The sequence below is a fragment of the Bacteroidota bacterium genome, from assembly GCA_030706745.1.
Classification (GTDB): Bacteria; Bacteroidota; Ignavibacteria; order Palsa-1295; family Palsa-1295; genus PALSA-1295.
The window spans coordinates 288,356-346,026 of record JAUZNX010000003.1; the positions used below are offsets into that span (position 1 = coordinate 288,356).

Sequence of the window (57,671 nt, forward strand, 5' to 3'; positions counted from 1 at the left end):
CTGTATAACAAACTTCCCGAATGCCTACGTTATACGAAGCAAAATCTCAACTTCTGGAAGGATTTTTCATGGCACATGACCATCGGTCATGCGCGCGATTGGCTATCGATCCACAATCTTTCCCCGGAAGTAACCGAGGGCATCAGCGCCTTCACTGAGAAGCGCCCGGTTAACTATAAGAAGATCCGAAAACGGTCTGGATAAATGAACGGTCCCTCATAAAGGTGATTGAAACTCACCCGCGTGGAATTCGTTCTATGATCGAAATGGAAAACTTCGCCAATCCCCCATATACTTTCACCCCTGAAGCCATTCAGCTTGTCGGTGAAGCGCGTCTTGCCTACGTGCGCAAGGTCTACTCTTATTTTTCGATTGCGGTTGCCAGTGCAATTGCCGGCACAATGATCGCGATGGAGAGCGGCCTTGCCTTTTCCTTCGCGCATTCGCCGATCATCGGTATGATCGTATTCTTTGGATCGATCTGGTTTGCTTCCAAGAGTGCGAACAATCCAAGCCGGGCTGTCCCGACGTTAAGCGTCGCAACGTTTGTCAGCGGACTATTTGTCGCACCGATGCTCTACGCTATTGCGCATGGCTATATTCGAGGCACCAGTACATCGACGATTTACGATGCACTCATTCTGAGCGGATCGATATTCGCAGGTCTTACGCTCTATACCTTCGTCAGCAAGAAGGACTTCAGCTATCTGGGCGCAAGCCTCTCGATCGGCCTTTTCATGCTCATCGGGATAATGTTCGTCAACTTCTTTGTGCAGTCCACGACGCTGGATCTCGGACTCTCCGTCATCGGTGTCGTGATCTTTTCAGGGTTTATTCTGGTCGACACTTCTCGCATTCTCCGGCGAGCACATGAAGTGCCACCAACACTCGCAGCCTTAAGCCTTTACCTCGATTTTCTGAATCTCTTTATGATGATCCTTCGGCTCTTAGGGGCTGGCGGACGAGACCGGCGATAGAATAGATTCGAGTGCTCAAAACCAACATTGAGTTCTTCGACCGTCCTGCCGGGCGAGTGCTTCTCTTCATTGCGCTCGTCGTGATGATTGCGTTCATCTATCATGATGCCTGGCACATTCCTTATTTTGCGGATGATTTTCAGTGGGTTACCACTCATCCGAGCTCGACCATTTTGGGGTGCTTCATCCATACGCTCGGCGCTGACAATACTTGGTATCGACCCGTACAGGCGATGCTTCTCTCGATCATTCAGACGCTATGGAGATTCGATACGTTTCCAATTCGAATCGCCGAAATACTCGTGCATGCTATTGGCGCGGTTCTGATTTTCCATATTCTCCGAACGCTGAAGCTCAGTTCTGCCGCCTCATTGCTTGGAGCGGTTTTTTTTGCTGTGGCGCAAGTTGCCGCATTTCCGGTAATCGGTAATGATTTCCTCTCCCAAATGCTTAGCGGACTCTTTTGTCTTTCTACGTTATGGCTTCTTTACCGGGCGAAAGGAAATTGGCGCTCGAGTCGATATTATTTCGCAGTGGTTACTTATGTGCTTGCATTACTCTCCAAAGAGGCAAGCGCAGGGCTGATCATCGGAGTCGCGTTCATGCTCCTTTTCACTGCTGCCGATAAGACCTGGAACGCGAAACTACAGAGTGCAGCAGTGCGGACGCTTCCATTTGTCTTACTACTCGGCGGATACATGGTACTGCGCATGTCAATTGGTGCGAGCGCGCCATCGTTTCAGTCGGGCACATATGGCTTCAGATTTGGCATCAATATTTTCAAGAACGCAGCACTCTTTATCATGCAGGCCGCGCTTCCAACGTCAAGTCTCGCTGTGGCTCGAAATGTATACTATCGCGAATGGCTTTCACTCACCGCGACTGCTATTTTCATGGCCCTCTTTGCTCTAATTGTAATTTGGGGCTCGCTTCGATCACAATGGAAACCACTCCTCGGCTTCATCATGCTTTTTGCCGGAATTAGTCTGGTGCCGGTAATCTTTCTGAATCATGTAAGCGAGGCATATCTTTACAACGCCTTACCATACATCTCTATTCTGGTCGCAATTGCGGCCGATTCATATTTCTCAGGAGCCCAAGAGCATAAGCGCTTTCCAACTTTCGCACTCGGCGTGCTAATTCTTGCGCTCATCACAAACATCTTTGGAGATCTCGATAAAGCAAGATGTATGAGCGCCGATGGTAACCGCGGTAATCATTTACTCACACAATTCTATCCGATCGTCAAAAGCTCGCCGCCGAATAGCTACCTATACTTCATTCATCCGATGAAGGGAGGCTTTGCGTATTCAGGGTTCGCTCAACCTGGTTTTCGCGTTTGCACGAATGCCGACGGCTGGGTCGCGCGCTACACGGAAAGGCCGGATGTCTCGCTTCGCATCTTGGAAGACAGTGAGTATGTAGATTCAGTAAAGATACATCCCGGTGTTGCTTTCACGTATGATACGGTGACGCTTAAACTCAAACCGTTGTTCTGAGGGCTCACTATCTCGATTAATCCCGTACGATGCCAGACTTCAAGAATCTTCTCCTTTTCCGCGACGGTGGCGTCGCGACTATTCAACTCAACCGTCCGAAGGCGCTGAATGCGCTGAATATCGAATTGATGACCGAATTGGTCGATCTTCTCGAAGCACTGGATCAGGATACCGAAATCCGTGCGTTTGTGCTTACCGGTAGCGAACGAGCCTTCGCGGCTGGCGCCGATATTAAGGAGATGGCCGATGCGACCGCGGTCGACATGTTGATGCGCGATCAATTCGCGCGATGGGATCGGATTCGAAAAATTAAGAAGCCGATTATTGCGGCCGTATCTGGCTTCGCGCTCGGTGGCGGGTGCGAACTCATGCTCCACGCTGATATTATCATCGCGAGTGAAACGGCTCGCCTCGGGCAGCCGGAAATCCTGCTCGGTGTCATACCTGGAGCCGGTGGCACGCAGCGGTTGACACGCGCTATCGGCAAGACACTAGCTATGGAGCTGGTCTTGACGGGTCGGCAAATGACCGCCGAGGAAGCATTGAAGGCCGGTCTTGTCAATAAAGTTGTCCCTGTGGAGTTCTACCTGGAAGAAGCCCAGCGTATAGCCCGCGAAATTGCTGCCCAGCCTCCGATCGCGGTTCGGCTTGCGAAAGAGGCGATCCTCCGAGCGTTCGATACGACAATCGAAATGGGCCTCGAATTTGAGCGAAAGAACTTCTATCTGTTGTTCGCTTCGGAAGACATGCGCGAGGGTATGAAAGCATTCATTGATAAGCGAAAGCCCGAGTGGAAGGGAAAATAGTGAACCTACTTCTTCGAGCGAAGCTTTATCATTTCGCATGACACGCAAATCGCTCCAAGGGAGTATCCTCTTCATCATCGTTCTGGCTGTTGGCGGTTGTTCGGACCTCCCGACGGTCGATCAATACTTCACATTTAATGTTGTCCGTACTGTCGATTTTTCAATTCCGAATTCGATCATGCCAGATAAAGATACCGGCATTTCAGCTACTGGCAAGATCGATACCACAAAGGATTACCAACTGAATGGAACCGCAGCCTACCTTCTCCGAAGCGCAAAGATTACCAGAATTCAACTCGTGCCATCAGACCCGACACTCAGTCTTTCAAACCTCAGCTATGCGAGGCTTGTGATCGGAATGGATACTGTCGGTGATTCCATGTACGTCAATGACAAAGGAGAATACCTGCTGAATACTGCGGGTCGTGACGTGACACAACATGTCCGGGATACCTCATATTCTGCTACATTGTATTTCTCCCTGCGAAATCCGATTTCGAGCCCGGCCACCATCACGACCTACCTTACCTTCGTAAACACCGCCCTGCCGCAATGATGCAAACCGAGGAAATCCGTGAACACCAAGCCGCTGGGCTGACTTATCAAAGCGCCGGCGTCAACATCGATGCTGGTGAGGAGCTGGTTCGTCGCATTAAGCCAATGGTGCGGAAGACATTCGATCAACGAGTCCTGACCGACATCGGCGGATTCGGTGGCCTCTTCGATGCCGGTTTTCCCGGAATGACTTCTCCGGTTCTCGTCTCGAGCACCGATGGCGTCGGCACGAAGATTAAAATTGCCATCGATGCAAATCGGCACGATACGGTTGGCGAAGATCTCGTTAACCATTGCGTCAACGATATTCTTGTCTGCGGTGCCCGCCCTTTGTTTTTTCTGGACTATTTCGCTTGTGGCAAGCTTCAGGTAGAAGTTGGAGAGGCAATAATTTCTGGCTTCGTCCGTGGTTGCCAGAACAATGGTTGTGCGTTGATCGGCGGAGAAACGGCTGAGATGCCGGGCATGTATGCCGAAAGCGATTACGATCTCGCCGGCACGATTGTCGGCATTGTCGAACGCGACCGAATGTTTCGGCGCGAGAATGTTGCCGAAGGTGATATCCTGATCGGTCTTCCGAGCAGCGGTCTCCACACCAATGGATACAGTCTCGCACGCCGCGCGCTTTTTCCTCGCTATTCTCTTGATGCGACCCCAGCGCATCTCGGTGGTGAGTCTCTTGCTGACGCCTTGCTGAAGGTCCACCGTTCGTATCTAAGACCGATACTTGATTTGATCGATACCTTTGAACCTGGCCGAGACATCCACGCCCTCAGTCACATCACCGGAGGCGGCATCGTTGGTAATACCTCGCGTGTGTTACATGAGGATCTTACTCTCGATATCGATTGGAGCGCATGGTCGCGCCCTCCAATCTTTCAATTGATACAGGATGCCGGCCTGGTACCCGAAGATGATATGCGTCGCGCCTTTAATCTCGGTATCGGTCTCATTCTGATTGTCCCTCCTACTACCGCCGATGCGATTGAATCGTCTCTCCGGTCATCCGGTGAAGCGCCAGTTCGAATCGGCTCTGTCGTTCGAAGGTAGATCACGTTGGAAACCATCGATCAAGTCCTTCGAGAACGCTTCCATCTCGATGCGTTTCGTCCCATGCAACGCGAAGCCATCGAAGCAACCTTAGCTGGCCGCGACGTGTCTGTTGTCATGCCAACCGGCGGTGGGAAATCGCTATGCTACCAGCTTCCAGCCTGCATTTTGCCGGGTGTCACACTCATCGTTTCCCCCCTCATTGCGTTGATGAAAGATCAGGCAGACCGCCTGACTAAACTCGGTATCTCAGCGATTGCACTGAACAGCACGCTCTCAAGGTCGCAGGGTGAAAGTGTCATGCATCGCGCTGCAACCGGCGGCATTAAGGTTATCTTCACCTCGCCAGAACGACTCGAAACATCCGCATTCAAAGAGTCACTTGATTCTTTAGATATCTCACTTGTCGCAATCGACGAAGCCCATTGCATCAGCGAGTGGGGCCATGATTTTCGAACGTCCTATCGCCGACTGCCTCTCTTATTCGAGCTGTTCCGGAAGCGGCCACCAGTCATTGCTCTCACTGCTACCGCGACGCCGGAGGTGCGTGCCGATATCTGCCATTTGCTTGCCCTCCGCGATCCGTTTGAAATCGTAACCGGCTTCGAACGGCCCAACATTGCGTATGGCGTCATGCAAGAATGCGATAAGGATGCGCGCCTCAAAGATATTATACTGTCTATCGGCGAGTCTCCTGCCATCGTTTACGGCTCTACTCGGAAATCGGTCGAGAAGATTTCCGACACGCTCCGCTCTTCTGCCGTCTCTGTCGAAAGTTATCATGCCGGTATCTCCTCGGCGCTTCGTCGCAGAACTCAGGATCGATATGCATCCGGCAAGGCCCGTGTGATTGTCGCTACAAGTGCCTTCGGAATGGGCATCGACAAACCGGATATACGTGCCGTCATCCATTACGACGTGCCTGGATCGCTCGAAGCCTATTATCAAGAATCTGGCCGCGCAGGCCGCGATGGTGCGCCTGCCCATGCCGTCCTCTTCTTTAGCGAGAAAGACGTCCAGATGCAGCGTTTCCTGATTCGCTCCAACTCGCCAACCGAAGCCGAAGTCAAGTCCGTCTATACCGCGCTGCATGAAATTGCTGGCAATGCAATTGGCTCTCATACATCGAACATTTTGACGATCGATGAGCGCGCGATCCTCGAACGAATTCCAAAACCATTTTCGCCTGTCGAGCGCAGTGTCGAAGTGCTCGAACGTCTCGGCCATATCCGCCAGCACCGTGGGCTGGCCCATGAGGAACGAGCCAAGATCCAATTTACGGCGACGCCGCGGCGCGTCGAGGAAGTGTTATTTAAGTCGACCAGCGTTCCCGTCAAAGAGACACTTGGCGCGCTGATCCGATCACTGGCACCACAGGCCTACGAAGCCGAAGTCTTCTTCGAACCCTCGCAACTCTTTGAGCGATTCTCGCTTGACCCCGAATCTTTTAGACTCGGAATCCGAACGCTCGAAGGCCTTGGCATTGCCAAGTATTCCGCGCCGAACAAGCCCCGCACCGGTTCCACAGTCTTCCATCTCTCTTTCAATGAACCACGAATGGCGTTACAGCACCTCGATATCGATGCCGCGGAGCTCCAACTCCACTACGAAGCCAACCTGGCGAAGCTCGACCAAATGATCCGCTATGCGACCGAGTGGTCTTGCCGTCGCAATGCCATCTTGAATTACTTCGGTGAGCGAACCAGCACCGCCTGTGGGCAGTGTGATGTCTGCATTGCGAGGTCCCGGTCGTAATTACTTTACCCCAAGGGAATCTCGGATAGCTGTATAGACCATCCCCGCTCTTGCCGCATCCCCGCCGATCGATTTAGATTCTGCGAGATATTTGTCTTTCGATGTGCCGAAGTCTTTGTACAGCGAGTCCAGCCGTCGTTTTGTCTCTATCGTGTCCGAGGTAGGCGTAAGACTGCCTCGTAGCCGTATCAGCGACAATGTCGTCCGAACATACCGCGCATCATCGGATGAAAGCGACGGCTTTCCCTTGCACCCAAAAATAATCAGCAAAACGGCTGAAGCCACACCCGTCAGACGGCTAAAATACTTAGAGCGCATTCAATCCCCTCTCGATGTCCTCCAATAAGTCCTCCACATCTTCTACGCCAACTGATAGCCGCACCAGTCCGTCTGTGATCCCAAGTCTTTTTCGTTGCTCCGGCGGCACCGAGCCATGCGTCATCGAGACGGGATGGCACACCAACGATTCGACACCACCAAGACTCTCGCCAAGCGTAAAGTAATGCAGCTCTTTCGTAAATACTTTTGCTTTCGCGAGGCTTCCAGTATTGATCGAAATCATCCCGCCAAAATCTTTCATTTGACGAAGTGCCAACTCGTGTTGCGGGTGTGTGGGCAGTCCCGGATAGTGGACTTTCACGATTCGCTTGTCACTGTGCAGCCGCTCCGCAATGATTTGCGCGTTGTTCGAATGCGCCCGCATACGCAGCGCAAGTGTCTTGACACTTCTCAGCATTAGCCATGAATCGAATGGCGAGGCAATTGCGCCATATGCGTTTTGGTAGAACTTGATCTTCTCCGCGTACGCATCCTTCGATGTCACCACTACTCCACCGATCACATCCGAGTGACCGCCAAGATATTTCGTTGCTGAATGCAGGACGATATCGATGCCGAAATCAAGCGGGTTTTGCAGGTAGGGCGACATGAATGTGTTATCGACCACACTCATCACTTTCGCCTTCTTCGCCACCTCTGCGACAGCCGCAAGATCGACCAAGTTCATCATCGGGTTGGTCGGCGTTTCGCAATAGATCAGACGAGTATTCTTCTTGATTGCACTGCTTACGTTTCCAGCTTGCCGCATATCAACGTAAGAACACTCCACGCCGAACTCTGCGAGCACTTTCGAAAAATACCGGTACGTCCCGCCATACATATCATCACCAGCAATCACATGGTCGCCGGGCCGCAGCATCGAAGTCGCCGCTGCAATGGCCGACATGCCGCTCGAAAATGCGAAGCCGTGCTTGCCATTTTCCAGCGCGGCGATACTCGTCTCCCATGCTTCACGCGTCGGATTAATGGTCCGGCCGTAATCGTATTTCACGTGATCGCCGAGCGTGTGTTGCGCGTAGGTGGAGGATTGAAAAATCGGCACCGTGACAGCGCCCGTGACTTGCTCCGGCGCCTGGCCGGCATGGATGGCTTTCGTGCTAAATCCTGACATGTTGTGGACCGTGTTTGTCTGAACCGTGATTTATGAGATGTGTTGAATTCGCATGTTAAACGATAATGCGCTCGCCTTCATCCCTCTAATACTTCGTTGCTTATCGAGAAGCGTCCTCATAGGACGTCAATGCGAGACGACCCAAGGCGGAGTCGCCTGTGCACCCCTCACGGGGTGGGATGCACTCCTCGAAATAACAATGGGAGCCCGCGGCGGAGACGCCGCGCTGGGTTCAGTGTGGGCGCTGGCCCCGGCCCGGAAGTGCCGGGAAACATGCACACGTTTATTGAATAGCGCTGCAGAGCGGCCGCCCTAATCTCAATCAGCGAATCAACATGATTGGACGCTTCTCGATCCGCCCATTCATGCGCACAACGCACTCGTACATCCCATTCGGCACATCGGCGGGATTCCACACGAAGCTATGCTCCCCTGCCCCCAACTCGCCCAAAAATATCCGCGCGACCTCCACACCCAGCAGATTCACGACCGAGACATCCGCATAGCCGCTCGACTCCGGCATGAAGGAGATTGTGGTGGACTGGGAGAAGGGATTGGGGTAGCAGTGAATTGACCTTGCAGTCTCTGACTTTCGACTTACATAGAGATTGTCCCAGTCTGAAAGCTGGCGACGCCAAACGCTGCCACGGCCAACGGACACATACACATGCTCATAGTCAGTTCCGATTGCGAGAATCTCACTGGATGGCAAACCCAGACCGATCTCCACCCAGCGATCGCCTTCATTGGTAGATTCAAATAGTCCTGAGCCTCCGACAAAGAAATTCTTGTCCATTGATGTGATTGTGGAAACGCCCTGGAATCTGGGTAGGACTTCCTCCCAGGAATCGCCATAATCAGAAGTGCGAAAGAGCTGATAGCCCAAGTCCGAAACGAAACCTGTAAAAAAGTATCTTTGGGTCGATCCGAAAAGTGTAGGGGGGAATGACATCGCCCGAATAAATGGCAAACGGTGGGCTGACCTCTTTCCATGAGCTCCCGCCATCGGTTGAGCGAAATACCCTTCCGAATGACCCGGCAAACACCGTAGTGCCAAATGCACTAATATTAGGGTAGGGATCGATAGGGCATTGAATCGGGGTCCACGTCGAGCCGGAATTCATCGATAGATTCAAGCCACCGGGAAAGGTCGAGGCAAACAGTGCAGTACCCGCAGAGACAATATAGTAGTAACGTCCAGATAAGCCATTGTCGGCCTGGGTCCAAAGCTTGCCTGAATCCAAGGAAATCGATATCCTGCTGGCACCCGCAGCAAACAGATGATCTCCGATTACTGCAAACGAGGAGGACGGACCAATCATCGTGTTCACCCAATGGTCACCGCTGTCTTCCGAATAGAATGTCCCCATTTCTGATCCCAGAAATAAGCGATTACCGAATGAGAAGATCGCATCAAGCCGAGAGCTATCAGAAGGCCTGACTTGCGCCCACTGCGCGCGCAAAGAATCGGCGCATACTAACGTCAGCGCTATGAAGAAGAAGGGAGCAATGTATCGCTTCAGAGGCATGATGATTCTGCCACTCGAAGGTTTGCTTCACCGGAATGGTGCCCCGTGTACACGCGAGCTCCAACTCGCGGACGGGCAAGCTGGAGCTTGCCCTTACACCCGCGATCCGCTACATAATCTTCAACCGCATATCGATGCCAGCCGTGATAAGGCGCGTGGGAGGACTGATGAGGCCGGAAGAGGCCGGCGTCGTGCGCTCATAGTGGTAGAAGCCTTCGACCGAGACTTGTGATGAGATAGTGTAGCTGATGCGCGGCTCGATCGTCGTCTTGGTGATACCGCCGTTGCTCGTTCCGGCCGGATTCGATTCGATCGTCCAGAAATTATAGTAATCATCGCTCGAAATCGTTTGGCTGAACATAAATTGCGCGCCAAATTGGTTTTTGAGATTGAGCTTCAGGAATGGAATCGAGAGTCCTCCGGCACGTGTGTAGTGCGCGTTGATGCCAAACGTTGTCGAGAGCCGCTTAGTGATACGCGTCGATGCGTAGTCGGCGGCCCACTCGGTCTGCGTGTCGTAGTTGAGGCTGGTCGTCAGCTGGCCGTTCCAAATCTTGTCCCACGACATATCGAATGCAATGAGCGGCCGGAATCCATAGACGACGGTTTGGAGCGATGTGAGATTGAGCGAATCTCCGGGATCTTGCCGGAAGCTCCGTTTGTATGTGCCGTTATACGCATTGCGGACACTGGCGTGATCGGCAAACCAGAACAGCGGGAATTTCTCGAGACCCGACCAACTAAACGAGTAATTCACACGCGGCAAAAACTCCCGAAGCACGCTGCTAAAGAATGGCAGTGTTTCAAAGCCCTGCATAAAGGCATCGCGCTCGATCCGATTGTGCACATCGGGTGGCAGGGAATCGTGGGCGTTCGCGACCGTCCAGCCAAGCGCCTCTACCGCCTGGCGATATTTCACGCCCACATTGAGAATGCCGCTCTGCAGCGCGCTCTCTCCAATGAACGGCAGAGGTGGAATCGAGAAGAACGTGCGAGTAACATCGCCAGACTTAATCTGATACAAGAGATTCGGATCCCCGAGATTATTGATGTGCAGCGCGTCACGCTCATCATATCCGAATGAGAGCTTCCAATTGAGATTGATCGATGCGCCGTTCCAGAGCGGACGGCTCGTCGCCAATTCGAAATTATTCGTCTCGGTAAACGCATCGGTGACATCGACCGACCCGCCGAACGGATCGCCTTGTCGCAAGCCAGGCCGTACTGAGTACCAGAGGAACGGGAAGTGATTCTGCCAATGGAACAACAGCCGCCCGCTGGGATCGGTAATCAGACCAAGTTGGTATGCACGTGATGGCCCATTTTGATCGTCCTCCGGCGAGAATACTCCTCGCGCGAGGAAATTCGTGATACCAGAGTTATCGCCGGCGAGCGCATTATTCAGACTGAGATTGGTCTGTGTAAAATTAAAGCGTGTGCCGTTCCAATCGAAGAGCGGTTTTTGCACCAGCGCTTGCAGCAGGCCTTTGACTGTGATTGATGGTGTCTCGGCAACTTCCGGGACTTCCAGCACCGGCGCTTCCGGTGTCAGGATCGTATCGACGGCGAACTCACCACCCTTCTCTCCTTCTGTACCCATGCCCGGCGTATGGATCTTGCCTGCCATATCGATGCTAATTCCCGGCTGCTCGTGCTTCATCGTGTCGAGAATGTGCAACTTGCGACCGAGCGGATTCCCCGGTGATTGAATCCGCATTTGTTCTCCTCGCTCGACAGGATTGCGCGGCTGCTGATTTGGTGGGGCTCCTGGCGATTCGCGCTCCTCACCAGAGCGGCCATGAAATTCCTCTGGCAGGACGCCAAGTTCACCGCGTTCTCGTCCGCGACCGCGAATACCGCCTTGCTCCTCGCCGATTGGCTTCCCGAAGATCATCATGCCCAGATCGCGCACATTGAGTTCGATGCCGGTCGTGATCGTGTTGTTCCATGCGCCTTGCTTCGCATTCTGCAAATTCGTTTGCGTGTTCAACCAGCGATATTCGACGCGGTAATCGAAGACAGGCTTCAGCAACTTTTCCAGTCCGAACAGCCCTGGCAATCGCGGTTGCGTACCCATGTGGACCTTCTGGCTGGCATTGAAATCGACTCCGGGCCGCGCGAGTTGACCATCCTTGAAAAAGATGTCTCGCATGATGTCCTGCACACTTCGCTGATAGTAATAAACACTATCGTAATCGGCAGAGATGATATTGCCGTTTGCATCGTAGTGAACGGCGCCGTTTAACTGCGCTCGTGTTTCGAGCGGAACAAGATTACTTGAAACATCAAGCGAATAATCGAACGCTGGCGAGAGCATTCCTCCTTCGAACGGCTTCCAGTTAATCTGCATGCCACGTGTGGCATAGAACACGCGATTGATAAGAGGCACGCGGCTATTGAGGATTTCCTGGATTGCCTCCGCATCGCTCAGATCGCTTGGGAAGCTGAGGGTCGAGAGCCGGTTGAGCGAGTGGTCCCGTCCACGCGTAGCGCTGATGGCGAATGAGACTTGCGTGGGCAATGGCGTGATCTTCCACTGCGAGTATGGCCCGACCAATATCGTATTTCCCCCGATGAGCCAAGAGAATGGCGAGACGCCCCACTGTGGCAGAGGCGGCAAGCTATACCGCGCCGAACCGGTCCACGACCACGTACGATCATACTCGTATTGTGGCGAACGCAAGAATGATTCGCCGTACCCGAATCCGAAATTCAAACGGTTGACAAATCCCGGAATAAGAAAGAATGAACCGGGAAACCGGAGCGCGATGTCGCTGGCACCGAAGGAGTTCTTAACTTGCAGCGTCTCGTTGTTGAGTTGCAGCGAGTCCGCCGTCGCAAGATCGGATGCGGCGAGCGCCGGATTCGAGGCCGCATCGGCTTGGAGGGCTGCCACGGTCGTGGACAAATTGATGTCCGTATTCGCGATATACTTTGGCCGCACGACCGACTCGGCATGTGAAATTGTGATTGGCAATTTCGAACCACGGTCTTCCATCCATTTCGGCAGGACCTTCTGCATGGCAAACTCGCCTGTCACGTTCCACATTAAGTTCAAGGAGCGGCCGTAGTTGAACCGCTCGTCGACGCGATGGAAATCGGGCCGCTCGTTCGTCATGCCGCCCATAACGCGGCCAAACTCTGCAAGCTTCAACTCGGCCGCACCGGTATACGAGTAATCGGCATTGTCGTTGGCATCCAGCAGGCGCAATTCATCCCACCAGATATCGGTAGAGAGCGAATCCCCTGTGACCGGAATCGTGTGGTCCTCGTGGTCCGCTCCCAGCACGAAATATTGCGCGTTTGTCAGCGTCGGACTTCCAACTACTGTATAGAGCGAACCAAATACACCATCGTTCACGGGAGCCGATATGATATAATCCTTCGACTGACGTTTTGCCTTGAGCGCGGTCAGCGTGTTGAAATCCACGTGAATATTTTGCCAGCCCCGAACGAGCGGACGCCTGTACTCATAATAGTTGTATTGGTCAGTCCCAAACCGGAAGTAGACCCACGTCCGGTTGATCGTATCGTTGATCGAATTCAGCGGGCGGTCGGAAATTTGCGTGCCGGGGTTTTGGTCGCCGTGGACCCAAATCGCCATCGCGCGATAGTTGAAGAGATCGTTCGGCGATGGGAAAATGCGCTGGGCTTCGCGGCGAGTCCCGATCGGTACTTTGCGGAGCATCATGTTCAGCGATTGCTCGTTGCCAAGCAGCGTCGTGGTCTGACCCGGAATGATATCGCGCTGGACATCGGGCGGACCGGTGTAATTCGTCGGCGGACCCTGGTTATCCTCAACGCTTACATAGGAAATCCGAAGTGAGGTATCTCCAATCGGATTGGACGTGCTGAGTCCGACCGGACCCCGCGTCCACTGACTTCCAACGAGCATCAATTCGTACAATTCCAGCGCGACCGGCTTCTGGACTCCATCCATCCAAAAACGGTAATACGATATATTGCTGAAGGTTGTATCTTGGGTGCCTATGATACGTTTGAAATCCGCCAGCGGGATGCGAAGCTGATACCATGTATTATTGGTATTCCCGATCTGAAACGTATTTTGCGTCATGTCCAGCGGGATCTCATATTCGTAGTACGAATTATCAAGATTGACCGCACCGTTACCATCGAGATCTTCGTTGTCGGGTTTCAGTCCGGCCTGAGCATCCGTCGAGTTGCCTTCCTGGCCATTGATATGGTCACAATCAGAGCCATAATCATCATTGTTCGGATCGGCCGGATTCCAAGGCGTGATATTCAGACTTTGGAACTTAGCCTGTTCTGCGGCATCATCCATGCCGTCCAACCCGAGGTCTTCATTGGGATCGTAGCGCCCGCTATTGTTGATATCTTCGTTATCGAGCCGCCCGTTGGGAATAACATCTTCGGAAACACGACCGATGTCGAGACGAAGTTTTGCGTTCGGCCTGTCGATGTCATCGAGGTTATCGACCTTGATCCATACCTGAATGGCATCGGTGTTGGTTGCGGCGACATTCAGACCCGGTGCATACTGCACCATCCCACCCCATTTGTCGGGATTCGGGACATTGGAGGGATTCGGGTTGTAAATGCCAGGCCGCGTTGGATCGAAGGAAATATTCATCGTCTGCGCAGTGGTACCCGGCGCAACGCTCTTATTCGGCTTGATATCGGTGATAGCTGGAAACTGCGCAGGCCAGCACCAGGTCATTTTTCCCTTGATCCGGTTGATGGGGTTCGACCAATAGTTGGTGTCCGTGCCGGGATACTTCGCAATCATGGCACTATCGGCCGGTTGCGATGATGGGTGCCAGCGGCCATAGTTCGTATAGAGCGGGAATTCGTTGAGACCGCCTTCGAAATCATCGAGATACGCGATCGACGCGCCATTGTCGACCGCCATCGGCGATTTCTCCGTGTTGGGATTCGGCAGCGAAATCGCCGCATCGGCCTTGACGCTTAACTCCGATTTATCCTTGAGATTAAAGATTGGCAGTGCATTCAGTGCGTCCGTGATCATCGGCATATCGAACTTGTACCCGGCATCGAATCCCCAGATCCAGTTCGATAGCGGTTCCTCGCCTTGCCGCGTCTTGAGCGTCGGCAAGTGCATCGAGTAGTTCATAAACGTCGTCCCGATCGAGCCGCGCATGACATTCGAGGCATCGATCAGCGGGACCTCGGCGCGGAAGCCGAGTACGTTCTTTGTCGCGTTCGTAAAAATATCATGTACGTCATACTCGACGTTCAAGGCGCTCGCGCCGGTCACGTAATCCGGGTTCAGGATCGTCACCGTGCCACTGGCATAATCGACGCGGTAGTCCTTGCCCTCCGTAAGCTGCGTGGCGCCGCTCGTGACCTTTACGCTTCCTTCGACGAGATTAAATGCATTCAGCACGAGCGTGGACGATACACCGCCACTAAACTTAATATTGATTGAAGTCTGCTTCGTCTCGGTATTCCGTAGTCTTTCCTGCTCGGTATTGTAAATCTCCGGTATATAGAAATTGGAATCGGGCTTGAACTTCACAGGGTCGAGCGTCTTCTGCACATCATTGAATCTCTTCATGTGTTCGCCGAACGGCTCGATATACGGAAAAACAAGCGTGCCGCTTTTGGGATCAATGATGAAGTCATCCTTCACAAATTGCTGACCAAAATCGGTAAGGCCGTCTGGCGTTGGATCACTCTGTCCCGAGCTGTTGCTATAGCGATCGAGTCCAAGGATCGAGATCGCCTTCATTTGTTTTTTGAATGGCGGCTTGCCTGCGGTCTGAATATACTCGTCCTGTCCACCGCGCGGGTTTTGGTACAGGATTCGTAGCGAGAAGTCTTTATCGGTGAATGCCTGACCACCCATGTAGTAGGTGTTCTTAACGACGTTCTTCCATGCAGCAAAAGTCGGGTTCTTAAATGTCGCCCTCGGCTTGAGAAGTTTTAAAACGATCGGGCCCTGACCACCGACCGCAGCCTCGCCATACCGGTCAAACGGTGCATTGTTCTTGTAAACTGGAAAACTGACTGCGAGCGCAAACTGCTGGTCATCAGGCTCCTGATTGAGAATAAGAATACCGGTATACGGGTCGTAAGTATAACGGGTCGAATCCATTTTGAGCCAATAGCCCGCTTGGACAACGTCGTTGCTGCCTTGCGCGGACATGTTACGATACGAAGGTGCATAACCACTACCCTCAAGCGGCAGATTGTACCAAGCCACCGCCGTCGTCGCATGGTCATTTGTTTGCTGGTTGGTCTGCACCCAAACTTCGATCCGACCAGAACTTAACCCGTCTGGAATATACTCTCCGCCGCCTTTAGTAATAAAGCCAGGATCGCGCGGTATGGCAGCACAATACGGCTCATAGTACTTGATATATGCCGTGTCGAGCCAGAAGCGATTGCGGCGGTATTCCCATGGCTTGATCACATGTTCCACAGCCGTGCCGGCCCCGCCGCCGAACGAGCGATTTTGTCGCTCGCCTTTCTTTTGCGCGGCAAGCGCCGTGACATAGACCGGACCAAAGCGTGTGACTGCCTTCAGACCGAAGAGATCGTTTTGGATTCCGATGTATTTCGAGGGCGTGTTGAAGGTAACGTTACCGGCATCGAAGGTCTGGAGGATCTCATCTGGATAGCCGACGTAATTGAACTTGAGCAGATTATCGAACTGGAACATCCGGTCCGAACCCCAGTCGGCGCCGATCTTGAGCTTATCGCCTATGGTACCGTTGGTCGACACGTTAATCTCTTGCTTGAAATCAAGTCCGGTCTCCGAGCCGTAGAAATTCGTGCCGGTAGTCGCGTACGTCTGCTGATCGCGATAGGCCAGATGGATGGCGACATCGCCGTTGACTCTGAGATTGATCGAGGGCCGTCCGAAAATGGTCGGTACGATCGAAGGCGGGATTGGAATCGAGATATTGCCGTAATCACCGAGGATACCGGTGGACGCTTCGACGGATTTACCTGTGTCGAGTTGATGGTGCAGCGTCTTCTCGAATCCGGCCGTGATGGAATTCTCCTGTGACTTGCGAAGGTAATCCTCGAAGCTATAACTCGATGGAATGCGGACATCGCTGCCCAAAAATACATCCCGCTGAGTGACATTGCCGCTGGAATCGTATTCCGTTTTGCGCGTGACCTCCGGCTTGAGGAAGCCGGGTGGTACCAGCGGTTCTTCCGTGACGACTGGGGAAGGCTGCTCGGGCAAAGGAGGTGCCGTTACCGGATAGCCCTTGGTCGTGTCCTTGCCAAAAAGTTGATTGAACAGGTTCGAGACCTTGTGCGAGAGCGAATCGTACTTCTGCTCGAAGATGCTTTTGCTGGTGTCCTGCGGATTCGACGTATCGACAACTCCGGGTGTCGCTCTCTCCTTTTGCGTTTCCTTGGCCCGTTTGCACGCACTGAGCCCCAACATCGAGACGAGCACCAGCACCACCGCATAATGCGGCGCGGCGAAGTCCCTTCCGAAAAAGCGCGCGAGCGAAGTGTGTCGTACCAAAAACGATCGACCCGATGCTAATTCAAAAACCGTCACTGCAGTCGCAATGACGCCAATTCAAAATGATCTAAACAGTTACAAGGAGTCGATAGCGTCGTCTGTTAGTGTATGGATTCGGGGAAAGCGGATGATCGAAAAGCCGCGAGTTCCGGCGGTGAACCAAAAGCCATGAAAGAACTACGAGAGGAAATTCATGCTGTTTCAACAGGTCGCATTTGCGGGTTGTTCCAAATTACGGGATTTTGAGTGTGACCCAGGTACGGGAAAGGGCCTTCATGGCCATCTTTTGCCAAGATATTGAACTCAATCGGCTATCGATGGGTTACGTGCGCCGCTACAACCACGGTTGTGGTAGCATCGCAATCGGGCAGGTCGCGGTGTTCATAATCAATCACAGCGTAAAAGCCACTTCTATCGATACATGCCGACAATTAATCAGTTAGTCCGATTGGGCCGCCAGGAGCTGACATTCAAGTCCAAGTCTCCCGCCCTGAAGAACAGCCCGCAACGCCGAGGCGTCTGCACCCGAGTTTACACGACAACACCGAAAAAGCCAAATTCGGCGTTGCGCAAGGTTGCGCGCGTCAAGCTTTCGAACGGCATGGAAGTCTCGGCCTACATTCCGGGAGAAGGGCACAACCTTCAGGAGCATTCAATCGTCATGATCCGTGGCGGCCGCGTCAAGGATTTACCGGGCGTTCGGTACCATATTATTCGTGGCACGCTGGACACCCAGGGCGTCCAAAATCGCAAGCAGGCACGCTCGAAATACGGCGCGAAAAGGCCTAAGTAAGTGTTCAAGTACTAAGCGCTAAGATGCTTAGTATAAACAAGGTAACGGTTTTATCTGGATCTTCATCGGCAACGATGAAGAGGTGGTTGAAGGCAAGCAGGGGTTATCCCCGGCGTCCGATCAACTCAAACACATAACGAGACATGAGAAAACATAAAGCTGAGATTCGTCCGCGTGTCGCGGACCCAAAATATAACGACACACTGGTTTCGCAGTTCATCAACTCCTTGATGCTTGGCGGAAGAAAGTCCACAGCACAGCGCATCATGTATGATGCGATGGAGATCGCCCAGGAACGCACCGGCCAGCCGGGACTCGATATTTTCAAGAAAGCGATGACGAATGCTGCACCTCTGATCGAGGTCCGCTCGCGTCGCGTTGGTGGCGCAACCTATCAGGTGCCGACAGAAGTCCGTACCGAACGCCGGACCGCCCTGGCAATTCGCTGGCTCATCAACTATAGCCGCGCCCGCGGTGAGAAGTCCATGGCGCAGCGCCTCGCCGGTGAGTTGGTCGCAGCCTCGAACAACGAAGGTACCACCGTCAAGAAGCGTGATGACACCCACCGTATGGCCGAAGCCAATAAAGCATTCGCGCATTTCCGGTTCTAAGATACCCTGAATTCAGTCGGCAAATGGGACCTATGGTCCCATTTGTCGTTTTGGATTCTCCACCATCCGCACAAACCGGCCCAGTATCTCGTTCCGTTGTTTTCCATGGAGCAACTTCTCCTCATCGGCGCGGGCCTCCTATTGGCCAGCATAATCGTCAGCCGCGCGAGTTCGCGGCTCGGCGTGCCGGCCCTGATTGTATTTCTCGCAATCGGAATTATTGCGGGCCAGTTGGGGCTTGGCTCCATCGCGACCCAATACCCCCAAGCGATCCAGTTAGTCGCGGTCATCGCGCTCGTGAACATTCTCTTCAGTGGCGGACTGGATACGGCGTGGTCAGATTTGAGACCGGTGCTGGCGCGCGGGCTACTGCTTGCGACGATTGGCCTTATCATCAATGCGATTCTGGTCGCAGTGGTGATGCGGTATCTTCTTTCGATGTCCTGGCCGGAGGGGCTGCTGTTTGGAAGTATTATCGGTTGCACCGATGCGGCTGCCGTATTCGGGATTCTTCGATCGCGTAGGATGGTGCTCCGATCGGGCCTGGGCGCAATGGCCGAACTGGAATCTGCCAGCAACGATCCAATGGCGGTCTTTCTCGCGATCGCGTTTATCGAGATCATCAAAACACCGGGAGCTTCGATCGTCCAGATCATCCCCATGTTCTTTGTCCAAATGGGATTGGGCACCGTGATCGGAATCGCAATGGGTTTCGTAATCCCATGGGCGATCAACGTGCTGAACCTCGCGGAGGAAGGCCTCTATCCCCCTCTTTCGTTAGGACTTGCCGTCTTGACCTACGCAATCGCAGCCGTGCTTGGTGGCAGTGGTTTCCTCGCGGCGTATGTCGCAGGCGTCATGATGAACACGCGACGTTACTTCCACAAACGGAGCATCGCCAGATTTCATGCTGGTTTTACCTGGTTGATGCAAATCGTGATGTTCGTGACACTTGGCCTGCTGCTGAAACCCTGTGGACTCGGTGGTCTGGTTGCACCCGGCGTACTGATCAGTGTATTTCTCATCTTTGCCGCACGTCCGCTCAGCGTGTTTATCACGCTGGCGTTCTCCGGGCTGACTTGGCGCGAGAAACTGATGGCCTCCTGGCTGGGTCTTCGCGGCGCGGTGCCGATTATTCTTGCTACGATAACGCTGTATTCCGGTATCACGCAGGCGACGGTAATCTTCAATCTTGTCTTCTTTGTCGTGTTGCTTTCGGTGCTCGTGCAAGGGACGACCCTCACGCCGGTTGCGCGTTGGCTTGGTGTGTTTTTGCCGATGACGGAGAAGCACCTGCATCGAATCCATTCCGGCGCGTTGCTAACGGATAATAGCAGACTGGAAGAGATCATTGTCCCCGAAGGCTCACCATTGGTTGGCAGGAGCGTAATGTCACTCGGCCTTTCGGAGGAGTCGCTCGTCATGCTGATCCATCGCGATGGCGTGACACTCGTGCCTACGGGCCGCACAACGATAAGCGGTGGTGATGTGCTGGTACTTTTGGCTAAGCAGGAAGATCTCGAACGAGTTTGTTCTCTCAGCAGTTATTCAGACTCAAGATGATTCGCTTAATTGCACTTCTTCTGATCTTGATGCCCGTTGCGTCCTCTGCGCAAACTGACAGTAATTCTCTTAACTTGTTTAGGAAGACTTTTATCCTTGGCATTAGGGTGTCTGGACAATTCCAACACTGGGAGCCATCTCTATTCCGCAGCTACTATGCAGACTTTGACGGTAGCGTGTCGATCCCTGGCTCTGATTCGCTCCATTGCCACCTCTCGCAGGACTCACTCTCTTACTCGGAATGGTACCCTAAGGACCTATCGAAAATGGGGAAGATTGATTTGCGAATCCTGTTCGACTCTGTTCCAAAACATATTTCAAAACTCCAACTACAGGCCCACACTTGGTTGTACTATGGATCTACCGGTACTGAAGACTGGAACTGGATCGTCGATCTTCGCGACCTGTATTTTGATTCCGCAAATATTTACCTACGTGACTCGTTCCTAACTCAACACGTCGATTATCTGTATTATGAGGATTTCTACAGCGACAATCTTCCACACCAAGATTGGTCCGAGACGTTAAGGCTTGCTTCTTCCGTTGATCTCTCTGGGATCATTCACTCGACGCATCTGAGCAACTCTGCGGCAGTTGCAATCCCAATTGGCCGACATGGAATCAGCTTTGCATTTGAGAATGGAATCTTGCAATGCGTTATTGACCCATCAGATCGACCGCGACGCTGTGAATTGTTTTCTGTACTCGGAGCGAGGTTATGCCTTACTACCACTGCACCACACCAACATTCCATCCCGATTCCTCACCTCAATGCCGGTCTTTATTTTCTTCGCCTCGACGAACAGGTGACCAAGTTTTGTATTGCAGAATAGTTCTTACCTTCTTGGCAGCTCGTTGAGATCGATCTGCTGTGTGCTCGCGGGCGTGTTGCAGGCTTCGGGGCCGTTGTCGATCAAGCCGTAGGTAACGCTAATCGTCGGACGCAGGGTGTGAATTTCTGTTGAGTCAGGGGTGGATGCTTGAATCCCATAGTATGCTTTATCCATGCTCGGGATCGAATCCGATGGATTATTCAAATTTGGGTAGTGATAGATCGCACTCGAATCGCGAGTCGGCGATGGGGTTCGGAACAAGACCATCTGGCCGGCCGGAACGTGTTTCGTAATATCGAAGCCGGCGAGATAGCCCTGATTTGAATATCGAAAACTCAGTGTGAAATCGTCGTCCGCAGTACCATTATTCCTGATCCCGAACGTATAGATCGGGAAGTAGGCGGAGTCGGCATTCAATCCCGTGACGTGACTTGTGAACACATCCAGATCGCGACCGTAGGTCTCTTGAAAAGCACTATCGACCAAAATTGGCTGCGAATCCTTATGTCCGGGTTCACAGCATGAGGCAAGCCATACGCTCAGGCAGGCAACGGGAAGGAGAAGGATACGCGGCATAATCATCAATGAGATCAGGATGCAATAGTAGTGCTAATCTTCTTTCGCGACCGAAACGGCAGCCAAATGAGCGATGTCAGTGGCCGTGCTTCGAGCGCCACGCGCCACGTCAGCACAATACCGACCAAAAGCAACAGCAAATTCCCGCCCCACATCCCCCAAAATGGGGTAATGACCTGGCGGTCCGCCAATTTTTCGCCGCCAATTAAGAAAATCCAGTAAAGCACGAAGAAGCCGATCGAAAGTCCAACCCCGGCTCCGACCCCACTCCGTTTTGCAAGCGCGCCAAGCGGAGCACCGATTAGGGCAAAGATGATGCACGCTGATGGGATTGCATATTTCTTGTGGACCTCGACCATATAGCTGTCGATGTCATCCTGCGTGCTCTTGATCATCGACTCATCATTCTCGACCTGCATGGCATGTGGCGAGAAACTCGCGCGGGCATTGATGACTGCCGATCCCGTTGCCGCCGCTAATTTCGGGGGCGCGCTCGATGTTAACTCGCGAGCGTATTCCGTTACGTGATCTCGCAATTGAACAACCTGATGAGCGAGCATCGTATCTCGGACATGCACAAATTTGAGCAGGTCGTGCGCGGATAACTCCCGGCCGCTCCGCTCGGACTCCCCCTCGTGCATGAAGTCATAACCGCTTGCCGGGACTTCAACAATGTACGTGCTAAAACGCCCACGCCGATAATCGGTTGGTTGTTCAGCTTGCTGCTGATGGATTTCTCCTTCACGCAGCGTCAGTACAATATTACGAAAATCCGGAGTAAATGCTAAATGCCCAAATCGGGCGGTGAGTACGCGCGTTTGGCCGGGCTGTGCATGATCGTAGATGGTTACATCTTCCAGATCGCTCGTTGCTGGATGGGCTCGACGAGCGAGAATAGAATAACCGGCAATCTCATCCTCTGTTGTGAATGTCCCCGGCTCGACGACCAGCGTAGGTTTCTTCCGCTGAATGTCGGACATCAAGTCCTTGGCGCGATGATTCGCGTCAGGCAAGATGATATTGTTGAACTGCAAATCGAATACTGCGATGAGGGTGCTGAGGACAATCATAGGTATCATCATCCGGCCAAGCGAAACCCCGGCGGCCTTCATCGCGGTCAACTCATTCGAGGCTGCGAGCGACCCAAACGCCATGACGCCGGCCACGAGAACTGCCATTGGTACGGCCAGGACGACCATCCATGCAAGATTGAAGGCGATGAGTTGGAGAATCGTCCAAACATCCAGTCCTTTGCCGACAATGCGGTCGATAAACCGCATCAGAAACTGTAGCAGAAATACGAACATGATGACCGAAAGGGCCAGCAGGAATGGCGGAGCCGACTCTCGGACAATATGATCCCAGATGCCCATTGAAGGCGTCCACCATCGGATCTTTAATGTTGCGCGCTGGCCCGGCGAGTGCATGATAGTTGCCAACACGCATCGTCAGACGGAAATGCCTTAACCCAATGACAATAAAATAACAGCTAATTCCGCCAATCCTCGTTACATGACGGGATTTTTGGCGTTGAAACATTAATTCACCAATCATTTTTCTCTTTTGGTCGCACGTATTCGTTTTCGTCGATTGTCCTCGATTCTCTGGGCCGTATGCTTGGTCGTATCGGGACTTCTCACGTTCGCGTTGCCGCAAGCCTCTACCGCCGTGCTCCGTGGCAATCCGAATGCCCTGCCCGATTCGAGCTCCGGGGTGATTTCGGGTTTCGTGCGAGACTCGACGAGCGGCGAAGCGATTATTGGCGCGACCGTTCGGGTTCGGGCGCTCAAAATCGGTGCGATCGCAAACAGCAGCGGATTCTACTCACTCCACATTCCGGCCGGTCAGCCTGTGCTCGTTGAAGTATCTTCGCTCGGCTTCCGGACGATTACGATAAGCATTACACTCCGCGCGGGCCAGGGTCTTCAGCGCAATTTTCAAATGGCCCCGGTTAGCTTGGGCGGAGCAGAAATTACCGTCGAGGACAATGCCGAACGGCAACGGCAGGAGCCCCAGGTATCGCGCGTGATGATCGAGCCACGCATGGTCGCAAACTTGCCAAAGGTTGGCGAAGCAGATCTCTTTCGAATTCTGCAATTGCTGCCCGGCGTGCAAACCTCCAGCGAAATTTCGAGCGGGCTCTATGTGCGTGGTGGCTCTCCGGATGAAAACCTGATACTGCTCGATGGCAGCGTCCTCTACAATCCCTCTCACTTCTTCGGCTTCTTCTCCACGTTCAATCCCGATGCAATCAAAGATGTTGAGTTTATCAAGGGAGGATTTCCGGCTGAGTATGGCGGCCGCCTATCCTCCGTGCTGAATGTGACCAACATCGATGGCGATCGCAACGTAACGAAGGGCAAAGTAAATATCGGTCTGATCTCGAGCAGCGGAATGCTCGAAACGCCCGTTGGCACTGGCGCACTCGTGCTGGCCGGTCGAAGAACCTATCTCGATCTCCTGCTGAACACGACCGGGCTTACTCAGAAGTTGACGCTGCCGGACTATTACTTTTACGATGGGAATATCAAGCTCACGCAGAATCCTTCGCCGGATGACAAGATCACACTCGCCGGGTACTGGGGATCGGACAATTTGGTCTTCACGGCCAACAACGCAATCAACAACATTGATATGCAGTGGGGCAACAAAGCCTGCTCCGCAGGGTGGACACATGTTTTTGGAAGCGAGCTGTTTTCAAAATTGACGCTCTCGGCAAGCAATTATTCTTCTGCATTCACCATCGGCTCAAGCGCACAGCCATTCACGTGGACGAATGGGATTGACGACTACACGGTACAAGGCAGTCTCGATTATTTTCCGAGCTCGCAGCACACAGTCAAAATGGGAGTTCAGGCGACGGGCTATCATACCTCGTTGCTCATTCAATCCGGCACCAATCCACCCAATGCGAATATCGATCGAACCCCCTGGTATGGAGCAGGCTACATTCAGGACGAATGGAAACCGGCAATGGCCGGCTTTGTCGAAGATCCGCTGGCAATCACAGGTGGCCTGCGTGTCGATGGAATCAGTTCAAACCCGCAGATCGGTGTTGACCCACGGCTAAGCGCGCGCTATATCCTCACGCCGGCCATCACGCTCAAAGCCAGTGCTGGCATTTACCATCAGTATCTGAAACTCGCGACGAACAACCTTGTGCCGGTCTTTGACGTGTGGCTCCCGACAGACACGTCCCAGCCGCCGGAAATCTGCAATCAGTATGTACTTGGAATTTCGACGCTTCCATTCGAGAATTACACATTCGAGGTCGAAGGCTACTATAAGAGCATGAAAAACCTGGTCGAAATGCGCCCGAACGGCATGAGCGGATCGACGCTGAACGACGTCTTCTTTGTCGGTAATGGTGAAGCATACGGCATCGAGTTCTTCCTGCAAAAGCAAGTCGGACGGATAACCGGTTGGCTCGGGTACACACTCGCATGGACCAGGCGCACATTCCCCGACATCAACAATGGGAATGCATTTCCGCCGACCTACGACCGTCGTAACAATTTCGATCTCGTGATGACATACCACGCCAACGATCGCTGGACGCTTGGCGCGACCTTCACGTATGGCACCGGTCAGGCGTACACGCAGATCACGGCGCTCGCGCCAAACGCAGAAGATCCGAACCGTACGATTCCGATCGAGGGCGATAAGAACGCATTGCGACTCCCCCCCTACAACCGGTTGGATCTCTCGGCAACGTATGCCTTCTCGTTCTTCTCCGAAAAGCGCAACGCGGAATTCAATTTCGACGTGTTCAACGCGTACAATTATCGGAATGTCTGGATTTCGCAAGTCGATCAATCGACCAATCCGGCCACGATCAATCTGGTACGTCTCCTTCCTATTCTTCCGACGTTTGGTTTATCCGTTAGCTTCTGACATGATCGCAATTCAAGAACATATTGGGACAACCGTCATTGAGCCTCCTCGCAATGGCGGTTTCGGGATGCGCGTTTATGTGCTCGCACTCGTTGCACTCACGGCGGCGACCGCGCTGAGTAGTTGCGACAATGCCATCGAAACGGCCTACAACGAACAGATCGTTGTGTCCGCGTTCCTCTATGCGAATGCGCCGATTGACTCCGTCGTCCTGCACCGGACGACACCATTCGGCGCGTACTACGACGATCTCGATTATGCTGTCGATAGCGCGACGGTCATCGTAACCGTCGATGGCGTGCCGCACACATTACTGCCAGCAAAACTCAAAGGCCGTTACTCTCTTCCGGCCAGCGATCTCATCGTGCAGGCCGGCAAGACCTATCAGCTTTCGATTACAGCACCCAACAATCAGACGGGCGGCAAGCACTCGATCAGCGCGGTAACGACGGTGCCGATGCCGATCCATCTGAGTCCGCTTGCGGATTCGGTCCGTGGCCGCACCTTTGTGCTCGATACGAACAATCTTGCTTCTTTTGTCTTCGTCGTTACGGCTGGTCCGGTGGAGAGTCCCGAGCGCCGATACTTGCTCAGTGTAACGGCGCTCGACACGAATTACGGGCGCATCCGTCCACCTCGCGGGTTGGATTCCGTCCTGCCCATTCGCTATTCGTTGGTCGCAACAGGCCCCGCGATTGCAGTCACCTCACGGTTCGTAAACTGGTATGGACCCAACCTCATCACCTTTTATGCGATCGATACCAACTGGACGGACTATCAGCGGCAGATCATTACCCAGGGCGGCACGAATTATCAAGCATCGCTGAATCATATCGCTGGCGGAATGGGTGTATTCGCCAGCGCCTCGCGGGACACAGTCTCGCTGTTCGTCAAGCCCAAGCAGTAGCGCAAGCCGACATAGTTCGGCATCACATGATCGAACAATGTTTGGAGCCAAGTCCTCCATATAACCCGCATTCGGCAATTCCAAAAATAGTTTTGTAACCGGAGGTCATCTCGAGCGTTTTAAAGACATGAGAGTCTTCGCTCGGTCTGCTGCACTCGTTCTGCTCCTCCTTGCAAGTAGTGCGTTTGCGACATGGAAACAGATCGCGACATTCAATGGACTCGGCCGTGTTACCGCCGCTTACTTCTTCGATGCGACCACCGGCATCATTGGCTTCGATCGCGCCACATATCCCAACGTGCTTGAGCGCACCACCGATGGCGGCCTTACATGGACCGCTTGCGGTGGTCCGCCAGCAACGACCTCCAGCAACTATGTGACAGATATTTGGTTCAAGAATGGCCTGGAAGGCTGGGCAACTTCTGGTACACAACTTTGGCACTCGACCGATGCCGGCGGCTCGTGGCACTTGACACCGGATGCCGGGCAGGCACTGGTCGGAATTCGCGAAACGAGCCACGCGCTCGTCGCCTCGTCGTACAATCCGTGGGGCATGACCGTCTCCACTGACGGAGGCAACACATTCACTGCTACGCTCCCTGGCGGCTCGACGGGCGGCGTGGACTTCGTGGACGATCTCCATGGAGCGGCTTCCGCAGTATGGGGCAGTTTTGTTTTTACCACCGATGGCGGCGTGACTTGGAACAACTCCATGAAGCCGGGGCGCGAGGTCTGGTCGCTCTGTGGGATTCCTGGAACCTCGGTCTTCATCGGTGCCAGCGAGGGCGGGCTCGTTGCCACCAACGGCGCCGTCTATCGCTCCACTGACTACGGCGTGACTTGGTCCGTTCTCAGCACCTTGCCGAATATCACTGGAGGTATCGCTGGAAATGGAGGCATTCTCTATCTCCAACTCATGGGTCAGAGTCCGACCGGGAGCGGATTATACCGGTCGCTCGATTCGGGCGTCACGTGGACTCCTATCGGCGGTCCCAGCAATTATTTTGACTGCCGGTTTGCCGTCAACGAGTGCGCGATCTATGCGTTCGATAATGCCGGAGGTGTTTGGGTGACGACCGATGGCGGCGATGGCGCCCAGCCAGACACGCTTGGGTTTCATCTTGCGCTGGCACAGGACACGACGGCACCCGGATACATTGTAAGTCTCTCGCTCTTGTCCGATCGAACGCTCCCGGATTTCACAGTCAAGTCGATCGACGGCGTGATTCACTTTTTTCAGGACGCCTTCAACAGTTTCACCATGAGGTCAATTGGAGGATCCCAACTGTTCGATACAGTTTATACCCTTGGTGATTCGACGTTTGTGGCGTTTCGGCTGGTGAATACGCAAGGAATCCAATTGGACTCGCTCCATGCGTTACTCTCACTCGGATTGCAGGTGGTAGTTTCCAAGGCTTCAGCTTCCGATCCTTCGGTGAATTTGATCTCGCTTGACTCCTTGGCAATTAATCAAGAACCCACCATCGGTGATAACGCACAATTAGTCGCATGTCCCTATGGGAAGGCCGCGAGGACAATAGTTTCACATGTTCGATTCCTTTGTGGTGATCAAGAATTACAGACGTACCTAAAGACAGGAAGTCCTTTGGTTTCAAGTCCCCTCCGACCGAACCCAGTCTCCTCAGCGGATAACTATCAGACCTCGATACGACTCACTGTTGCAGAGGATGGTACCTGTACGATCACGTTGTTCGATGCACTCGGGCGTATCGTTCGGCAGGAGCAACGACCAATGACGAGCGGTTCAAGCGAGTACGAATTCGATTTGAAATCTTTTCCCGGCGGGAGCTACTTTTATGGCATCCAATTCGTCGGCGAACACACGAGAGCGATGCGGAACGGGACGATCGTGCTCGTGAAGTAAGTATCCCGTCGCGCCAGCCGTTGGTCCCGCATTTGACTTTACTGTCCGCCGCTAACCGGGAGAATTATTCCGTTCCCCTCGCAATTTGATTCTATGTGCGACTCTTTATTGCTGCAGCTTTCTTCGTATTCGCTCAGAGCCTGTCATCAGTCGCCCTCTGCCAAACCGCCTCATTGCCACCGCCTAACTTACGAGAACGTTACTTCTCCCCAAACGGGAACGATACGATGAGCTTCTTAATGTATCGCCTTGGCACTGATGATTGGAGTGCTGTTTCTGACCTTCAGGAAATCCAACAATTTCACACGACCGCGCACCGTCCGGAGCGTACCGACGGCGACTTTGGTGATCTTCACTTTAGTAGTGCCTCGTTGTCCAAGGATGGTCGGCTTATTCTCAAGAGATTTGTGCGACTCGTCAAGGATACCGATGCCGTCTATGACACAATGTTTGCGGGTACGTTCGATCCGGCGTTTGACACTCTTCGAGGCATTCTAATCCTAACAGACTCTCGAAAGAGAGTGATTGTGTTTGCTGGTGACAAGAAATACGTGGATACTGAGGGTCGAATTCAAGATTCGCTGATTAAGACTTTCCAATCAGCGGTGATCCGCGATGACCGACGAACCGTGGCTTCGTTCATAACATATCCCTTTCAATTAAATCGGACGAGCTATCGAGGTGCCATCCGCTTACTGAAGATTCAGGATCAAAATCAGTTTCTACGAAAATATGATCAGATATTTAAGCCCAGAATTAGGAACGCGTTGCTAACGCTCGTTGGCCCGATTTGGTACGGTGGACGAGCATGGGGAGATCACAACGTCATATCGCATGGGGTAAGATGGCAGGGTGCGCCGGTTACTCTCTTCTGTGGCTGCGACACAAATCCACCCAAGCTCGAGATCACTGATCTAAACATTGAGAAAAGCCTCGAAGCAGTTCACAGTCACTAACTGCGACTGCTTCGAGACAGTCTTACAAAATATACTGACTCAAATCCCGATTCCTCACGACCTTCTCCAGCCGCTCATCGACGAACGCGGCGGTGATCTTCATCTGCTTCTCTTTCACCACATCCGGCACATCGAACAACACTTGTTCGAGGAGCGTCGTTAGAATGGTATGCAAACGTCGCGCGCCGATGTTCTCGACGGCCTCGTTGACTTCGAACGCGATACGCGCGATGGCTTCGATCGCATCTGGCTGGAAGGTTACTTGGACGCCTTCGGTCGCAAGCAGCGCGGTGTATTGCTTTAGTAATGCGTTCTCGGGAATGGTGAGAATCTTCACGAAGTCATTCTGCGTCAGACTTTCAAGCTCGACGCGGATCGGGAAGCGTCCCTGCAACTCCGGAATGAGATCGCTCGGCTTGGACGTGTGGAATGCGCCGCTCGCAATAAACAAAATGTGGTCGGTCCGCACGATGCCATAGCGCGTGCTGACGTTCGATCCTTCGACGATCGGCAGCAAATCGCGCTGCACGCCTTCACGGGAAACGTCGGGACCGCCACCACCCTCTTTGCGTCCGCCACCAGCAACTTTATCGATCTCATCCAAAAAGATAATACCGGTGCTCTCGACGCGCTCGATGGCGTCGTGAACGACGGTCTCCATGTCGATCAATTTGCTGGCTTCTTCACCTTCAAATACCTCGCGGGCTTCTGCCACCGTCACGCGACGGCGCTTGCTCTTCTTCGGCAACATGCCGCCGAGAATGTCCTGAATGTTCTGTCCAATCTCGTCCATGCCGGGTCCGCCGAGCGGCCCCATGATCTGCATGGAAGCAATCGGCGGCGCTTGCTGAATATCGACCTCGATCTCTTTGGTATCGAGTTCACCGGCGCGGAGTTTCTCGCGATAGTGATTGCGCGTCTTCTCGTTCAGCTCAGCATCTTCCTTCGCTTCGGTGGGCGTTCGCGTGCGGGCTTGCGGCAGTCCGCTGATCGATGTGCTCACCGGCACGCCGGGAAACATCATTGGTGGCGGAGTTCTCGGCGCTTCGATGACCGGCGGAATCAGGATATCGAGAATGCGCTCCTCAGCATTGGCGCGCGCCTTTGGTTCGATGGCCTGCATCTGCTCGTTCTTGACCATGGTGATGGCAAGTTCGGTCAGATCGCGGATCATCGATTCCACATCGCGGCCTACGTAGCCAACCTCGGTGTATTTCGTCGCTTCGACTTTCAGGAATGGCGCACCAGCCAGACGGGCCAGACGCCGAGCGATTTCGGTCTTGCCAACACCTGTCGGACCGATCAGGATAATGTTATTCGGCATGATCTCCTCGCGGAGCGCATCCGGCACCTGCTGCCGGCGCCAGCGATTGCGCAAGGCGATCGCGACTGAACGCTTCGCGTTCGATTGTCCGATGATGTACTTATCCAGTTCATGGACGATCTGATGCGGCGTGTATTGATGCATCGCACTCGCGACCACCACCGCTTCGGAAGTCTCGCCATTCTTCTGTCCGTCGGAGACCTTAACGATCTCCTCGCCTACCGGCGAGTCGCTCACGGGCGTGTCGCCGACGGGCGTAACGGTTGTTGATTTCTTGCCTTTTCCGGCCATTCTGTAAGTGCTAAATCTTGATTCTGTAGCCGTACCCTTTAGGGTACGTAGTTCATTTGGCAGCGCGCTCACATATCGCATGACGCAGGCTGAAGCCTGCGGCTACCGATGCTTAATCCAGAGATTCGATTGAAAGATTCGTATTACTATAAATGCAAATTTCTCCGGCGATCTTAAGCGAGGATTCCACGATCTCGCGCGTGGACATCGCGGGATTGCTTTGCATGAACGCGCGCGCCGCAGCAAGCGCGTATGGTCCGCCAGATCCGATCGCCACGATGCCATTCTCCGGTTCGATCACGTCGCCGGTGCCAGAAAGCAGAAATGCATTCTCGCGGCTTACGACTGCAAGCATCGCCTCCAGGCGCCGAAGATATTTATCGCTCCGCCAGTCGCGACCGAGCTCAACGACAGCGCGTGGTACGTTGCCGCGATACTCTTCGAGCTTCTTGTTGAACCGATCGTAGAGTGTGAGCGCATCGCTGGTCGAGCCGGCGAATCCGGCGATGACAGTGCCATTTCCAAGCATACGCAATTTCTTTGCGTTCGATTTCATCACGGTCTGCCCGGTCGTAACCTGACCATCCGAGCCAAGCGCAGCTTTGCCGTCCTTAACGACACCGAGAACAGTAGTAGATCTGATTAACATTATTGATCGTAGGGGTTAATGGCATTAACCCGTGCTTCGAAAAAACGGGCTAATGCCATTAGCCCCTACATCGTAAAATTCCTATTCCCCGTACAGCGCCTCTTCCAGCGGTTCGTGCGTTGTTGCCCAGGTCATGAGCAGCGCGGCGAATGAAGCGATGGTCCGCTTTTCGTCCTCTTGACGAATAACGAGTCCATACGTTTCAGCGACGAACCGCATGTTGCTGAGAACACGCCGAAGCTTTGCATCGGTCGTTTGACCATGCCAATATTGCACGGTTTCCAGCAACATTTTTCGATGACGCCGCAGGAATTCAGCCATCGAGATTGTATCCGAGCGGCCATCGCGAGTGTGTCCCGGCCGAGCGATATTCAACAAATCGCTGACGTATTCATCGAAATGTTTGATGAAGTGCGCATTGCCCGGACGCCGCAAGAACTGCGCGCGCTTCAGCGAAAAATTCGCTTTCGATTGCACGCGGAACCGTGGTCTCAGGACGTACAAGTCGTAAAATTGTTGCAGCTTGCCATCGCGGTCGTACTCGTTAAACACCCAGCGGCGCTTGAGTTCGCTCCAGGCTGGAATGCGCACGACCGGGTCCTTTTCGCTATCGATAACAACGAAGCGTTCCGAACGGGCGTCAAAACCAACGATCGTGACCCAATGTCCCCACTGGTTGATGCAGATCATGCACGGCCGGCCCGTTGTCAAAGCGGCTTTTAAGGCCCGAAATGCCGCATCTTCGGTAACTTTCCGGATTTCGATCAGCCGGCAATCGAACTTCTCGGCGGCGCGGCGGAGCATTCTCTCGTCCGTCCCCTCTTTCGTCGTTTTCGCCGCTTTGGTCAGCGATTCCTCGTCCACAAACCGGCCAACGATCGCCAGCGCGTGCTTAATCGCGAACGGACCACACTGCCACCGGTTATTTTGAGGATAAAAGCCCATGAGCGCCCCTTCAACAGGGGTATGGCGGAGAGGGTTTAGGGTATGGGGTGCCGGTCCCAGTTTCTTCCCATTATCCCGTGCTGATTATTGCCTCGACTGGCGATCCTCTTCCGTCGAATAATATCGGTTGCCAGAAAGAACACGCTTTGTCGTACTTCCTGTCGTAATTGATTACCTCCCCGTCCCGGCATTTTTGTAGCGATTGATTTATCAATCGAATTTCAACCAACAAACTTACTATCAGACCGATGATGACAATAGCAGACATTAATGCGATTCAGAACCATCCGACTGCAATGGACGACATTCGAACGAAGCTACGCGCCTCGTTTTCACAGGCCGAGGTCACAGACGATCAACTCGACCAGGCGCTGGAACAAGCGCAACAACTTGCTCCGAGCACTGAGTTGGGACAACTTCCTTCTGTCCCAGCCGATCCTTGCGGCATTTGCAAGCAAGCGGCATTGCAGATCTATAATGCGGCCATCGCTTCGATCGCGAATCTCTTCATTCTTCTAAGGCTGGCAATTACTGCAGCATTAGAACTCGCTTACTGGTGGGCTTTGCAGCGATGTGGTCCATGCCCGGATCCAATAGCCGCACCAGCAAGCGGGAATTGAGAATATGAACAGGGGCATTGGCTAGGGTCTCTGCCCCAATCTTCAAACACTCTAAGCAATACAACACACAATGGACGTTACTCAACTAATACCCATCCTCGCGGCGCTTGCCGCTGCGAGTGAGCGCCTCGTCGAGACACTAAAGAGCTTTCTTCCATTCCTTTCGTCTCCGCCGACGAAAGCGTCGCAAGCCGCAGCCGATCCGAAAGCAGATCGACGCAGAGAAGGAGCCATTAGCCTGCTCGCCATCCTGAGCGGAATAGCGACCGTTTGCATGGCCAACCAACTATCGATATTCAATTCGATTTTTCCGCCGCGTACTCTTCCACCAGGTGTCAACATATCCGACTTCTGGCCAACGATCATACTTGGTATTCTCGTCGCCGGTGGCTCCAGACTTTGGAATCCCTTGGTCGAGTGGCTTAAGGCGATCAAGGACGCGAAGAAACCATGACTATCGAACAGGTTCACTAACCATACACAATAACATCTTGGAGGATTTTGACATGAAGAAGATTCTTTTGTGCGCAGCACTTCTCGCAATCGCTTCAGTGAACGCAAGCGGGCAGGCCGGCAATAGCAACTATAGGGTCATTTATAACGGCGAGCGAATTCTGGTGCAACATGGCAATCCGAATTCGTACTTGAAGCAGCCGTTCTGGTACAAGTTATGTGATCTGTCGAAGGGCAAGAAGGTGAGCCTTTCATTTAAAGGAAATCTCTTCCAATATTACCCTGGAGTAGTGGACAATCAACCTATTCCATTCCCATCTGGATCATACAACCAAGGAGGATGCAGCCCTGGAGCCGCCCCGCTCAAATTTAGTCTATTGATTCAAAAGAGGAAGGATGATGGAATCATTGATCAGATTCCTCTTACATCGTATTCAATAGACATTGGACCATACGAATCCAATGTGTTGGTCTATTTCAGTGCTCAAGAACAAAACATTTTCCCTTTCGGGAATTGTAATCAATCGGAGCTCTATGTGGGCCGAACTCACGATTCGCAAAGCGAACTTCCAGCGAATCATATTCCAACCCCTCTGGAGTACTCATACCGAACAATTCGATAACCGAGGCCATCATGCACCCAGACATCGAACAACAGATCGAGAGCTTCGTCGCATTCTTGCCGGAAATCGAGCAAATGCCGCTCGCGGCGTTCGAAGCAGAGCTACACGCGAAGCTCAACGCCATCGTCGCCATGAGCGATAACTATCCGCAGCAGCGGGAGGCATTTCGCCAATCGTTGCTCGACAAAACGGATGGCGAAATCCAGAAGGGCTTGATGAACCGGCAAATGCGTCAGAAGCCGTTTGGATATGCCGGAGACTTCCGGGTTATCGACTGGATGTACAAGCACATTCGCGACGTCGATATTCTGAGCGGGTTTTGGGACGACTTCTGCCACCGGCAGGCGGCGGCGGAGTCCGTTCGCAATCGGAAGGAACACCTGAAGACGACGTTAGCGGAAATCGTGCTTAAGAAGCGCGGGCCAGTCCGTGTGCTCGATTTTGCATCCGGCCCGTGCCGCGATGTGGCCGAAGCGATCGAGACCGCTGGCGGTGCGTGCCACGGCAGCACATTCCATTGTGTGGACATGGAGCCGAAGGCAATAGAATATGCCCAGAAGGTCACGAACCCGTATGCAAAACTTGTGCACTTCAAATGGGAGTGCGGAAACGTCTTCCGCTTCCGGTCCGAAGAGCAATTCGATCTGGTCTGGTGCGCGGGGCTTTTCGACTACCTGAACGATAAGCTCGCCATCGCGCTCATTGCGCGAATGTGGAATCTTACCGCGCCGGGCGGACGGATCGTCGTCGGAAATTTCCATCCGAGCAATCCGACGCGCAACTACATCGAGTGGTGCATGGACTGGGTGCTCATTCACCGCACCGAGGACGAACTCCGCGCCCTCGGACTCGCCGCCGGTATCCCGGCCGATCGCATCTCGATCGACCGGGAGCCGCTGGGGGTATGCATATTCTTAACGGCATCAAAAGAGAAGGTCGCTTGAAATGGACATCATATCAACTTCATTGGCCTTAAATAAGAGCTTGGCGCACTTCGCCCGGCCACGAGGACATAACCTGTTGTCTCGTACAGAGCCGTTCTTTGAATGGCAAGAGGAACGCAGAAATGCCGGCCTCTGGCCATACTCCAGAATCATGATCGAGCGGCCTGACAGTAGCGGCATGCTGAGAGACGAGCGTGGCACTGTGAGGCGCGGCTTGAACTTCGCTTCGCAGGACTACTTGTCGCTCGCGAGTCATCCGGCTATCATTGCCGCAGCGGCTGAAGCACTCCACACATTTGGGCCACACTCTGCTGGATCGCCCGTGCTGACTGGTAACACGACGCTTTCTTCACGGCTCGAACGCGAGATTTCCGACTTCGTCGGGATGGAGCACGTGCTGCTTTTCCCGACCGGATGGGCTGCCGGGTTTGGAGCGATCACCGGACTCGTGCGCCCATACGATCATATTCTGATCGATTCGCTCGCGCACGCGTGTCTGCAAGCGGGTGCGAACGCGGCCACGCAAAACGTCCGGCAATACCGGCACCTCGATGCGGAATCGCTCCGCTCCATGCTTGTAACGATTCGTGCAACGGATTCCGAAAATGGAATCCTAATCATTACGGAAGGACTCTTCTCCATGGATTCCGATGTGCCCGAGATCGAGCGGCTTCAGGCACTCGCCCATGAGTACGACGCGACATTGTTCGTTGACGTTGCTCACGATTTTGGGGCAACTGGTCCGGGCGGCGCAGGCACTATTGCACGGCAACATATGCTGGGCAAAGTGGACCTCGTGATGGGCAGCTTTTCCAAGACCTTTGCTTCGAATGGCGGGTTCCTCGCGTCGAATCGCGCAGCAGTCTGGCAAACCGTGAAGTATTACGGTGGCACGCATATTTTTTCCAATGCTCTGTCGCCGATCCAGGCTGCGGTCGTTTCCGAGGCGCTTCGGATTGTGCGCTCCGAGGCAGGCGAAGAGCTGCGGCAGAAGAACCGTGCGGTGAGCGAGCTCCTTCGCACCGAACTTCACACGCACGGCCTGCGCGTGGCCGGCGAACCAAGCCCAATCGTGCCGGTCATGATCGGAAGTGAGAAGATTGCGCGAATTGCCAGCAAACTCATCGCGGAGCGCGGTCTGCTGGCGAATCTCGTCGAATTTCCTGCCGTGGCGGTCGGGACAGCTCGCTTTCGAATGCAGTGCATGGCGGGACACCGAGCCGATGCCACGCGCGACGCCGCACGGATCATTGGCGAAGCTGTCAGGGATGCAACGAATTACATTAATGGAACAGCGTTAGGAGATCCGAACCAATCACGCTAAAACTACAGCACACAGCCGGTATCCCTGTCGATCACATAACGATCGGCAGGGAGCACGCAGGGGAAAATCATCACCTAGTCTTTAGTACCATTGATATTATCGTCAGATATGACTACAACTCGCGCTGACGGATTCCATGCAATACCGTATGGACCGTTCGACGAAGGCTGCATTACATCGTCATCCCACACAACGTCGGGAATTGGTGAGTATGTCCCCACCGGTACATCCCCTACGGCAGGTGCGGCAGCCTGCTTGTATAGATTGACCGCCTCAACAGTTACGTTAGTAGCACCTAGAGGTGCAGCGGTCCAGTATGCGACACCGAGACTATTTGATTCGAACGGACCAATGGAAGTACCGGGGTGAGTTCCATTCAAATCGGTGTAGGTGTATGTACCCATGATCCAGTACGTGGCGTTAGTGTAATTCACGAATTCCACTACTACCGAGTTTGACGCATTCCGAAATTTGGCGTCCTTTCCGCGCTCCTTGTAAGCAGGAAGATGGCTTCCTGGACCACTCCAATGCCGGTTGGGCTCCATGCATTTCCGAGAGCAACACGAGGAGAATCCGAGTGCCGCAAGAACGAACAAAACACAAGTAATTCGCGAAGTCTTATGTACCATTGGGAATAAGAATCAGCTTAGAACTAAATCAGCAACAAGACAAATATAACAACTTTCAGGCACGCGGCCTATGAATGCAAGAATTAGCTGGGTCGAGGATCAGTATTATCAAGGAGCATTCCTGAACCTCTTCGAGGACGAGCTTCGATCGGCCTATGCTGCAACCAGCATCGATCAAGAGTCTCGTGCCCGATGTGCCTTCTTGCTTGGCATCTGCTCTGAAGGTGATCTTACCGCATGCAGTCAACTCTATAACGAAGCTCACGGTATTGCGCTCGTGATGAGAGACGATCGTCTGTTAGCCGACAGCTTTCATGGTCAAGCATACGTTGCATTCCGAGTCGGCGATCTAAAACGGTCGTATGAATATGAGCAGAAGTCGCTCCAACACGCGATCGCTTCGCATCATGAGTTCCGCATTTCGTTCACATATTACATGCTCGGGATCATCGCTCTTCGATTCGGACATCAGGAGTCAGGACTGGCGTATCTGAAGCAAGGACTGCTAACAGCGAAGCGCAATGGGTGCATCCGGCTATTAGCTTTGCTCCACACAAAGAATTCGGAGCTGCGCCTTCTTTCCAATGACCTGGATGGCGCTAAGCTTCATGCGGAAGAGGCGATCCGATTCGCGTCATCGATTGGTGCTGACCGAAATGTGCAAGAGGCCCGGATAAAGTTGGCAAGTGTAGAACTTGAACTCGCATCCTTCGAACGAGTCGCAGAACTCGTCATCGAGGTCCGTGCACATCTGGCTGAGTCCGATTTTCCGCAACGCTGTGTGACCCACACGCTGATGGGCAAGGTGCATGAGGCGAAGCGGAGATATGAGAAGGCCGAGATTGAGTTCAAGACCGCGATCAAGCTTGCGGATTACCCGAACGCAGAGCGCGTGCGGTCGAATGTGCACGTGCATATGGCGGAGCTATACCTCAAGACGAAGAAGGTCCGTCCGGCGCTAAAGGAGGCGCTGGCTGCGCTGGCCGATGCGGAAAAGGCGCAGGACATTTACGTCCGCAAGGAGGCGCTCCGCTCGGTGCACGATGCATACAAGGCGCTGAACAAGTACAAGGAAGCGCACGAATACTTAGAGCAATACAACGCGCTCGTCGCCGAGAGCGACGCGGCGCTGCTAAAGAGCCGGTTGGAATACCACGCGCTCAAAAGTGATTTTGAACAAGAGAAAGCAAAGGCAGACATGCAAACACAGCAGACCGAATTGCTCCGAATTAAGCTCGAATACAAGGAGCGCGAACTGACGGAGAAAATGCGGCACTTGATCACGCAGGCCGAGGCCGTGCGACAATTCCGCAACGATCTCCGCTCTCTGCTCCGACGTACGCCTTCGGACGATCCGGCCGCGAAGGACATTCGCTCGCGTCTCTCCTCTTTCACGGAGAGCGACATCCAGTGGCAGGAGTTCGAGGAGAAGTTCAGAGAAGCGTATCCCGATTTTCGCGAGAAGCTGAAGGCAAAGCATCCCGATCTGACCGGGCAGGAACTTCGGCTGTGTCAGTTGCTCCGCGCTGGACTGAAGTCGGTCGAGGCGGCGAAGCTGATGAGCATCTCGGAGCGAGGGGTCGAGCAGCACCGGTTCAGGATACGCAGGAAGGTCGGTCTCAAGGGGAAAGAGAGTCTCAGCGAGTATTTGCAGCAGCTATGAGGCAGGATCGCTTCCCCGCCCGTGGGCATGAGAGTACGCACGTCGAACCAAATGGCATTCGGACTTCCTGTGGAAGTCCTATCTCGGCATTCCCTGAACAGTTCGGGTTTGCCAGGCCGATAGCTGCGGCAGCGGTGCCTGCGCTGGGCTTGCCGAATGGTCCCTGCATATTGTTGTAGAATTCATCGAAAATATGCGATGCCGGATGGGTCGAACCTCGTTATATTAGGTGGAGGGGGTTCTCTTCAAATATGAAGTATGAAATATGAATTAGGCTCATAATATACATTTTCCGGTCAAGGCGTGTGGCTGGCCAGAAGACACCGTAGCCTCTTCATGAAAAACTTCCGAAAATCAAATATAAAATAATATATAGTGTCCGCTTGAAATGCTATTTCTGGCACGATAAAGGCAGGTTGAGCCTGAGTGAAACCTCTCTCCTCTTCGTTAAAGCGCCTGATGCTGCCCAACCTCCTAAAAGTGAAGAAGATCCGGATCCAAAAGCCGCATACCCTGTGGCAAACGCTTGGCCCTGGGCTAATTACCGGCGCGGCGGATGACGATCCGAGTGGCGTTGCGACTTACTCGCAAGCCGGCGCGCAGATCGGGACACCGATCCTCTGGACGATGCTGCTGACCTGGCCGCTGATGTCAGCCATCCAAATGGTGAGCGCACAGATCGGCCGCGTGACGGGTCGAGGTCTTTCGGCAAACATTCGAAAGTACTACGGGGCGAAGCTGGCGTTCCCGATCATGCTTTTAATCTTCTTCGCCAACGTCTTCAATCTCGGCGCGGATATCAGCGCAATGGGCACGGCCACGAAGATGCTCATCGGCGGTCCGGCACGTGTATACGCAGTGCTGCTGACGCTGGCATCGGTCGGATTGCAGATCTATATCCCCTACCGCAAATATGCGCGGGTGCTGAAGTGGCTTACGTTTGTCCTATTCGCGTATGTGGGTGTCGTGTTCTTCGTCCGAATCCCGTGGCAGGAGGTTGCGATTGGTACGTTCCTTCCCTCGTTTTCGATGGACGCGGGATTTGTCGCGACGTTTGTCGCGGTGCTTGGTACGACGATCAGTCCCTATCTGTTCTTCTGGCAGTCGTCGCAGGAGGTCGAGGAGATTCGCACGCACAAGCACGAGCACGCCTTGCGAGGACACCCGTTGGAAGCCCCGCTTGCGCTCCGGCTCATGCGCAACGACACTGTGACCGGGATGGGGATCTCGAATCTGATCGCGTACTTTATCATGCTGGCCACCGCCGCAACGCTGCACGCGCACAACATCACGAATATCGCGACGGCCGAACAAGCTGCGCTGGCATTGCGTCCGCTGGCCGGAGAGTTTTGCTACATCTTGTTCGCCCTTGGCATTTTGGGCACGGGATTGCTCGCGCTTCCGGTGCTAGCAGGCTCGGCTGCGTTCGCGGTGGCCGAAGCGATGCACTACCGATCTGGCCTCGAGAAGAAGCCAGCGCAAGCGAAGCGGTTCTATGGAATCCTCGCCGCTGCAACGCTGCTGGGCATTGGCCTGATTTACATGGGCCTGAATCCGATTCGCGCCCTCTATTGGTCGGCCGTCATCAACGGCGTCATCTCGGCGCCGATCATGATGGTCATCATGATCATGGCCTCCCGGGAGCGAATCATGGGCGAGTTCACCATCAACCGGACCTGGACGACGCTCGGCTGGATCGCGACACTGCTCATGGCGGTCGCCGTGGTGATCTTCTTCATGACTTTGATCTAGTGGATGCTATCGAGGGGTAACCATAGGAACAAAGCAGAGATAACCAAGGTTAACTCGCTTCGATGCACACCCCATCCATCGAAGACTATCTCAAGGCGATATACAAGGCCGGCTCCATCGGCGAAATTTCATCGCGCGATATTGCTGAGCGGGTCGGCGTAAGCGCTCCGGCTGTGAGTAAGATGCTGCGGCGTCTTGTCGAATTGAAGCTCGTGCGCATTCATTCGCGCAGCGGCATTCACCTCACGCCGTTCGGACAGCGTACCGCTCTTCAGACCATCCGGAAGCACCGTCTGCTCGAGCTGTTTCTCGTCCGCGAACTTGGATATCAATGGGACGAAGTGCATGATGAGGCCGAGCGGCTTGAGCACCACATCAGCCCTCTCTTCGAAGAGCGCATTGCGGAAAAGCTGGGTCATCCGGATTTCGATCCGCATGGAGATCCCATCCCGAATGCCGAGGGACTCATGCCGAGCGTCGAGGAAGTCCCGCTGCCGACTGCGGAAGTTGGATCGCACTTCATCATTACTCGATTGGTCGATGGCGATCCCAAACTGCTGCAGTATGCAGCAAGTCTCTCGCTAAAGCCCGGCGAGACTATCGAATTTCATGGACGTCAGCCATTTGGCGGACCCTATAACATTTTTGTAAAGGGCGAGCCAGTCGCGCTGGCACCGGATGCCGCCGGGCAAATTTTCGGAAGACAGGTCAGCGCGCGATGAAGGCTCAAGTCCTGGGACATAGCTGGGCCGAACCTCGCCCGATCGATACACACAAGTCGGCACCGATGTGGCGTCGGCTCTTTGCATTCTCTGGTCCAGCGTTCCTCGTCGCAATCGGATACATGGATCCAGGTAACTGGGCGACGGACATCGAGGCCGGCTCGCGCTTCCATTACGATCTCCTGTGGGTGATCCTTGCGAGCAATCTTGTCGCGATTCTGCTTCAGGTGCTTTCGAGTCGGCTTGGTGTCGTTACCGGTCGCGACCTTCCGCAGTTGTGCCGTGAGCGATTTTCAAAACCGACCGCAATCTTCTTTTGGATCGTTGCGGAGGTCGCAATTATCGCCTGCGATCTCGCGGAAGTACTTGGGAGTGCGATCGCAATCAATCTTCTCTTTAACATTGCGCTATTGCCCGCTGTCCTGATCACGGGACTCGATGTGCTGCTAATTCTCGTCCTGCAAAGCCGCGGCGTTCGATTGCTCGAAGCCGTAATCCTTGCGCTGATTGCGACAATGGGAACTTGCTATGTGATCGAGATCGCACTATCGCATCCGGCATGGTCGCAAATCGGACATGGCTTGGTCACACCTCATCTTTCGAACAATAGCCTCTTCATCGCACTCGGCATTCTGGGGGCGACGGTCATGCCGCACAATCTCTACCTGCATTCACATCTCGTGCAATCACGGCAGGTTGGCCGATCGTTCGAAGAAGTCCGTTCGGCCTTGCGCTATAACCTCGTTGACACGGTGCTCGCGCTCAATCTTGCATTCTTCATCAATGGCGCCATCCTTGTGATGGCCGCTGCCGTATTCTTCGAGCATGGCACGATCGTCACCGAGATTCAGCAAGCATACCACACACTCACTCCGCTGCTCGGGACAACGCTGGCGAGTACGGCATTCGGTATTGCGTTGCTCGCTTCGGGTCAGGCATCTACGATTACCGGTACGCTGGCCGGGCAAATCGTGATGGAGGGCTTTCTTCAAATGAAGATGAAGCCCTGGCTGCGTAGACTCCTAACGCGCAGCCTGGCACTGATTCCAGCGGTCATCGTCATCGCTCTACAAAGCGGTCGGGGTGTGGAGGCAGAGAATCACGCGATCTATGAGCTACTGCTTCTGTCGCAGGTGGTGCTTTCGGTACAACTGTCTTTCGCGACAGTCCCGCTAGTCTTGTTTACCGGACGAAAATCCGTGATGGGTAAGTTCGTTAGCCCAGTTTGGCTGCGCGTCATTGCCTGGGCTGTTGTCATTTCGATCGCCGGACTCAATGCATACCTGATTATTCATGCTTTAACTTGAGTTGGTTTTCGGATGAAGGTGAGTGATTCCGGAGCCGCTGTTGTTTTCCTTGATGACTTACATTGATTCGAACCTATCACCGCGCATCGAATCAGTTATTAGTCTCTCCGGGCTATACCCAAGCTCTTCAGAATCAGCAACCACCGTGAATTCCAGGCATCGAACACTTCTCTTGTTTCCACTACTGTTTCTTTGCGTTGAATCACCGGCGTTTGGCCAGTTGAAATACGATTTTCATCAATTCTGGCACGAGACCGGCTCGTTTGTATCGGGCCCATTCAACTGGCAAACGCAGGATTGGCTCAACGTAAGCTTGGTCGGTGTTGGGACGCTCTTCGCGCTCCAAGCGGATTTGACTGTGCGGAAGGAGATGCTCCTGGACCGCACCTACTTCAACTCCATGGAGGCGGGACGAGTATTTGGCGAACTCTATTCTCCGCCGGTCTTCTTCGGTGCCTTTGCTGCTTACTCATTGATCACGAATGATCTGAGAGCGAGAAAGATCGCATACGAAATCGGGCAATCCTCCTTGTATGCGGCTGGAATTGTAGCCATCACAAAAATTATCGTGGGTCGAGCTCGACCAAGTGTCTCTGACAGCGAGAAGTCGTTTCTGCCGTTCCGCGTCTTCAGCCTTGGTGATGATTATCATTCCTTCCCGAGCGGTCACACCGCAGTCGCATTCGTGATCTCCACCGTGCTATCAAGAAACATCGTGCCTCTGTGGGGAAAGATTCTGGTCTATGCACCCGCGCTATACACGGCCACGTCTCGCGTGTACCAGAATTTTCATTGGAGCTCGGATGTCTTTGCTGGAGCCTTCATCGGATACTTCGTCGCCAAGTGGGCTGTCGATCTTCACGAGCGAGGTGGCGCCAGCATCGGCACTGCCGCTTCTATGAAACAATCCGTCTTTCAGCCCTCGGCATACCTCCCCTTGATCACAATTCCGATCAATTGACAATTGATGGATGTAAGGGGAAACAAAGAGGACATGCTACAGTGGCCAGATTAGTGCAAACCCATTCCCAGTCGGTACAATCATAAGGCCGGCATGCTTCGGTGAGTTCGTCTTCATGTCGTAATGGTCTTCTTCCTGGGAAACCCAATAACCGGCGGCAGTACCAATGACACCACCAAGGAATGTATCGCTAAGCCAGTGCTCGTCGGAATAGAGTCGTCCGAATACCGTCGCGGCCAAACATGTATACAGTCCAATGGAAGCATAGGTGTTGCCGATGTCGGCAGCAAGGGATTCGCTAAGCGCAGCGGCGACAGTCACGTGGCCAGATGGCATTGAATTCCAGACATTGCTCAGCGAGAAACCATGGTATACAAACGAGCCTTGGTTGAGAAATGGCCGGTTCCGGCCAACGATAATTTTTAGCGCAGTCGTTGTCAGACCGGCGTAAGCAAAGGACTGCAGCACATGTCGCCCCATGACCCGAAGCTTATTGTTGTCGGTCTCGAGCCCAACCGAATAGAGTGTGATCGCAGTCAGACCGGTAGCAATGCCATTGCCGTAAAAGTTATTTCCAAACTTCTCAATCTGGTCGCCGAACTTCCCCTGATTATGCTGGAAGAAGCTGCGAGCAAGAGGATCATCGACAACTTCGAGCATCGCTGTGAATCCGATGCCAGTAGCCATGATAGCCCACTCTCGCAAATTCCAGTGGAGTGGTCGCTGCACATATTGTAAGCCATCGTAAGCACCTTCTTTGACATCATGCCAAATAATATGCGAGGCGGATGACTCTTTGAGAGCCGCAATGGTGCTCGAATCAGCGTGGATGGATGTCGTGTCGGACGGGTTCTTTGCGGGAAATTGTGCATCCGCCTGCGAGCATACCAACAGAAGAAGAAATACGATAAGGCATCGAATCATAAGTCGAGAAAAAAGTATCACAAGACCTGAGAAATTTCGGTTCCATAAGAAACGGTTCGGCGGCGAAGTCGCATCGCTCGGTAAGCATCGGGTCCCTTGCAAAGCACGCCTTTGTTGACAAATACGAAGACGACATTTGCCGACCCGATGCTTCGATGCGATTGAACGCTTACTTGGTTTCGCCTTCCTGGATTTCGTGCTGCCGATGCTTTACCTTCGCTTTATGGATGGCCTTCCCCGGTGCGTGGTAGACTTTTCTGGCAGTCTTCTTCGTGCCGGACCAGGCTTTCCCTGTGGCTTCTTTCGTGTCGGCTGCGGCCTTCTTTACGACGTGCTTGCGATGCGCACGCTCGACCTTGTCCGCTTTATCGTCGGGGGTTTGACTGATGACTCGAATCGGCAGAATGGAAAGGAAAAGCGCAATGCCAAGGAGATAGGGTAATCGTTTTAACATAATCGTAATGCAGAAATTGAAAAGTTGAATGGGGTCTATCAAGCAGAAACACTGCTTCAATAATAATGCCTGTCTGAAATATCTTCTAGGCTGGTACAAAAAGCTATTTACTTGGATGCCGTCTCCAGTCTCCAATGCATCGCAACTCCGCTGCCTTCCGGCGAGGAGTATACCCCCAAGGACATGTCCTTTGTACCAATGCGATGTAGTTCTGGAATCAGGATGCCGCAGACGGTCCCGATTGTCAAGCCCACCGCAGCATCAGATGGGAAATGATCGAGTGCCTTCAACCGGGCATAGGCCATTGCCAGCGATGGGACGCTTGCAGCGGCGTAGAGCCAGTACTTATCCGCGCCCAACTCCGGATGGTAATCGGAGAGGACTTTTGCCATGAAAAAGGCGGCAGCTGAGGCCGAAGCAACATGACCGCTATAAAATGAATTCTTGTTGTTCCCATTGTGCCGATCGACCGGTGCATCAGGATAATAAACAACTGGCCGATAGCGTGTTTGAAACGATGGACCAAGCGGTGAGATCGTGTAAAAACTAACGACGACCGCATTTACTTCCATCGCCATTAGCAGCACATCACCCCAATCCTTGCGGATAGAACCATCCAGAAGAAGCCCCAGCGGTGCCGCGGCCATACCGATCTGAAGGTACAGCGAGTAATTCTCGTATGTCGGAATCAGCGAGGCGTCCTGCCGCAAGGACCATCGATCGTAGCTTGGGACACTGCTGGAATTAAGCGCAAGAAGGTCGGCGTCGGTAAAATTCGGCTTCGCTCGCACGGGAATGGTGAGCAATCCGCCCGCCGCTCCTGCAACACAGATCCCACCGGTCACCCAGTAATTCAGATGATATACAGGTGAGGTAGAATCCCTCGAGGCTGTCTGAGCCTGGACGGCATCCGCCTGGGATAGTGCGATGCTGAACACAAGGCTACATGCAAGCCAGTATCGATTGAAAAAATGCATTAAGATTGTTGAATTGTAGATAACATACTCGATAAAGATCAGCTTCAATTATAATGCCCACCACGTTCTGCATCTTCGAGATAGAGCATCAAAAACAACTTCTGCTCTGTGTTGACCGTATGGATCGTTGAAAAATTGGGGGAGTCCCGCACGCTTGAATAGATCGACTGCTCGATGCCGACGCTCAGATTATGATAGACTCCAACTGTAACGCGCGGTTTGATAATCGCGATAAAGTTGTTGCCCGGCTCCCCCACATAAGTATGAAACCAATAGTAATTGGCGACCAACTTGAAGCTCGCGCTGGCGCCGAAGTTTAGCGTGGATTCGAATTTTGCCTCAGCTCCGCCACCAAAGTTGAAATCCCCCATTTGCGAGGTATCGCTTGGACCTGCGCTCTTATTGTTACCGCCAAACGGCACCAGATCGAGATGAAGAACGGTAAACCAGGACGTGTTTCTCAAGATCGGCATGCGTGCCACGATGCCTCCTCCGAAGCCCAGCGTGGTGAGTTCGTATGTTGGATTGTCCCAAAAATCATAATTCTGAAACACTCCGGAGAGAAGCGCGACATTTCCAAAATTGTCGTTGCCTCCAGCAAGCAAACCATACCCCGTTACGTCATTGATAATCTTTCGTCCCAAACCGATATTCACTTCCGTCAGGATTTTGAAGAAATCGTATGGCTTCCGATCAATCCGTTCAAATGGATTACCGTAATCGAGTTGGACATTCAGCAATTCGCTCGTATTGCCGCTGAGGAAATTGTTACTCGCATCATTGACCTTATGGATGCCAGCAAAGAGTGTTATGTTCAGCGGTTCCTTTTTATAAACTTCCTGATCGGTCACATGCGAGAGCTTTCCATCAAAGAGCCTCACAGCGAACCTGCCAGGACTCAAAATTCCTGCGACTGTCTCGCGAAGTACTCGTTCGGAGCCAGTCGTGCGGTCGTCAAGCACATTTGAACTGAGGCGATATAAGATCTCGCCCCCGAACATACCACCAATGGTTGTGTAGATGATGCTGTTCCGTTCAGGCGTTACATTTTCGCCGAATAACTTCCAGGCATAGCTCCCTGCAAGCGCGTAAATTGCCGCTTCCCAAAAATCGTAACCCGTAGCTCTGGCGGCGTCGAAATACATGGCACCCGTATAGGGATGCAAGAACATATCGTTTCCAAATCGGGTCGAATCCCAGACCCAGCCGTTTCCCCAGGGCGCACCCGCCCGGAGATTTCTGCCCCACGAATTCAGACTGACTCGGGCCCAGTCGAATTTCATGAGGTATTGATCCGCCAGATTCAACAGAGCTTCCTGCCCGATGATATGGAGTGCCGGTACATACCATGGCGCTTTTTTATTGTAGAGAGGGTCATCTACGCGAAGGTTGCCATACATGTCAAACAACACCGTATCCAGAGATTGGACTTTCTTGCTCGTATCAACTTTGGGTGTGTCCACGACAATCTCGCGAGACGCTGAGAATGGCGAAACTGATTGCGCAGCCGATAATAGCTGTTCACCAGTTGGCCCGTTCGATGCACCCCGTGTCTGAGCGTGCAATAATGAACCGCATAAGACTACCCACAGCATTGTGAATAGTATCCGTGTATTTTGAATACTCATATATTATGTAAATCCCATCAGTCCGTTGTATCCGGGCTGGATGTCAAAGTGGAGAAACGCTCGGACTTACTAAAAGTCCTCTTCCAGCTTTGCCTTCTTGAATATTATTCTGAAAAGAGCATCTGGTTGCGATGCACTTCGATAGCAATGCAAAAATATGAAGTTAGCTGGCAACAATCCTTACATATCTTTGGAAAAGAGTTACATCATTCACACATTCTTGGGCGAGAATGGTCAGAAAGCGAAGTATGCTTCCCTTCACATCACCCTTGCTGCCCATGATTGTTTGGATTGCGGACCAATCGGTTGTTGATGGAGTGGGCGCGGAGGGCGCTGTCATAGGCACTCCGGTCAGTGCAAGCACCGCCTTCAATTTCTCAGTGAGCCTGCGGACCTCGCCTCTGCCTTCAATATGCATATACTTAATTGCCAGTGTCTCGCCCACGAAATGATTATGAAGCGCAGTGATCTCGAACCCGCTTTCAACAAAGCTTCGACTCAACTGCGGGTACTTCACTCTCGGTCAGGACCATGCCTCCCATCACCATAACATGTCCGCCATGCGGAGCAAAGCCGAACCACCCTGTCACGGCAAGACCCGACGAAACGGGTACATTCCCGATCTTTACGTTTAGGTCTGCCGTGTAAATGTAACTTTGAAGTATCCATCCTTCTCCATTCCCTTACGGCCGAGGACATCCTCGATAGTCCTCCAGTCGTGCGTGTGCGGTTGCGCGAATCCGAGTTGTGATATGAATACGAGGCCGACAATTAAAGAAATTCGAACAGACTTCATAGTGGCGTGACAAAGGTGATGCTGTCTATTGAAAGACTGAATATGCCGCATTGCGCCGATGCGGATTGGCATCCCAACTCCGTGGATGCATAATGCAATTCTTGCAACAGTAGCCTCGGCAGGACTCGAACCTGCGACACCCAGTTTAGGAAACTGGTGTTCTATCCAACTGAACTACGAGGCCTCATTCCAATTACGAAATACGAATGACGTAGTACGAATGGCCTAACAGGAGCAGCGCGTTGAATGCTCCGTCGGTCCCATTGGTCCATAGGACCTATTGCCTAAATGCGGTTCGCGCTTCATCCACACTCCCAAAGATTTGAAACACGATCGGAAAACCAAGGAGATCGAGAATGTGAAATATCTTGTCTGGGAGCGCGGCAAGTTTGATGTCGCCGCCTTCCGCGCGGACTTCTTCGATGAGTCCCATGAGCACGCCGAGACCAGCGCTCGAAATGTATTCCAACTTACTGAAGTCGATAATGATATGATGGCTATGCTCGGTGCGGACCGTTCGCTCCAAAAATCGTTCGAATTCCGTCGCGGTATGGGCATCGAGTTGACCTGAAAGCGCGATCACCGTTTCCGGATCGGATTCCTTAGAGTTAACACCGATGTTGAATCTCGGGCGAGTGGCTGACAGTGGTTCCATAGACCTCAGGAACACTCGTTCACGGCGGGCCGCTCCCTCCGGATTCAGGCATCGAAAAGAATTCTCGGCTTAGATTTGTAACAATCTACTTTGCATCTTATGAAAATTGGCGTTCTCGGTACAGGAATCGTGGGCCAGACTATTGGCTCGAAATTGATAGAATTGGGGCACGAAGTTCTTCTGGGTTCTCGCTCCGCCTCGAATGAAAAAGCAGCGAAGTGGTCTAGTATGTCTGGACCGATGGCCTCGCATGGCACATTTGCAGAAGCGGCCACGCATGGCGAACTCCTCTTCAATTGCACGAATGGCATTAGGGCACTCGATGCACTTCGGATGGCTGGTCCCAAGGCCCTCGCCGGCAAAATCCTCATTGATGTATCGAATCCCCTCGATTTTTCCAGTGGCTTTCCTCCAACACTCTCCGTCTGCAATACCGAATCGCTGGGCGAGCAAATTCAACGAGAATTTCCGGAGACAAAGGTCGTCAAGGCCCTGAATACCGTAAATTGCATGCTGATGGTCAACCCATCACTTGTTCCAGGCGAACATGATATCTTCGTGAGCGGCAATGATGCTGAGGCGAAATCACGAGTGCGGGACATTCTGACCGATTGGTTTGGCTGGCGGATCGTGATCGATCTTGGTGACATTACTTCGGCGCGCGCAGTTGAGCAAGTACTTCCGATTTGGGTACGGCTGATGGCCCTGTATAAGTCACCCCAATTCAACTTCCATATTGTTCGCGGTTAATACTACATTATCAGCACCCTATGCGCATCGGAATTATCGGCCAGCCCTGCATCGACGAAATCTTCCACCGCGAGAAGCCCACTGAGAAGCCGGTATTGGCTTTGGGTGGAGTGCTCTATTCCTATGCGGCAATGGAGCGCCTCATCCAGGCCAATGGATCGGACGCTGATTGGTTCGAACCCCTGACGTGGCATTCCAGACAGGATGCCGCATTCATCAATTCCTTGCTCGATAAACTGCCACATCTGGAGCGCGAGAGCGGCCTTTGGCCGACGGATGCTCTGACAAACCGTGTGCAACTCGTTTATTACTCGAGTGGTGAGCGCGCGGAAGGATGCCCTAACGCTTTGCCTGAGCTAACTCCAGAACAACTCACTCCGGAATATCTTGGGCAACTCGATGGGTTGTTTGTCAACATGATTTCGGGCTTCGACGTATCCATCGAAACGCTCGAGGCTGGACTGAATAAGGCGGCCAAACGTCCATTCATACACCTCGATGTTCATGCGCTCGTACTCGGCGATCTCTCGCAGCCGTTGACGCCGGGTCAATATGGAAAAGGCCGCGAGCCACGAGGTGTAAAGAACTGGAGACATTGGTTGGAAGTCGTTGACTCTGTTCAGCTTAACGAGTTTGAAACACGATGGCTTGGATATCCGGAAGTTACCTCCGAGGGTGATTTACTTGATTTCGCGAGGCAGCATGGGCCATGGGCCAACCTCAAGTTTCTCATCGTGACTCGAGGTGCCCGTGGCGCAACATTGCATGATCTGAAGAGTGGCGAAATCCATCATGCCGCACCACCAAAAGTCAATGTCGCAAATGCGACCGGTTCGGGGGACGTGTTTGGATCGGCGTTCCTCTATTCGACTCTCCGAGGCTCCCCTCCGCCCCACGCACTGAAAGAGGCTGTGCGCTGGGCAACATGGTCCGCGACGCTCCCATCGGTAGAACAGATTCTTAATGCGCCAGCACCATAAGACCTACGGTACTCGTTACGCGTTTCTGATAATTCGTTACTCTTAATCCGACACCTGTTACTCGTTACTCGTTACTCACACGACATGCGCGAACTCTACCCAGCACTCGAACCCTACAATACCGGCTTCCTCCCTGTCTCGGAACTTCACACTCTCTATTACGAGGAAAGCGGCAACCCGGCGGGCCAGCCCGCCGTGTTCGTCCATGGCGGTCCGGGCGCTGGCACCGGACCCGACCACCGGCGATTCTTCGATCCGAAGCATTACAGGATTATCCTATTCGATCAGCGTGGCTGTGGACGCAGCACGCCCCATGCAGAATTGCGAGAGAATACGACATGGGATCTGGTTGCAGATATGGAGAAGTTGCGCGAAACGCTTGGGCTTGACCGCTGGCTCGTCTTTGGTGGCTCCTGGGGCTCGACGCTCGCACTGGCATATGCCGAGACTCATCCCGAACGAGTAACTCATCTTGTGCTCCGGGGCATTTTCCTCCTACGTCCCTGGGAGATCGATTGGCTATATCAACAAGGCGCGGACGCCCTCTTTCCGGATTTTTGGGAGGAATATCTCAAACCGATTCCCCGCGAAGAACGCAACGATCTGCTCGCGGCCTACCATAAGCGGCTGACCAGCAACGACCGGGCAATCCGAGTCGAAGCGGCAAAGGCGTGGAGCAAGTGGGAAGGATCCACCTCGAAACTGCTAATCGATCAGCACATGATCGATCAGTTTGAAGACGAGGACTTTGCGATTGCGTTCGCACGGATCGAGTGTCATTACTTTGTCAATAATGGATTTATGGAATCGGGGCAGTTGCTGCGAGATGCACACCGGATCAGGAAAATCCCGACTGTGATCGTGCATGGCCGCTATGATGTCGTCTGCCCCATGCGTAATGCCTGGGATTTACACAAAGTACTACCGGACGCGAAGCTCGTTATCAGCCCGACTTCGGGTCACTCGGCGCTGGAGAAAGAGAATGCATCTGCTCTGCTCGATGCCACGGATGCTTTCCGAATCTGAGATTGTTCCACGCCGAACATCAAAAGTATTCCACGGACGATACCGACTCATCACGTGAATAATCACAATCAGAACCACCATCCCTCGCTCCGTTTTCGGCGCGTCCTCCTGAAGCTCTCTGGCGAAGCGCTTATGGGGGACCTGGAGTATGGAATCGACCCGAGAATCCTCGACCAATTTGCGCGCGAAATTGTGCATGCCGCCGGGATGGGAGTTCAGATCGGCATCGTCGTTGGTGGTGGCAATATTTTTCGAGGCGTCTCTGGCAGCACGGAAGGCATCAGCCGCGTCCAGGGCGACCAGATGGGAATGCTAGCTACAATGATTAATGCACTGGCACTGCAAAACGCCATCGAGTCAAAGGGACTGTATAGCCGGCTCATGTCGGCGATCACGATGAATGAGTTTGCAGAGCCGTTTATTCGGCGCAAAGCAATCCGGCATTTGGAAAAAGGCCGTGTTGTGATCTTTGGCTGTGGCACCGGCAATCCATTCTTTACCACGGATACCGCTGCAGCCTTGCGCGCAGTCGAGATCGGCGCCGACGCAGTAATGAAGGGCACCCGCGTGGATGGCATCTACGATTCCGACCCGGAGAAAAATGCCGATGCGCTCCGCATTCCAACCATCACCTACATGGATGTTCTTCAAAAAGGCCTCCGCGTTATGGACCTGACGGCGATCACGCTTTGCCAGGAAAATCAGATTCCAATCATCGTCTTCAATATGAACCTGCCAGGCAATCTCGAGCGGGTACTAACGGAAGATGGGATTGGGAGTGTGGTTGCATAGAGCCTCCTTTGCGTATTATAGCTCCATTGATTTTATAGAATCTATACATTCCGTAAGCTGTTTTCTCATCAGAAATGACTACGATAAAAGATATTCTCCACGACTGTGATACCCGCATGGCGAAGGCTATCGAGAGCCTTCGGAACGAACTCGCCAAAATTCGCACAGGCCGCGCAACGACCGCACTACTCGATACTGTCCACGTCGAGGCATACGGCTCGGAAGTGCCGATTGCGCAGGTCGGCAATATCAATGTCTCGGATGCGCATTCCCTGAGCGTGCAAGTGTGGGATAAGGGGCTGATGGGAGCTGTCGAAAAGGCCATTCGCAATGCGAATCTCGGTCTTAATCCGGTCAATGATGGTCAGGTGATTCGCGTCCCCCTCCCGCCCCTGACCGAAGAGCGCCGCAAAGAGATAGTCAAGCTCGTCAAGAAATTTGGCGAGGAAACAAAAGTCTCCGTCCGTAACGTCCGCCGGGATTCGATGGAACACTTGAAGAAAGCCGAAAAGGACCAACACTTTTCCGAGGATGAGCGCAAGCGCGGCGAAGAAGAAGTCCAGAAAAAGACGGACGCGAAAGTGAAAGAAACGGACTCCATCATCTCGATTAAAGAGAAAGAAGTAATGGCCGTTTGAGGCGAGAACGGCTCGAATTCGGCACCGCATGCGGGTTAGTGCTCTCCTTATAGCCTCCGAGTTTGGTTTTACTTGAAAATTTTCGTATCTTTAGGAACTGCGACGGATCCCACCCTTCATCGCACTCCGGGATTCGACAACTTTTTCAAAGAAAAATCATGAGAATACCACGGCTCGTCCTATTTACGGTCCTCGCGTTGGTGCTTGCGATCGTGTTTATCTCCAATGTCTTCGGACAAACATACAAACGGCACGCGCTGATCGAAGAAAGCACCGGGACCTGGTGCCAGTATTGCCCGTTCGGTGCATATCTCATCGATTCCGCCGAGAAGAAGATGAAGGACTATGCCGTCGTCATATCCTATCATGGCCCGCTTGGGACTCAGAATGACCCGATGTGGATCGCCCAGGCCGATACGATGAATGACAACTATCCGTCCGCGAGTTCTGGGTATCCATGGGCAGTCATAGGTCGAGATGCGGCAACGAGCAATCGAAATCTTTGGGATGCACAGGCAGAGTTTGACGCAGGTGAAGCACCGCTTGTTGATTTTCGGGTAGTGAATGCGACATTCAACTCGAGCAACCATAGTGTCGATTTTGATCTCGACATCACACCTATCGTCTTAGGTCAGACGCCAACTGAGGACACCGCAACATTTGTCGTCATCGCTGCCGTGACAGAAGATGGAATCGTCGCCCCTCAAGAATTGAATGGTGTTGGCACCATCGATAATTTTGTTCATCACAACGTCGCACGCGCCTTTGGCAGCAAGGTGATGGGCGATGCCATCGTTCTCGGAACGAAGACCTCGGTATCCTGGCCGGTCCGGAAGCATTATCATATCTCGACAAGTGATAAGGGCGTTAATGACTTCGTGCAGGATTCGATCAGAATTAAGGCCTTCGTAGCTCGGAGATCAAAGACGGCATCCAATGGAGAAGTCTATTTGGATGCGGGTCAGACAACATACATCACGAAGCTTCCGAGCAATGCTACCCGATCGGTTTGGCCCGTGTTACCACAAGCTGGACAGATGGTGAGCGGCACGACGATGCCGGTCGTCTGGGGCCGCGGAGGCGGCGCCGCGTCGAGCGTCAAGATCGAGTATTCTCTGGATAACGGCACGACCTGGAATCTGGTCGTCGCATCAACAAACACCTCTCCCTATCAATGGGCGCTCCCGGATACCGTGTTTGGCCAGAATCTGGTTCTCCGAGTGACCGATGCACAAGATGCTTCGCTCGATTCAACCACCGGCGTTTTTTCTATCGCGCCCAAGCCATATTTCACGGTCGAATATCCGAAGACGAACGACACCCTTTGGGTTGGCGACACCGTCCATATCAATTGGACGTCATACGGCGCGAGCGAGAACGTCACGCTCGAGTATTCGACCGATGGAAGCACATGGAGCCTGATCAAAGCTGTAAGTGCTGTCAGCACGTATCAATGGATTGTCCCGGCAGGTGCGGAAGGTGCAAGCGTCATTGTGCGCGTTCGTGATGCAAATGGCGCGCTCGGCACCACGGGTGCATTCTCAGTATTCGCGGTTGGCGCGATCAACTCGGTGACACTCGATGGAGGCCCCAACTTCTCCCCCAACGAGCAGACGACGGTGCACTGGACTGCTTCAGGTTTCCTCGGCAAGTCATTACGCATTCAAGTTCTGAATAACAGTCAGACCCCATTTGTATGGCAAGGGCTGGCGGCAGGAGTCGATCCCACTCTAACGCAGCTTGCTGTTACGATGCCTGGCTGGACAGCGACCCAGACCAAAGTGCGTATTCTCTCCAATGAAATTGGGTCTGTCATCGCCTACTCCACACCATTCGATATCACAACCTCGAGTGATGTTGCACCAGTTGGCTCGAATGCTAATCACGTTACGATTTCACCCGATCCGCTTTCGAATTCTGCGACGGTGAGTTTCAATCTTCCGGAAGCAGCGAGTGCAACGCTTATCCTTCACGATCTTCTGGGCCGAGAAGTATTGCGCCTTGCGCCGGGAGGACTTCCGGCAGGCCAACAGACGCTCACATTGGATGCGTCGAACCTTGCGGCAGGGACATATACCTACACCCTCATCGCGGGACAGACGAGCATCGGAGGCAAGTTGGTAGTCGTCCACTAACGGGACGATTGCCGCCTGATTGATTCGGGAACGCCGCCCAAGGGCGGCGTTCTAATTTATGGTCAATGAAGTGTTAACGATACCCGGTCATTCGACCGTGAACATCCGTGTTACGACCCCATCCTTTGTCGTAATACTGATCTCGTATGAACCTGGCGCAAGATTATGCGTATCGACATCTGCCCGAAGCTGACCGGTGGTATTCGTGAATCGCTGCTCGCGACGCACAACAGCGCCTCTAACATCAGATATCTCAAAGGTCATCATCTGCATGGGGTAGCCATCCAGCTCGACATGCAGCATGGCGTGTGCCGGGTTGGGGTACAGCGCCACACGTTGGTATGGCACTTCCCCACTGTTGACTGCGGCAGAAGATTGGGTTATGGAGAAATCCATTTGGGTGAACTTACCAAAATCGGCTCCAATGGTCTTGACAACACTATCCCGATTCCGTGATGATCTCTGATGCAACCGGAGCGCGCCATTACCAAGCGGAGGGTCTGCCCAGAAGGAAAGCCCTTCCTCATTCGCATCATCCATTCGGAGCGTATAGCATCCGACGGGCAAGATTAGCGAATCATAGTATTGTTTGGTAACGACATCAAAGGAGTGCGAAAGCACCGGGTTGCCATTCATATCGGTCACCGTCAAGGTGTAGGAAGTCGGGTCCTTGTTCGTCAGTGTATTGACCACAACGACCCCCTTATAGCTAACGGGTTTTGCATAATTGGAGGTGAAGTGGTTGTTCGGCTCGTATTCATCGCCTCCATTTGGAAGTGATATGTCGACGTGAAATTTGCCGCTATCAGAAGCCCAGAATCCGAGCGAATCAACTGGCAGCGCAATCGAGATGGTGTCGAGGAATGCAAGTTTACCGTACCAATCGGAGCTGCGATGTGGGCCGCCATCGACATAATAATCAAAGTGGACGGAATCGAGTGGCTCTGATCCGTTATTCCGAATCACGACGATCGGCAGGTCGCACGCTGGATTGATACGCGCATACTCCATGCGGTCCGATGGCCGCCAGATATCCATGATGGCCGCGTCACGCTTAAAGTTCGGAGCCCCGTAACTCACGAGTTGGGTCGATGGATCGTATCGGGAGTCACCGGAGCCATCTTCCACTCCATAGTCAAGCATTGCGGAATCTCCCGGTTTGACGGTACCGGTTATTTCGAACTCGCCCAAATCGGTCGCGGCTCCGGGGCACCACCCAGAGCGATTAAGTGGCCACGTTCCCCCTTGCGGGTAAAGCGGATTGCTAGAGCACTCCTTCCAGACATATCGCTCATAGAGATCCTTGTTGACGGAGATATAATGAGTCTGTCCGATAAACTCTCCCTGCTGCCCGTGACCGGTTATGAACGACCGAATCTTATAGCCTTTTGCCTGCGGTTCTAGATAGACCATCCGTGGTTCGTAGCGGTCGTCAGCTTGGATCGTCTGGTAATTCTCTTCCGTCATGGGCCAGACTTGCTGCATATCGAGCACATTCCGAGTCGGCGTGCCTTTGATGAAGAGAAATCTCAGATCGAACTCCTCTTGACCCGATCCTCGCTCCATCGTAAGGCGCTTCCCGCCTTTGAGAACTGGCAGGTAATCGGTCACGTCGAACTCCCACATCTTTCCATTTTTGCCAAGATCGAGACCAATGCCATAGGGTGTCACGAAGGACATCAACTCGAACTTCTGTGTCGAACGAGTGAAGTAGTTGAGTGGCAAAACGTGGACGGTGTCCTGAGCCGGCACGTTCACGGAATCGACCTTCCTACCCAGTTCATCGAACGTATAGGTCCTGCCCGATGAATACTTAAAACTTGTATCGAGCGGAACCACCACGTCATTGACGTGAAATTCGTAATGATGTTCGATCCGGAAATCCGTGACCATGCTCGCATGATTGGGGACTGTGTCATACACGTAGGTATCGGCAATTTGGAGGCCTTGCGTCGAAGGAGCTTGATAGAACGTCATGTCGGCCCTCGGCACTACTGCAAAGTTGTTTGGAAGCTCCGCCCCGCGCACCCGATCCCAGACCGGAATGCCGACCAAGGTGCTCGTCGTATTCGTCGCCTTATCATGCAAAGCCGATCCTTTCGATTCGTTCAGTGGGAAATAGCAGATCAAGCCACTGGTGGATGAAATCGCCGAGTCCTGCTGCATAATCGCACGAACATGGTTGGAGTCGAGGGCAGTATCGAACATCGCGAATTGGCGCACATCGCCATAATACCCGATGCCAGAACTGATCGCCATGCCAAGGGACATACGACTGATATCAATCGGACGGTGCTTGCCGGTGTCGCTCATCCAGAGCGAGCCGTTCAGATAGATCGCCATCTTGCCGGTCGTGGCATTCTTGGTAAATGCCCAGTGATTCCATCGTCCTGCTGCATCATGCTTCAGGACCGTCTTCTGAATGCGGTCAAAATTACCGGAAGCATCCCCGCCACAATCCCAATAAATCTGATTGTCTCCCCAGGGCATATGGATATTGACTTGCCGGTGATTGAGTGAATCGAGGCCCTCCATAAAAACACTGTTCGAACCCGGAAAACGTGTAGTGTCACCCAAGGCC

The 57,671-nt window shown here is 53.2% G+C and carries 48 protein-coding genes and 1 tRNA gene (2 of these 49 running past the window's edge); 30 read left to right on the plus strand and 19 right to left on the minus strand.

Annotated elements, in window-relative coordinates:
* The 7 genes from Q8902_06000 to Q8902_06030 form a co-directional block, all read left to right on the plus strand.
* Nucleotides 1-204, plus strand: partial view of an enoyl-CoA hydratase/isomerase family protein gene (locus tag Q8902_06000; GenBank protein MDP4199104.1) — the 3' portion only. The gene continues 654 nt to the left of window position 1, outside the view; 204 of the gene's 858 nt are visible here — the last part of the coding sequence; its start codon lies beyond the left edge, outside the window; it ends in the stop codon at nucleotides 202-204.
* Nucleotides 205-266: 62 nt separating this feature from the next.
* Nucleotides 267-977, plus strand: coding sequence for a Bax inhibitor-1/YccA family protein (locus Q8902_06005; GenBank protein ID MDP4199105.1), 711 nt, complete (start codon nucleotides 267-269; stop codon nucleotides 975-977).
* An 11-nt stretch (nucleotides 978-988) separates the two neighbouring features.
* Nucleotides 989-2,476 (plus strand): glycosyltransferase family 39 protein, encoded by a 1,488-nt coding sequence (locus Q8902_06010; GenBank protein MDP4199106.1) that lies wholly within the window; start codon nucleotides 989-991, stop codon nucleotides 2,474-2,476.
* Nucleotides 2,477-2,505: 29 nt separating this feature from the next.
* A complete protein-coding gene (locus tag Q8902_06015) occupies nucleotides 2,506-3,282 on the plus strand; it encodes an enoyl-CoA hydratase-related protein (GenBank protein MDP4199107.1) in 777 nt (258 codons plus the stop codon).
* A gap of 37 nt (nucleotides 3,283-3,319) precedes the next feature.
* Complete coding sequence (locus Q8902_06020; protein ID MDP4199108.1) at nucleotides 3,320-3,838, plus strand: hypothetical protein; 519 nt, start codon at nucleotides 3,320-3,322, stop codon at nucleotides 3,836-3,838.
* Entirely contained in the window at nucleotides 3,835-4,887 is a 1,053-nt protein-coding gene (gene purM / locus Q8902_06025) for a phosphoribosylformylglycinamidine cyclo-ligase (protein ID MDP4199109.1), read from the plus strand. Before Q8902_06020 ends, purM begins: the two co-directional genes overlap by 4 nt.
* Before the next feature lie 6 nt (nucleotides 4,888-4,893).
* Nucleotides 4,894-6,642 carry an ATP-dependent DNA helicase RecQ gene (locus tag Q8902_06030; GenBank protein MDP4199110.1) on the plus strand — a complete coding sequence of 583 codons (1,749 nt, stop codon included), beginning with the start codon at nucleotides 4,894-4,896 and terminating at the stop codon, nucleotides 6,640-6,642.
* Here Q8902_06030 and Q8902_06035 read toward each other — a convergent pair whose 3' ends face one another.
* From Q8902_06035 to sprA, 5 genes are all read right to left on the minus strand, one after another.
* Nucleotides 6,643-6,960 carry a hypothetical protein gene (locus Q8902_06035; protein MDP4199111.1) on the minus strand — a complete coding sequence of 106 codons (318 nt, stop codon included), beginning with the start codon at nucleotides 6,958-6,960 and terminating at the stop codon, nucleotides 6,643-6,645.
* Nucleotides 6,950-8,092 (minus strand): PLP-dependent aspartate aminotransferase family protein, encoded by a 1,143-nt coding sequence (locus tag Q8902_06040; GenBank protein ID MDP4199112.1) that lies wholly within the window; start codon nucleotides 8,090-8,092, stop codon nucleotides 6,950-6,952. The genes Q8902_06035 and Q8902_06040 overlap by 11 nt, the downstream gene beginning before the upstream one ends.
* A gap of 322 nt (nucleotides 8,093-8,414) precedes the next feature.
* Complete coding sequence (locus Q8902_06045) at nucleotides 8,415-8,888, minus strand: T9SS type A sorting domain-containing protein (protein MDP4199113.1); 474 nt, start codon at nucleotides 8,886-8,888, stop codon at nucleotides 8,415-8,417.
* Nucleotides 8,889-8,949: 61 nt separating this feature from the next.
* Complete coding sequence (locus tag Q8902_06050; protein MDP4199114.1) at nucleotides 8,950-9,621, minus strand: hypothetical protein; 672 nt, start codon at nucleotides 9,619-9,621, stop codon at nucleotides 8,950-8,952.
* A gap of 109 nt (nucleotides 9,622-9,730) precedes the next feature.
* On the minus strand, nucleotides 9,731-17,146 hold the full coding sequence (gene sprA, locus Q8902_06055) for a cell surface protein SprA (GenBank protein ID MDP4199115.1): 7,416 nt from the start codon (nucleotides 17,144-17,146) through the stop codon (nucleotides 9,731-9,733).
* A 385-nt stretch (nucleotides 17,147-17,531) separates the two neighbouring features.
* On the opposite strand from sprA, the gene rpsL reads away from it, so the two are divergent.
* The 4 genes from rpsL to Q8902_06075 all read left to right on the plus strand — a co-directional run bounded on the left by rpsL (nucleotide 17,532) and on the right by Q8902_06075 (nucleotide 20,910).
* Nucleotides 17,532-17,903, plus strand: a complete 372-nt coding sequence (gene rpsL, locus Q8902_06060; protein MDP4199116.1) for a 30S ribosomal protein S12 — start codon at nucleotides 17,532-17,534, stop codon at nucleotides 17,901-17,903.
* 143 nt (nucleotides 17,904-18,046) lie between these two features.
* The gene (gene rpsG, locus Q8902_06065) at nucleotides 18,047-18,514 is read left to right on the plus strand and encodes a 30S ribosomal protein S7 (GenBank protein ID MDP4199117.1); all 468 of its coding nucleotides are present in this window, start codon (nucleotides 18,047-18,049) and stop codon (nucleotides 18,512-18,514) included.
* A gap of 105 nt (nucleotides 18,515-18,619) precedes the next feature.
* On the plus strand, nucleotides 18,620-20,077 hold the full coding sequence (locus tag Q8902_06070; protein ID MDP4199118.1) for a potassium/proton antiporter: 1,458 nt from the start codon (nucleotides 18,620-18,622) through the stop codon (nucleotides 20,075-20,077).
* Nucleotides 20,078-20,343: 266 nt separating this feature from the next.
* Nucleotides 20,344-20,910: a T9SS type A sorting domain-containing protein gene (locus Q8902_06075; protein ID MDP4199119.1), complete on the plus strand. Its 567-nt coding sequence runs from the start codon at nucleotides 20,344-20,346 to the stop codon at nucleotides 20,908-20,910.
* A 3-nt stretch (nucleotides 20,911-20,913) separates the two neighbouring features.
* On the opposite strand, the gene Q8902_06080 is transcribed toward Q8902_06075, so the two are convergent.
* Nucleotides 20,914-21,486: a hypothetical protein gene (locus Q8902_06080; protein MDP4199120.1), complete on the minus strand. Its 573-nt coding sequence runs from the start codon at nucleotides 21,484-21,486 to the stop codon at nucleotides 20,914-20,916.
* Nucleotides 21,487-21,500: 14 nt separating this feature from the next.
* Nucleotides 21,501-22,913 carry an LptF/LptG family permease gene (locus Q8902_06085; GenBank protein MDP4199121.1) on the minus strand — a complete coding sequence of 471 codons (1,413 nt, stop codon included), beginning with the start codon at nucleotides 22,911-22,913 and terminating at the stop codon, nucleotides 21,501-21,503.
* Nucleotides 22,914-23,076: 163 nt separating this feature from the next.
* On the opposite strand from Q8902_06085, the gene Q8902_06090 reads away from it, so the two are divergent.
* The 4 genes from Q8902_06090 (at nucleotide 23,077) to Q8902_06105 (ending at nucleotide 29,128) form a co-directional block, all read left to right on the plus strand.
* A complete protein-coding gene (locus Q8902_06090; GenBank protein ID MDP4199122.1) occupies nucleotides 23,077-25,380 on the plus strand; it encodes a TonB-dependent receptor in 2,304 nt (767 codons plus the stop codon).
* Between the two features lies 1 nt (nucleotide 25,381).
* Nucleotides 25,382-26,287: a DUF4249 family protein gene (locus Q8902_06095; GenBank protein MDP4199123.1), complete on the plus strand. Its 906-nt coding sequence runs from the start codon at nucleotides 25,382-25,384 to the stop codon at nucleotides 26,285-26,287.
* 127 nt (nucleotides 26,288-26,414) lie between these two features.
* Nucleotides 26,415-28,172 carry a hypothetical protein gene (locus Q8902_06100; GenBank protein MDP4199124.1) on the plus strand — a complete coding sequence of 586 codons (1,758 nt, stop codon included), beginning with the start codon at nucleotides 26,415-26,417 and terminating at the stop codon, nucleotides 28,170-28,172.
* Between the two features lie 227 nt (nucleotides 28,173-28,399).
* Nucleotides 28,400-29,128 (plus strand): hypothetical protein, encoded by a 729-nt coding sequence (locus Q8902_06105; protein ID MDP4199125.1) that lies wholly within the window; start codon nucleotides 28,400-28,402, stop codon nucleotides 29,126-29,128.
* Between the two features lie 22 nt (nucleotides 29,129-29,150).
* Here the strand turns inward: Q8902_06105 and hslU are convergent, their stop codons facing one another.
* The 3 genes from hslU to Q8902_06120 form a co-directional block, all read right to left on the minus strand.
* A complete protein-coding gene (gene hslU, locus Q8902_06110; GenBank protein ID MDP4199126.1) occupies nucleotides 29,151-30,596 on the minus strand; it encodes an ATP-dependent protease ATPase subunit HslU in 1,446 nt (481 codons plus the stop codon).
* Nucleotides 30,597-30,855: 259 nt separating this feature from the next.
* Nucleotides 30,856-31,392, minus strand: coding sequence for an ATP-dependent protease subunit HslV (hslV, locus tag Q8902_06115; protein ID MDP4199127.1), 537 nt, complete (start codon nucleotides 31,390-31,392; stop codon nucleotides 30,856-30,858).
* A gap of 81 nt (nucleotides 31,393-31,473) precedes the next feature.
* Nucleotides 31,474-32,337 (minus strand): C39 family peptidase, encoded by an 864-nt coding sequence (locus tag Q8902_06120; protein ID MDP4199128.1) that lies wholly within the window; start codon nucleotides 32,335-32,337, stop codon nucleotides 31,474-31,476.
* 248 nt (nucleotides 32,338-32,585) lie between these two features.
* Here Q8902_06120 and Q8902_06125 point away from each other — a divergent pair, with 248 nt between their 5' ends.
* The 4 genes from Q8902_06125 to Q8902_06140 all read left to right on the plus strand — a co-directional run bounded on the left by Q8902_06125 (nucleotide 32,586) and on the right by Q8902_06140 (nucleotide 36,301).
* Nucleotides 32,586-32,957: a hypothetical protein gene (locus Q8902_06125; GenBank protein ID MDP4199129.1), complete on the plus strand. Its 372-nt coding sequence runs from the start codon at nucleotides 32,586-32,588 to the stop codon at nucleotides 32,955-32,957.
* 70 nt (nucleotides 32,958-33,027) lie between these two features.
* Nucleotides 33,028-33,411, plus strand: coding sequence for a hypothetical protein (locus tag Q8902_06130; protein MDP4199130.1), 384 nt, complete (start codon nucleotides 33,028-33,030; stop codon nucleotides 33,409-33,411).
* A gap of 633 nt (nucleotides 33,412-34,044) precedes the next feature.
* Nucleotides 34,045-34,977, plus strand: a complete 933-nt coding sequence (locus tag Q8902_06135; GenBank protein MDP4199131.1) for a class I SAM-dependent methyltransferase — start codon at nucleotides 34,045-34,047, stop codon at nucleotides 34,975-34,977.
* 76 nt (nucleotides 34,978-35,053) lie between these two features.
* Nucleotides 35,054-36,301: an aminotransferase class I/II-fold pyridoxal phosphate-dependent enzyme gene (locus Q8902_06140; GenBank protein ID MDP4199132.1), complete on the plus strand. Its 1,248-nt coding sequence runs from the start codon at nucleotides 35,054-35,056 to the stop codon at nucleotides 36,299-36,301.
* 74 nt (nucleotides 36,302-36,375) lie between these two features.
* Here Q8902_06140 and Q8902_06145 read toward each other — a convergent pair whose 3' ends face one another.
* Nucleotides 36,376-36,735, minus strand: coding sequence for a hypothetical protein (locus Q8902_06145; protein ID MDP4199133.1), 360 nt, complete (start codon nucleotides 36,733-36,735; stop codon nucleotides 36,376-36,378).
* A gap of 265 nt (nucleotides 36,736-37,000) precedes the next feature.
* Here Q8902_06145 and Q8902_06150 point away from each other — a divergent pair, with 265 nt between their 5' ends.
* From Q8902_06150 to Q8902_06170, 5 genes are all read left to right on the plus strand, one after another.
* On the plus strand, nucleotides 37,001-38,593 hold the full coding sequence (locus Q8902_06150) for a hypothetical protein (protein MDP4199134.1): 1,593 nt from the start codon (nucleotides 37,001-37,003) through the stop codon (nucleotides 38,591-38,593).
* 459 nt (nucleotides 38,594-39,052) lie between these two features.
* Complete coding sequence (locus tag Q8902_06155; protein MDP4199135.1) at nucleotides 39,053-40,345, plus strand: Nramp family divalent metal transporter; 1,293 nt, start codon at nucleotides 39,053-39,055, stop codon at nucleotides 40,343-40,345.
* A 62-nt stretch (nucleotides 40,346-40,407) separates the two neighbouring features.
* Nucleotides 40,408-41,067 carry a metal-dependent transcriptional regulator gene (locus tag Q8902_06160; GenBank protein ID MDP4199136.1) on the plus strand — a complete coding sequence of 220 codons (660 nt, stop codon included), beginning with the start codon at nucleotides 40,408-40,410 and terminating at the stop codon, nucleotides 41,065-41,067.
* Nucleotides 41,064-42,374 carry an Nramp family divalent metal transporter gene (locus Q8902_06165; protein MDP4199137.1) on the plus strand — a complete coding sequence of 437 codons (1,311 nt, stop codon included), beginning with the start codon at nucleotides 41,064-41,066 and terminating at the stop codon, nucleotides 42,372-42,374. The genes Q8902_06160 and Q8902_06165 overlap by 4 nt, the downstream gene beginning before the upstream one ends.
* Nucleotides 42,375-42,594: 220 nt before the next feature.
* A complete protein-coding gene (locus Q8902_06170; GenBank protein MDP4199138.1) occupies nucleotides 42,595-43,335 on the plus strand; it encodes a phosphatase PAP2 family protein in 741 nt (246 codons plus the stop codon).
* A 36-nt stretch (nucleotides 43,336-43,371) separates the two neighbouring features.
* Here the strand turns inward: Q8902_06170 and Q8902_06175 are convergent, their stop codons facing one another.
* The 7 genes from Q8902_06175 to Q8902_06205 all read right to left on the minus strand — a co-directional run bounded on the left by Q8902_06175 (nucleotide 43,372) and on the right by Q8902_06205 (nucleotide 48,769).
* Nucleotides 43,372-44,259, minus strand: coding sequence for a phosphatase PAP2 family protein (locus Q8902_06175; protein MDP4199139.1), 888 nt, complete (start codon nucleotides 44,257-44,259; stop codon nucleotides 43,372-43,374).
* Between the two features lie 169 nt (nucleotides 44,260-44,428).
* The gene (locus tag Q8902_06180; protein ID MDP4199140.1) at nucleotides 44,429-44,713 is read right to left on the minus strand and encodes a hypothetical protein; all 285 of its coding nucleotides are present in this window, start codon (nucleotides 44,711-44,713) and stop codon (nucleotides 44,429-44,431) included.
* A 107-nt stretch (nucleotides 44,714-44,820) separates the two neighbouring features.
* Nucleotides 44,821-45,651 (minus strand): phosphatase PAP2 family protein, encoded by an 831-nt coding sequence (locus Q8902_06185; protein MDP4199141.1) that lies wholly within the window; start codon nucleotides 45,649-45,651, stop codon nucleotides 44,821-44,823.
* Between the two features lie 83 nt (nucleotides 45,652-45,734).
* Entirely contained in the window at nucleotides 45,735-47,153 is a 1,419-nt protein-coding gene (locus Q8902_06190; protein MDP4199142.1) for a DUF3943 domain-containing protein, read from the minus strand.
* A gap of 796 nt (nucleotides 47,154-47,949) precedes the next feature.
* Nucleotides 47,950-48,114, minus strand: coding sequence for a hypothetical protein (locus Q8902_06195; protein ID MDP4199143.1), 165 nt, complete (start codon nucleotides 48,112-48,114; stop codon nucleotides 47,950-47,952).
* 110 nt (nucleotides 48,115-48,224) lie between these two features.
* Nucleotides 48,225-48,298: transfer RNA gene (locus tag Q8902_06200), tRNA-Arg, on the minus strand.
* 93 nt (nucleotides 48,299-48,391) lie between these two features.
* Nucleotides 48,392-48,769: an STAS domain-containing protein gene (locus Q8902_06205; GenBank protein MDP4199144.1), complete on the minus strand. Its 378-nt coding sequence runs from the start codon at nucleotides 48,767-48,769 to the stop codon at nucleotides 48,392-48,394.
* Between the two features lie 99 nt (nucleotides 48,770-48,868).
* Between Q8902_06205 and Q8902_06210 the strand changes: the two genes are divergently transcribed.
* The 6 genes from Q8902_06210 to Q8902_06235 all read left to right on the plus strand — a co-directional run bounded on the left by Q8902_06210 (nucleotide 48,869) and on the right by Q8902_06235 (nucleotide 55,090).
* Complete coding sequence (locus tag Q8902_06210) at nucleotides 48,869-49,519, plus strand: NAD(P)-binding domain-containing protein (protein ID MDP4199145.1); 651 nt, start codon at nucleotides 48,869-48,871, stop codon at nucleotides 49,517-49,519.
* Nucleotides 49,520-49,539: 20 nt separating this feature from the next.
* Nucleotides 49,540-50,499, plus strand: coding sequence for a carbohydrate kinase family protein (locus Q8902_06215; GenBank protein ID MDP4199146.1), 960 nt, complete (start codon nucleotides 49,540-49,542; stop codon nucleotides 50,497-50,499).
* A gap of 84 nt (nucleotides 50,500-50,583) precedes the next feature.
* Nucleotides 50,584-51,525, plus strand: a complete 942-nt coding sequence (pip, locus tag Q8902_06220) for a prolyl aminopeptidase (protein MDP4199147.1) — start codon at nucleotides 50,584-50,586, stop codon at nucleotides 51,523-51,525.
* A 54-nt stretch (nucleotides 51,526-51,579) separates the two neighbouring features.
* Nucleotides 51,580-52,317 carry a UMP kinase gene (pyrH, locus tag Q8902_06225; protein MDP4199148.1) on the plus strand — a complete coding sequence of 246 codons (738 nt, stop codon included), beginning with the start codon at nucleotides 51,580-51,582 and terminating at the stop codon, nucleotides 52,315-52,317.
* 74 nt (nucleotides 52,318-52,391) lie between these two features.
* Entirely contained in the window at nucleotides 52,392-52,955 is a 564-nt protein-coding gene (frr, locus tag Q8902_06230) for a ribosome recycling factor (protein MDP4199149.1), read from the plus strand.
* 158 nt (nucleotides 52,956-53,113) lie between these two features.
* On the plus strand, nucleotides 53,114-55,090 hold the full coding sequence (locus Q8902_06235; protein MDP4199150.1) for a T9SS type A sorting domain-containing protein: 1,977 nt from the start codon (nucleotides 53,114-53,116) through the stop codon (nucleotides 55,088-55,090).
* Between the two features lie 87 nt (nucleotides 55,091-55,177).
* Here the strand turns inward: Q8902_06235 and Q8902_06240 are convergent, their stop codons facing one another.
* Nucleotides 55,178-57,671 carry the 3' portion of a peptide-N-glycosidase F-related protein gene (locus Q8902_06240; GenBank protein MDP4199151.1) on the minus strand. 959 nt of this gene lie beyond the right edge of the window, so 2,494 of the gene's 3,453 nt are visible here — the last part of the coding sequence; its start codon lies beyond the right edge, outside the window; the stop codon is at nucleotides 55,178-55,180.

Coding starts and splice junctions, on each gene's coding strand:
- Q8902_06005 (MDP4199105.1), top strand. CDS start 267: ATGGAAAACTTCGCCAATCCCCCATATACTTTCACCCCTGAAGCCATT.
- Q8902_06015 (MDP4199107.1), top strand. CDS start 2,506: ATGCCAGACTTCAAGAATCTTCTCCTTTTCCGCGACGGTGGCGTCGCG.
- Q8902_06020 (MDP4199108.1), top strand. CDS start 3,320: ATGACACGCAAATCGCTCCAAGGGAGTATCCTCTTCATCATCGTTCTG.
- purM (MDP4199109.1), top strand. CDS start 3,835: ATGATGCAAACCGAGGAAATCCGTGAACACCAAGCCGCTGGGCTGACT.
- Q8902_06035 (MDP4199111.1), bottom strand. CDS start 6,960: ATGCGCTCTAAGTATTTTAGCCGTCTGACGGGTGTGGCTTCAGCCGTT.
- Q8902_06040 (MDP4199112.1), bottom strand. CDS start 8,092: ATGTCAGGATTTAGCACGAAAGCCATCCATGCCGGCCAGGCGCCGGAG.
- Q8902_06045 (MDP4199113.1), bottom strand. CDS start 8,888: ATGGACAAGAATTTCTTTGTCGGAGGCTCAGGACTATTTGAATCTACC.
- Q8902_06050 (MDP4199114.1), bottom strand. CDS start 9,621: ATGCCTCTGAAGCGATACATTGCTCCCTTCTTCTTCATAGCGCTGACG.
- rpsL (MDP4199116.1), top strand. CDS start 17,532: ATGCCGACAATTAATCAGTTAGTCCGATTGGGCCGCCAGGAGCTGACA.
- rpsG (MDP4199117.1), top strand. CDS start 18,047: ATGAGAAAACATAAAGCTGAGATTCGTCCGCGTGTCGCGGACCCAAAA.
- Q8902_06070 (MDP4199118.1), top strand. CDS start 18,620: ATGGAGCAACTTCTCCTCATCGGCGCGGGCCTCCTATTGGCCAGCATA.
- Q8902_06075 (MDP4199119.1), top strand. CDS start 20,344: ATGGGGAAGATTGATTTGCGAATCCTGTTCGACTCTGTTCCAAAACAT.
- Q8902_06080 (MDP4199120.1), bottom strand. CDS start 21,486: ATGCCGCGTATCCTTCTCCTTCCCGTTGCCTGCCTGAGCGTATGGCTT.
- Q8902_06085 (MDP4199121.1), bottom strand. CDS start 22,913: ATGCACTCGCCGGGCCAGCGCGCAACATTAAAGATCCGATGGTGGACG.
- Q8902_06095 (MDP4199123.1), top strand. CDS start 25,382: ATGATCGCAATTCAAGAACATATTGGGACAACCGTCATTGAGCCTCCT.
- Q8902_06100 (MDP4199124.1), top strand. CDS start 26,415: ATGAGAGTCTTCGCTCGGTCTGCTGCACTCGTTCTGCTCCTCCTTGCA.
- Q8902_06105 (MDP4199125.1), top strand. CDS start 28,400: ATGAGCTTCTTAATGTATCGCCTTGGCACTGATGATTGGAGTGCTGTT.
- hslU (MDP4199126.1), bottom strand. CDS start 30,596: ATGCATCAATACACGCCGCATCAGATCGTCCATGAACTGGATAAGTAC.
- hslV (MDP4199127.1), bottom strand. CDS start 31,392: ATGTTAATCAGATCTACTACTGTTCTCGGTGTCGTTAAGGACGGCAAA.
- Q8902_06120 (MDP4199128.1), bottom strand. CDS start 32,337: ATGGGCTTTTATCCTCAAAATAACCGGTGGCAGTGTGGTCCGTTCGCG.
- Q8902_06125 (MDP4199129.1), top strand. CDS start 32,586: ATGATGACAATAGCAGACATTAATGCGATTCAGAACCATCCGACTGCA.
- Q8902_06130 (MDP4199130.1), top strand. CDS start 33,028: ATGGACGTTACTCAACTAATACCCATCCTCGCGGCGCTTGCCGCTGCG.
- Q8902_06135 (MDP4199131.1), top strand. CDS start 34,045: ATGCACCCAGACATCGAACAACAGATCGAGAGCTTCGTCGCATTCTTG.
- Q8902_06150 (MDP4199134.1), top strand. CDS start 37,001: ATGAATGCAAGAATTAGCTGGGTCGAGGATCAGTATTATCAAGGAGCA.
- Q8902_06155 (MDP4199135.1), top strand. CDS start 39,053: ATGCTGCCCAACCTCCTAAAAGTGAAGAAGATCCGGATCCAAAAGCCG.
- Q8902_06160 (MDP4199136.1), top strand. CDS start 40,408: ATGCACACCCCATCCATCGAAGACTATCTCAAGGCGATATACAAGGCC.
- Q8902_06165 (MDP4199137.1), top strand. CDS start 41,064: ATGAAGGCTCAAGTCCTGGGACATAGCTGGGCCGAACCTCGCCCGATC.
- Q8902_06175 (MDP4199139.1), bottom strand. CDS start 44,259: ATGATTCGATGCCTTATCGTATTTCTTCTTCTGTTGGTATGCTCGCAG.
- Q8902_06180 (MDP4199140.1), bottom strand. CDS start 44,713: ATGTTAAAACGATTACCCTATCTCCTTGGCATTGCGCTTTTCCTTTCC.
- Q8902_06195 (MDP4199143.1), bottom strand. CDS start 48,114: ATGAAGTCTGTTCGAATTTCTTTAATTGTCGGCCTCGTATTCATATCA.
- Q8902_06205 (MDP4199144.1), bottom strand. CDS start 48,769: ATGGAACCACTGTCAGCCACTCGCCCGAGATTCAACATCGGTGTTAAC.
- Q8902_06210 (MDP4199145.1), top strand. CDS start 48,869: ATGAAAATTGGCGTTCTCGGTACAGGAATCGTGGGCCAGACTATTGGC.
- Q8902_06215 (MDP4199146.1), top strand. CDS start 49,540: ATGCGCATCGGAATTATCGGCCAGCCCTGCATCGACGAAATCTTCCAC.
- pip (MDP4199147.1), top strand. CDS start 50,584: ATGCGCGAACTCTACCCAGCACTCGAACCCTACAATACCGGCTTCCTC.
- frr (MDP4199149.1), top strand. CDS start 52,392: ATGACTACGATAAAAGATATTCTCCACGACTGTGATACCCGCATGGCG.
- Q8902_06235 (MDP4199150.1), top strand. CDS start 53,114: ATGAGAATACCACGGCTCGTCCTATTTACGGTCCTCGCGTTGGTGCTT.